General features: G+C 46.4%; 53 protein-coding genes, 3 tRNA genes and 1 other RNA gene (1 of these 57 running past the window's edge). 12 read left to right on the forward strand and 45 right to left on the reverse strand.

Annotation, left to right across the window (positions count from 1 at the left end; all coding sequences use genetic code 11):
- Positions 1–104: 104 nt before the first annotated feature.
- The 9 genes from KI655_RS19755 to pncC form a co-directional block, all read right to left on the reverse strand.
- Positions 105–197, reverse strand: a tRNA-Ser gene (locus KI655_RS19755).
- 40 nt (positions 198–237) lie between these two features.
- A tRNA-Arg gene (locus KI655_RS19760) sits at positions 238–314 on the reverse strand.
- 42 nt (positions 315–356) lie between these two features.
- A tRNA-Ser gene (locus tag KI655_RS19765) sits at positions 357–449 on the reverse strand.
- Between the two features lie 441 nt (positions 450–890).
- Entirely contained in the window at positions 891–1,088 is a 198-nt protein-coding gene (csrA, locus tag KI655_RS19770; protein WP_004415691.1) for a carbon storage regulator CsrA, read from the reverse strand.
- Between the two features lie 92 nt (positions 1,089–1,180).
- Positions 1,181–2,362 (reverse strand): aspartate kinase, encoded by a 1,182-nt coding sequence (locus KI655_RS19775; protein ID WP_285408190.1) that lies wholly within the window; start codon positions 2,360–2,362, stop codon positions 1,181–1,183.
- 242 nt (positions 2,363–2,604) lie between these two features.
- Complete coding sequence (alaS, locus tag KI655_RS19780; RefSeq protein WP_285408114.1) at positions 2,605–5,187, reverse strand: alanine--tRNA ligase; 2,583 nt, start codon at positions 5,185–5,187, stop codon at positions 2,605–2,607.
- Between the two features lie 163 nt (positions 5,188–5,350).
- The gene (locus tag KI655_RS19785) at positions 5,351–5,629 is read right to left on the reverse strand and encodes a hypothetical protein (RefSeq protein WP_285408115.1); all 279 of its coding nucleotides are present in this window, start codon (positions 5,627–5,629) and stop codon (positions 5,351–5,353) included.
- Positions 5,630–6,097: 468 nt separating this feature from the next.
- Complete coding sequence (gene recA, locus KI655_RS19790; RefSeq protein ID WP_032549782.1) at positions 6,098–7,135, reverse strand: recombinase RecA; 1,038 nt, start codon at positions 7,133–7,135, stop codon at positions 6,098–6,100.
- A gap of 140 nt (positions 7,136–7,275) precedes the next feature.
- Positions 7,276–7,767 carry a nicotinamide-nucleotide amidase gene (gene pncC / locus KI655_RS19795; RefSeq protein WP_285408116.1) on the reverse strand — a complete coding sequence of 164 codons (492 nt, stop codon included), beginning with the start codon at positions 7,765–7,767 and terminating at the stop codon, positions 7,276–7,278.
- A gap of 132 nt (positions 7,768–7,899) precedes the next feature.
- On the opposite strand from pncC, the gene mutS reads away from it, so the two are divergent.
- Positions 7,900–10,461, forward strand: a complete 2,562-nt coding sequence (gene mutS, locus KI655_RS19800; protein ID WP_285408117.1) for a DNA mismatch repair protein MutS — start codon at positions 7,900–7,902, stop codon at positions 10,459–10,461.
- 85 nt (positions 10,462–10,546) lie between these two features.
- Here the strand turns inward: mutS and rpoS are convergent, their stop codons facing one another.
- From rpoS to rlmD, 13 genes are all read right to left on the reverse strand, one after another.
- Positions 10,547–11,527, reverse strand: coding sequence for an RNA polymerase sigma factor RpoS (gene rpoS, locus KI655_RS19805; RefSeq protein WP_239841227.1), 981 nt, complete (start codon positions 11,525–11,527; stop codon positions 10,547–10,549).
- Positions 11,528–11,621: 94 nt separating this feature from the next.
- A complete protein-coding gene (locus KI655_RS19810) occupies positions 11,622–12,572 on the reverse strand; it encodes a peptidoglycan DD-metalloendopeptidase family protein (protein WP_285408118.1) in 951 nt (316 codons plus the stop codon).
- 31 nt (positions 12,573–12,603) lie between these two features.
- Positions 12,604–13,230, reverse strand: coding sequence for a protein-L-isoaspartate(D-aspartate) O-methyltransferase (locus tag KI655_RS19815; protein ID WP_285408119.1), 627 nt, complete (start codon positions 13,228–13,230; stop codon positions 12,604–12,606).
- The gene (gene surE / locus KI655_RS19820; RefSeq protein ID WP_285408120.1) at positions 13,227–13,973 is read right to left on the reverse strand and encodes a 5'/3'-nucleotidase SurE; all 747 of its coding nucleotides are present in this window, start codon (positions 13,971–13,973) and stop codon (positions 13,227–13,229) included. Before surE ends, KI655_RS19815 begins: the two co-directional genes overlap by 4 nt.
- 36 nt (positions 13,974–14,009) lie before the next feature.
- Positions 14,010–15,059 carry a tRNA pseudouridine(13) synthase TruD gene (gene truD / locus KI655_RS19825; RefSeq protein WP_285408121.1) on the reverse strand — a complete coding sequence of 350 codons (1,050 nt, stop codon included), beginning with the start codon at positions 15,057–15,059 and terminating at the stop codon, positions 14,010–14,012.
- Positions 15,060–15,081: 22 nt separating this feature from the next.
- A complete protein-coding gene (gene ispF, locus KI655_RS19830; RefSeq protein ID WP_285408123.1) occupies positions 15,082–15,561 on the reverse strand; it encodes a 2-C-methyl-D-erythritol 2,4-cyclodiphosphate synthase in 480 nt (159 codons plus the stop codon).
- A gap of 2 nt (positions 15,562–15,563) precedes the next feature.
- Positions 15,564–16,265, reverse strand: coding sequence for a 2-C-methyl-D-erythritol 4-phosphate cytidylyltransferase (ispD, locus tag KI655_RS19835; RefSeq protein WP_285408124.1), 702 nt, complete (start codon positions 16,263–16,265; stop codon positions 15,564–15,566).
- Entirely contained in the window at positions 16,265–16,546 is a 282-nt protein-coding gene (ftsB, locus tag KI655_RS19840) for a cell division protein FtsB (RefSeq protein WP_285408125.1), read from the reverse strand. The genes ispD and ftsB overlap by 1 nt, the downstream gene beginning before the upstream one ends.
- Positions 16,547–16,947: 401 nt before the next feature.
- Positions 16,948–18,246: a phosphopyruvate hydratase gene (gene eno, locus KI655_RS19845; RefSeq protein WP_032549795.1), complete on the reverse strand. Its 1,299-nt coding sequence runs from the start codon at positions 18,244–18,246 to the stop codon at positions 16,948–16,950.
- Positions 18,247–18,323: 77 nt separating this feature from the next.
- A complete protein-coding gene (locus tag KI655_RS19850; RefSeq protein WP_285408126.1) occupies positions 18,324–19,964 on the reverse strand; it encodes a CTP synthase in 1,641 nt (546 codons plus the stop codon).
- 151 nt (positions 19,965–20,115) lie between these two features.
- Positions 20,116–20,913, reverse strand: coding sequence for a nucleoside triphosphate pyrophosphohydrolase (mazG, locus tag KI655_RS19855; protein ID WP_285408128.1), 798 nt, complete (start codon positions 20,911–20,913; stop codon positions 20,116–20,118).
- Between the two features lie 328 nt (positions 20,914–21,241).
- Positions 21,242–23,464 carry a GTP diphosphokinase gene (gene relA / locus KI655_RS19860; protein ID WP_285408130.1) on the reverse strand — a complete coding sequence of 741 codons (2,223 nt, stop codon included), beginning with the start codon at positions 23,462–23,464 and terminating at the stop codon, positions 21,242–21,244.
- Between the two features lie 108 nt (positions 23,465–23,572).
- The gene (gene rlmD, locus KI655_RS19865) at positions 23,573–24,898 is read right to left on the reverse strand and encodes a 23S rRNA (uracil(1939)-C(5))-methyltransferase RlmD (RefSeq protein WP_285408131.1); all 1,326 of its coding nucleotides are present in this window, start codon (positions 24,896–24,898) and stop codon (positions 23,573–23,575) included.
- Positions 24,899–25,063: 165 nt separating this feature from the next.
- Between rlmD and barA the strand changes: the two genes are divergently transcribed.
- Positions 25,064–27,877, forward strand: a complete 2,814-nt coding sequence (gene barA, locus KI655_RS19870; RefSeq protein ID WP_285408132.1) for a two-component sensor histidine kinase BarA — start codon at positions 25,064–25,066, stop codon at positions 27,875–27,877.
- 122 nt (positions 27,878–27,999) lie between these two features.
- Here barA and acpS read toward each other — a convergent pair whose 3' ends face one another.
- From acpS to rpoE, 11 genes are all read right to left on the reverse strand, one after another.
- A complete protein-coding gene (acpS, locus tag KI655_RS19875; RefSeq protein WP_285408134.1) occupies positions 28,000–28,380 on the reverse strand; it encodes a holo-ACP synthase in 381 nt (126 codons plus the stop codon).
- Between the two features lie 28 nt (positions 28,381–28,408).
- Positions 28,409–29,146, reverse strand: coding sequence for a pyridoxine 5'-phosphate synthase (gene pdxJ, locus KI655_RS19880; protein ID WP_239841240.1), 738 nt, complete (start codon positions 29,144–29,146; stop codon positions 28,409–28,411).
- On the reverse strand, positions 29,143–29,874 hold the full coding sequence (gene recO / locus KI655_RS19885; RefSeq protein WP_285408136.1) for a DNA repair protein RecO: 732 nt from the start codon (positions 29,872–29,874) through the stop codon (positions 29,143–29,145). Before recO ends, pdxJ begins: the two co-directional genes overlap by 4 nt.
- Positions 29,875–29,961: 87 nt before the next feature.
- Complete coding sequence (era, locus tag KI655_RS19890; protein ID WP_285408138.1) at positions 29,962–30,933, reverse strand: GTPase Era; 972 nt, start codon at positions 30,931–30,933, stop codon at positions 29,962–29,964.
- Complete coding sequence (gene rnc / locus KI655_RS19895) at positions 30,926–31,603, reverse strand: ribonuclease III (RefSeq protein WP_285408140.1); 678 nt, start codon at positions 31,601–31,603, stop codon at positions 30,926–30,928. The genes era and rnc overlap by 8 nt, the downstream gene beginning before the upstream one ends.
- A gap of 26 nt (positions 31,604–31,629) precedes the next feature.
- Positions 31,630–32,526: a signal peptidase I gene (lepB, locus tag KI655_RS19900; protein ID WP_285408141.1), complete on the reverse strand. Its 897-nt coding sequence runs from the start codon at positions 32,524–32,526 to the stop codon at positions 31,630–31,632.
- A gap of 97 nt (positions 32,527–32,623) precedes the next feature.
- Complete coding sequence (lepA, locus tag KI655_RS19905; RefSeq protein WP_150869442.1) at positions 32,624–34,417, reverse strand: translation elongation factor 4; 1,794 nt, start codon at positions 34,415–34,417, stop codon at positions 32,624–32,626.
- A gap of 134 nt (positions 34,418–34,551) precedes the next feature.
- Entirely contained in the window at positions 34,552–35,022 is a 471-nt protein-coding gene (locus KI655_RS19910; RefSeq protein ID WP_285408142.1) for a SoxR reducing system RseC family protein, read from the reverse strand.
- Entirely contained in the window at positions 35,019–35,984 is a 966-nt protein-coding gene (gene rseB / locus KI655_RS19915) for a sigma-E factor regulatory protein RseB (RefSeq protein ID WP_285408143.1), read from the reverse strand. The genes KI655_RS19910 and rseB overlap by 4 nt, the downstream gene beginning before the upstream one ends.
- Complete coding sequence (locus KI655_RS19920) at positions 35,981–36,622, reverse strand: RseA family anti-sigma factor (RefSeq protein WP_285408144.1); 642 nt, start codon at positions 36,620–36,622, stop codon at positions 35,981–35,983. Before KI655_RS19920 ends, rseB begins: the two co-directional genes overlap by 4 nt.
- A 26-nt stretch (positions 36,623–36,648) precedes the next feature.
- Complete coding sequence (gene rpoE / locus KI655_RS19925; RefSeq protein WP_032549813.1) at positions 36,649–37,227, reverse strand: RNA polymerase sigma factor RpoE; 579 nt, start codon at positions 37,225–37,227, stop codon at positions 36,649–36,651.
- Positions 37,228–37,616: 389 nt separating this feature from the next.
- On the opposite strand from rpoE, the gene nadB reads away from it, so the two are divergent.
- A complete protein-coding gene (nadB, locus tag KI655_RS19930) occupies positions 37,617–39,227 on the forward strand; it encodes an L-aspartate oxidase (protein WP_285408146.1) in 1,611 nt (536 codons plus the stop codon).
- Between the two features lie 19 nt (positions 39,228–39,246).
- On the opposite strand, the gene KI655_RS19935 is transcribed toward nadB, so the two are convergent.
- Together KI655_RS19935 and KI655_RS19940 are read right to left on the reverse strand one after the other, a co-directional pair.
- Entirely contained in the window at positions 39,247–39,663 is a 417-nt protein-coding gene (locus tag KI655_RS19935; protein WP_373417590.1) for a protein YgfX, read from the reverse strand.
- Positions 39,632–39,892 carry a succinate dehydrogenase assembly factor 2 gene (locus tag KI655_RS19940; RefSeq protein ID WP_032549815.1) on the reverse strand — a complete coding sequence of 87 codons (261 nt, stop codon included), beginning with the start codon at positions 39,890–39,892 and terminating at the stop codon, positions 39,632–39,634. Before KI655_RS19940 ends, KI655_RS19935 begins: the two co-directional genes overlap by 32 nt.
- A 168-nt stretch (positions 39,893–40,060) precedes the next feature.
- On the opposite strand from KI655_RS19940, the gene ygfZ reads away from it, so the two are divergent.
- The 3 genes from ygfZ to KI655_RS19955 all read left to right on the forward strand — a co-directional run bounded on the left by ygfZ (position 40,061) and on the right by KI655_RS19955 (position 42,289).
- On the forward strand, positions 40,061–41,032 hold the full coding sequence (ygfZ, locus tag KI655_RS19945; RefSeq protein WP_285408149.1) for a tRNA-modifying protein YgfZ: 972 nt from the start codon (positions 40,061–40,063) through the stop codon (positions 41,030–41,032).
- 7 nt (positions 41,033–41,039) lie between these two features.
- On the forward strand, positions 41,040–41,501 hold the full coding sequence (locus KI655_RS19950; protein ID WP_285408150.1) for an aminoacyl-tRNA deacylase: 462 nt from the start codon (positions 41,040–41,042) through the stop codon (positions 41,499–41,501).
- 581 nt (positions 41,502–42,082) lie between these two features.
- Complete coding sequence (locus KI655_RS19955; protein WP_032549819.1) at positions 42,083–42,289, forward strand: DUF1107 domain-containing protein; 207 nt, start codon at positions 42,083–42,085, stop codon at positions 42,287–42,289.
- Between the two features lie 95 nt (positions 42,290–42,384).
- Here KI655_RS19955 and KI655_RS19960 read toward each other — a convergent pair whose 3' ends face one another.
- Genes KI655_RS19960 through KI655_RS19970 form a run of 3 tightly spaced genes read right to left on the reverse strand, consistent with a single transcriptional unit; the run spans position 42,385 to position 45,433 of the window.
- Positions 42,385–43,608 carry an FAD-dependent 2-octaprenylphenol hydroxylase gene (locus tag KI655_RS19960; RefSeq protein ID WP_285408151.1) on the reverse strand — a complete coding sequence of 408 codons (1,224 nt, stop codon included), beginning with the start codon at positions 43,606–43,608 and terminating at the stop codon, positions 42,385–42,387.
- Positions 43,609–43,619: 11 nt separating this feature from the next.
- The gene (gene ubiH, locus KI655_RS19965; protein WP_285408152.1) at positions 43,620–44,798 is read right to left on the reverse strand and encodes a 2-octaprenyl-6-methoxyphenyl hydroxylase; all 1,179 of its coding nucleotides are present in this window, start codon (positions 44,796–44,798) and stop codon (positions 43,620–43,622) included.
- A 59-nt stretch (positions 44,799–44,857) separates the two neighbouring features.
- Positions 44,858–45,433 (reverse strand): YecA family protein, encoded by a 576-nt coding sequence (locus KI655_RS19970; protein WP_285408153.1) that lies wholly within the window; start codon positions 45,431–45,433, stop codon positions 44,858–44,860.
- A gap of 306 nt (positions 45,434–45,739) precedes the next feature.
- Here KI655_RS19970 and zapA point away from each other — a divergent pair, with 306 nt between their 5' ends.
- From zapA to serA, 5 genes are all read left to right on the forward strand, one after another.
- Positions 45,740–46,048, forward strand: coding sequence for a cell division protein ZapA (gene zapA / locus KI655_RS19975; protein WP_285408154.1), 309 nt, complete (start codon positions 45,740–45,742; stop codon positions 46,046–46,048).
- Positions 46,049–46,059: 11 nt separating this feature from the next.
- Positions 46,060–46,244, forward strand: a non-coding RNA gene (ssrS, locus tag KI655_RS19980) — 6S RNA.
- A gap of 6 nt (positions 46,245–46,250) precedes the next feature.
- Complete coding sequence (locus tag KI655_RS19985; protein ID WP_285408155.1) at positions 46,251–46,850, forward strand: 5-formyltetrahydrofolate cyclo-ligase; 600 nt, start codon at positions 46,251–46,253, stop codon at positions 46,848–46,850.
- Positions 46,851–46,933: 83 nt separating this feature from the next.
- Positions 46,934–47,590, forward strand: a complete 657-nt coding sequence (gene rpiA / locus KI655_RS19990) for a ribose-5-phosphate isomerase RpiA (RefSeq protein ID WP_285408156.1) — start codon at positions 46,934–46,936, stop codon at positions 47,588–47,590.
- Between the two features lie 262 nt (positions 47,591–47,852).
- Positions 47,853–49,082 (forward strand): phosphoglycerate dehydrogenase, encoded by a 1,230-nt coding sequence (gene serA, locus KI655_RS19995; RefSeq protein WP_285408157.1) that lies wholly within the window; start codon positions 47,853–47,855, stop codon positions 49,080–49,082.
- A 92-nt stretch (positions 49,083–49,174) separates the two neighbouring features.
- Here serA and KI655_RS20000 read toward each other — a convergent pair whose 3' ends face one another.
- Both KI655_RS20000 and KI655_RS20005 read right to left on the reverse strand, forming a co-directional pair.
- Positions 49,175–49,888: an oxidative stress defense protein gene (locus tag KI655_RS20000; protein ID WP_285408158.1), complete on the reverse strand. Its 714-nt coding sequence runs from the start codon at positions 49,886–49,888 to the stop codon at positions 49,175–49,177.
- Positions 49,889–49,998: 110 nt separating this feature from the next.
- Positions 49,999–50,895, reverse strand: a complete 897-nt coding sequence (locus KI655_RS20005; protein ID WP_285408159.1) for a LysR family transcriptional regulator ArgP — start codon at positions 50,893–50,895, stop codon at positions 49,999–50,001.
- 142 nt (positions 50,896–51,037) lie between these two features.
- Here KI655_RS20005 and KI655_RS20010 point away from each other — a divergent pair, with 142 nt between their 5' ends.
- Positions 51,038–51,667 (forward strand): LysE/ArgO family amino acid transporter, encoded by a 630-nt coding sequence (locus tag KI655_RS20010; RefSeq protein ID WP_285408160.1) that lies wholly within the window; start codon positions 51,038–51,040, stop codon positions 51,665–51,667.
- A gap of 82 nt (positions 51,668–51,749) precedes the next feature.
- Here KI655_RS20010 and mscS read toward each other — a convergent pair whose 3' ends face one another.
- From mscS to tkt, 5 genes are all read right to left on the reverse strand, one after another.
- Positions 51,750–52,616, reverse strand: coding sequence for a small-conductance mechanosensitive channel MscS (gene mscS / locus KI655_RS20015; protein ID WP_285408162.1), 867 nt, complete (start codon positions 52,614–52,616; stop codon positions 51,750–51,752).
- 380 nt (positions 52,617–52,996) lie between these two features.
- Positions 52,997–54,073 (reverse strand): class II fructose-bisphosphate aldolase, encoded by a 1,077-nt coding sequence (gene fbaA, locus KI655_RS20020; protein ID WP_032549831.1) that lies wholly within the window; start codon positions 54,071–54,073, stop codon positions 52,997–52,999.
- 152 nt (positions 54,074–54,225) lie between these two features.
- Complete coding sequence (locus KI655_RS20025) at positions 54,226–55,389, reverse strand: phosphoglycerate kinase (RefSeq protein ID WP_032549832.1); 1,164 nt, start codon at positions 55,387–55,389, stop codon at positions 54,226–54,228.
- 151 nt (positions 55,390–55,540) lie between these two features.
- On the reverse strand, positions 55,541–56,575 hold the full coding sequence (gene epd / locus KI655_RS20030; protein ID WP_285408164.1) for an erythrose-4-phosphate dehydrogenase: 1,035 nt from the start codon (positions 56,573–56,575) through the stop codon (positions 55,541–55,543).
- A 163-nt stretch (positions 56,576–56,738) separates the two neighbouring features.
- Positions 56,739–57,671 carry the final stretch of a transketolase gene (tkt, locus tag KI655_RS20035; RefSeq protein ID WP_285408165.1) on the reverse strand. The gene runs 1,062 nt beyond the window's last position, so the window shows 933 of its 1,995 coding nt (coding positions 1,063–1,995); the start codon falls outside the window, past its right edge; its stop codon occupies positions 56,739–56,741.

The raw sequence follows: 57,671 nt of genomic DNA on the forward strand, positions 1-57,671 counted from the left end.
CTGAGCTAAGAGCGCACGGTGTTTCACTCTTTCGAATGAAGTTGTGAAATATATCACATTTTGCTTACAACGAAACAAAAAAAAGGCCATCGGCCTGTAATGAATGGCGGTGAGGGAGGGATTCGAACCCTCGATGCAGCTACAAACCACATACTCCCTTAGCAGGGGAGCGCCTTCGGCCACTCGGCCACCTCACCTAATTCATTATTATCGACTCATCAAATGATAAGAAGATAATGGCGCGCTCTGGAGGATTCGAACCTCCGACCGCCTGGTTCGTAGCCAGGTACTCTATCCAGCTGAGCTAAGAGCGCACATATTGTTGTCTAACTTGCTACGTTTAGACTCGCAAGAAATGGCGGTGAGGGAGGGATTCGAACCCTCGATGCAGCTACAAACCACATACTCCCTTAGCAGGGGAGCGCCTTCGGCCTCTCGGCCACCTCACCGTCTTGCGGAGGCACATATTACGTTTTACCGAAAATATGTCAAACACTTTATTGAAAAAAAATGGATAAAAACACTCAACCGTTTGCAATTTAATCAAAGCGCTTGCTATTTGAACTTATTAGTATCAAAAGGCTCTTTTTCCCTTAAAAATTAAGGTGAAAGATTAGCAAGATTACGAGCTGAATTAAGTTATCTAAATTTAAACAATGACATTGTCAGTGCATAAGCAACCATACTACGAGCCTAAAAATTTCGCTACATTTGAATGCAAGAAAAAAGGCGAACTCGTGACACAGATAAAGTGTTTGTCGACGAAAGTGAAATTGCCACGAATGCATTAAGCAATAGCTATCGACTTCCTCTATGAACAGAACTCGGTTTTAAACAGCAGGATCAAAAAAGGCTAGCAACAATGCTAGCCCTTTTTCTACGCGAAGATATTAGTAGTTGCCAGATGCAACGTTACCATTACCTTTTTCAGCTTGAATGCGCATGTAGATCTCTTCACGGTGAACAGATACTTCTTTAGGTGCGTTAACACCAATACGTACTTGGTTACCTTTAACACCTAGTACAGTCACTGTTACTTCATCACCAATCATCAGTGTTTCGCCAACACGGCGAGTCAAAATTAGCATTCTTTGCTCCTTGAGTAATCTCTAAATTTATCTAGCTACGAGAGCATTATCCAACAAAAGTTATATTTTCGTAAACTATCGAATGAGTTTATTTAACCAAAATGCACTTCTTTTTTAAGATAACCCTGTGTTTCACGCGCTACAATGTATGCTTTGTGTAGAATGTTAGCAGCTGTATCGACTTGATCGGGGGAAACCACCAAGGTTAAAGACTGCTGCTGCAATAAGTGATGCTGTACATCAACCTCGCCTTCAGACAACAATCCGTGTGCACTGACCACAATATCTTGTGTTCGACTTCCTACTACAGTTAACAAACTAACCTGTTCACTATTACGGATTTTCTCAGCAAAAACTAGTTTTAATTTCGCACTTGCGTCGCGTTTAATCACGACTGCTGCTCGTTCTGTTTCCTCGATCACACTACACACTTCGATACCCAGCAGTTGCGCCTGAGATATGAGAGACGACAACTCTTGTACTGCGCATTCTATCAGTACCATCTCTTTCTGAATGGCGATGCCGGAGATGTCATTCAAACACTCTTGGCCTTTGATTAAGGTGCCCTCTCCGCTCTCAAAGCTTGATAACACGCGTAGTGGTACCTGATGCTTCCACGCATATTGAACACAAGGAAGGTGCAATACCTTAGCACCACAGCGCGCCATCTCTTCCATTGATGGAAAATCCAACTGAGGTAAACGCTGAGAATCTTTAACAACACGAGGGTCACAAGAATAAACACCGTCCACATCGGTATAGATCTGACACTCTTGCGCTTTTAATGCGCCCGCTAATGCCACTGCACTGGTATCTGAACCACCACGACCTAGCGTGGTAATGTCACCTCGGTTGTTGACGCCCTGAAAGCCTGCAACAATGACGATCTGCCCTTGTTCAAGCAAGGCTTCAATCGGAGCCGTATCAATATGAGTAATGGCTGCATTATTGTGATTAGAATCGGTGTGAATTTTGGCTTGATTGCCTGTCATCGATGTCGCTTCATGACCCAATTTGTGTAACGTCATTGCTAATAAAGCCATGGAGACCTGTTCACCGGCAGTCAATAAGACATCCAGCTCCCTCGCGTTCGGTACGCAATCTATCTGATTGGCTAAATCAACTAATCGGTTTGTTTCTCCTGACATCGCAGAGACCACCACCACGACTTGATTGCCGTCGTTCTTAGCTTCAATGATTTTCTCTGCAACTGAGTGGATTCTCTCGATAGAGCCCACTGACGTTCCACCAAATTTTTGCACGATAAGAGGCATTTTCACCCGTCCTCACCTTCCCAAGACCAATGTCTATATATGACAAAACAACACACTTCACGTCATAGCGAAGTCATAAAAGTTAACCAAGAGGTCGAACGGTTTCTCGGCTTCTTGGTTAACTCTTATAGATTCTGTTTGGTTAACGGTTACAAATTCTAGAAGTTTGAACAATTAACGATGATACAAAATAAAAGATGCCCAATCGGGTGATTGGGCATCTTTGAATCAAGAGATAAGTCTTACAGGCGTTCTTCTAGCCAAGGCTGAACTGACTTCATCGCTTCTGGTAGCGCTGATACATCAGTACCACCCGCTTGAGCCATGTCAGGGCGACCGCCACCTTTACCGCCAACTTGCTCAGCAACCATCTTCACTAGGTCACCCGCTTTTACTTTGCCGATAAGGTCTTTAGTTACACCCGCGATAAGACCAATCTTGTCACCGTTGATGTTTGCTAGCATCACAACGCCGCTGCCCATCTGGTTCTTAGCGTTATCAACCATAGTACGTAGGTTCTTAGGATCTGCACCTTCCATACCAGCGATCAGAACTTTCACGCCGTTGATTTCTTGTGCTTTACCCATGATGTTTGCACTTTCCGATGCAGCCATCTTCTCTTTCAGCTTCTGAATCTCTTTCTCTAGCGCTTTCGCTTTAGAAGCAGATTCTGCAATTTTCTCTTCGTACTTAGCTTGTTGCTCTTCGATAGCATCTAGTGCAGCTTCGCCGGTTACCGCTTCGATACGACGGATACCTGCTGCGATACCACCTTCAGACGTGATCTTAAACAGACCAATATCGCCAGTGTTTGAAGCGTGGATACCACCACAAAGCTCAGTAGAGAACTCGCCCATAGACAGCACGCGAACTTCATCATCGTACTTCTCACCGAACAGTGCCATTGCACCTTTCGCTTTCGCTGATTCGATGTCCATGATGTTGGTTTCAATCACATGGTTCTTACGAATTTGTGCGTTAACTAGACGCTCAACTTCTTTAAGTTGTGCTGGTGTTACCGCTTCAAGGTTAGAGAAATCAAAACGTAGGTTGTCTGGCTTAACCAAAGAACCTTTTTGAGCTACGTGCTCACCAAGAACTTCGCGCAGGGCAGCGTGAAGTAAGTGAGTCGCAGAGTGGTTTAGCGAGATAGCCGCGCGACGCTCAGCGTCTACTTTAGCTTCTACGTTATCGCCTTTCGCGAATACACCTTCAACCAGCTCACCGTGGTGTGCAAATGCATTACCTAGCTTTTGCGTGTCTTCTACTTTGAAAAGACCTGAAGCTGTTTTCAGCGTACCAGCATCACCGCATTGGCCGCCTGACTCAGCGTAGAACGGTGTCTCTTCAAGGATGATGATCGCTTTGTCACCCGCAGATAGTGAAGAAACTTCTTCGCCATCAACAAACAGTGCAGCGATCTCACCAGCGCCTTCTGTACCTGTGTAACCACAGAACTCAGTGTTGGTTTCAACTTTGATTGTTGCGTTGTAATCAGTACCGAATTGGCCTGCTTCACGAGCACGTTGACGTTGAACTTCCATCGCCTTCTCGAAGCCTTCTTCATCAATAGTGAAGTCACGCTCACGAGCTACATCGTTAGTTAAGTCAGCTGGGAAGCCGTATGTGTCGTAAAGTTTGAATACCGTTTCACCGTCTAGCTCTTTGCCTTCTAGTGAATCTAGCGCTTCGTTCAGGATAACCATGCCGCGCTCTAGCGTGCGACCGAAGTTCTCTTCTTCAATGCGAAGTACTTTTTCAACCAGCTCTTGCTGCTTCTTCAGCTCGTCTGCCGCAGAACCCATTACTTCAGCCAGTACACCCACAAGTTTGTGGAAAAATACGCCTTGCGCACCCAGCTTGTTACCGTGACGAACAGCACGACGAATAATACGACGTAGAACGTAGCCACGACCTTCGTTTGAAGGCATAACGCCGTCAGCGATCAGGAATGAACAAGAACGGATGTGGTCAGCAATAACACGTAGTGACTGGTTAGATAGGTCTTCGTAACCGATCGTTTCCGCTGTTGCTTTGATTAGCTTTTGGAATACATCGATTTCGTAGTTTGAGTGTACGCCTTGCATGATTGCAGAGATACGCTCAATACCCATACCTGTATCAACAGCAGGCTTAGGTAGCGGTTCCATTGTGCCGTCTGCGTGACGGTTGAACTGCATGAATACGTTGTTCCAGATCTCGATGAATCGGTCACCATCTTCTTCAGGTGTACCAGGACGACCACCCCAGATGTGTTCGCCGTGATCGTAGAAAATTTCAGTACATGGACCACAAGGACCTGTGTCACCCATTGTCCAGAAGTTATCAGACTCGAACTGTTTACCGCCTTCTTTGTCGCCGATGCGAACGATACGGTCAGCAGGCACGCCTACTTTTTTGTTCCAGATATCGAATGCTTCGTCATCTGTCTCGTATACCGTTACCAGTAGACGATCTTTTGGCAGTTGAAGAGTTTCTGTTAGGAATTCCCAAGCAAACGCAATCGCGTCTTCTTTGAAGTAATCACCAAAGCTGAAGTTACCTAGCATTTCAAAGAATGTGTGGTGACGAGCCGTAAAACCAACGTTTTCTAAGTCGTTATGTTTACCGCCAGCACGTACACAACGCTGAGCCGTAGTCGCTCGAGTGTAGGCACGCTTTTCGGCGCCTAAGAAGCAATCTTTGAATTGGTTCATACCTGCGTTAGTAAATAGCAGGGTTGGATCGTTATGTGGAACTAACGATGAACTGTCTACGATTTGGTGTCCTTTGCTCTCAAAGAACTTAAGGAACGCGTTGCGAACCTCATCAGTGCTCATGTACATGCAGCTCTTCCTGAAAATAGTCGAGTTAGAATTTTGCCGTATTGTAGATCATGGTTAAGGCTTCGACTAGTTTTCTTGTACAAAAGAGCCGTTAGGATGGAATTTTGGTGGGAATTCTTCAAAATCGAGAGTCATTGCCATCTGTTTTATTTTCTCAAGCTGTTTAAGTGACGTTAATAACAGTTTTAAATTCACTCAGCTTTGATTGCGCATCGTCGAAGCCAACAGATTGTGAAAAGTCCAATTCTACATCGATGTGCTGCTTAGCAAGAACCACTAAGACGGCACGGTCATTATCGTCCAATGACTTGATGTTTGCAGACAGCACTTTGACTAGGCTTTGCAGCACGTCCAGCTGAAAGGATTCAATCGACGTCATCGTTCGATACTCCTCGAGTAAATGGGTCGCCAACTCAGCGTCTTTTTTCTTAATCTTTGACATTCTCTTACCTATTCACAAAAAATTAATAACTTAACTATCAGTAACCTCAAATCGTGGGAAAAATTTATCACTCGATATAACACCAAGACACAAACCTCTCTCGAACCAAAATGTCATGACGGATAAAACATCACACCTTACTAAGGTGTTTCATTGTGATTAATTCTGCACGAAGAAAAGTACGACATAGGATCTTGTTTTCCCGTTCTCAGAACAGCAATAAGGGAAACAAATCCCTAGCAAGATATGACAGTCAATAACAACACAACAGTAAGCAAAGCTAAGTAAGACAAAGCCAATAAATCTCAGGCAGCAGCAACTTTTTGGGTAGTGACGAAGAAAAAGCTTCTTAGGGTATAGGGGAAGAAATAGCAGCTAAAAGTAACAGGGAAGAAATAGCAGCTAAAAGTAACAGGCACAAAAAAGCCCCGCATAAACGAGGCTTTCAACATCATTGCTGCTGGTAAATTACAGCTCTTCTTGTGGCATTTCGCCTGTCTCTGGCTCTTCAGGCTGAGCTGGAGTCAGTAGCATTTCACGAAGTTTAGCATCGATAGTTTTCGCTGCTTCTGGGTTCTCACGAAGGAATTTACCCGCGTTTGCTTTACCTTGGCCAATCTTATCGCCATTGTAGCTGTACCAAGCACCTGCTTTTTCGATTAGCTTGTGCTTAACACCTAGGTCAATCAGCTCACCTTCACGGTTAAAGCCTTGGCCGTATAGAATTTGAGTTTCAGCTTGCTTAAATGGTGCTGCAATCTTGTTCTTAACTACCTTGATACGCGTTTCGTTACCTACGATCTCGTCACCTTCTTTGATAGAGCCAGTACGACGGATATCAAGACGAACAGATGCGTAGAACTTAAGTGCGTTACCGCCAGTCGTTGTTTCTGGGTTACCAAACATCACACCAATCTTCATACGGATTTGGTTGATGAAGATACACATACAGTTAGACTGCTTCAGGTTACCCGTTAGCTTACGCATTGCTTGAGAAAGCATACGTGCTTGAAGACCCATGTGGCTATCGCCCATTTCACCTTCAATTTCTGCTTTTGGTGTTAGTGCTGCTACTGAGTCAACAACAAGAACGTCAATGGCGCCAGAGCGTGCTAGAGCATCACAGATTTCTAGAGCTTGCTCACCAGTATCTGGTTGAGAAACAAGAAGCGCATCGATATCAACACCTAGCTTTTGTGCATAGATAGGGTCTAGTGCGTGCTCCGCATCGACGAATGCACACGTTTTACCTTCACGCTGAGCTGCTGCGATAAGCTCTAGTGTTAGTGTTGTTTTACCTGATGATTCTGGACCGTAGATCTCAACGATACGACCCATTGGTAGACCACCAGCACCTAGTGCGATATCTAGAGATAGCGAGCCAGTAGAAATCGTTTCTACATCCATTGTGCGGTTGTCACCAAGACGCATGATAGAGCCTTTACCAAACTGCTTTTCAATCTGACCAAGGGCTGCGGCTAACGCTTTTTGTTTATTCTCGTCCATTACTATCTCCACATAATCGGTTGTCTATAACAAGCGATTTAGAATCTGTTTCTAACCCACATAGGGGTGACTAATTGGTGTTTATTATACTGTTGATTCATACAGTGTCCATACCTGTATGAAAATTATTTGTACAATTGTTACTTCTCTTCCAACAGGTAATCATAAATAACCTCAAGCGCACAGGCGGTCGCTTGTTGTCGTACTTGTGATCGATCACCCGCAAATACATGCGTTTCTACTTTTTGCCAGCCACTCTTACCCACCCATGCAAAACATACAGTACCCACCGGCTTTTCTTCACTGCCGCCTCCAGGGCCTGCAATTCCACTGATCGAGACAGCAATGCTGCCATTAGAGTTTGCCAGTGCGCCCTGAGCCATCTCAATCACCACTGGCTCACTGACAGCACCATGCGCTTCTAAGGTCGATGCTTGAACACCAATCATCTCTTGCTTAGCCTCATTGCTGTAAGTGATAAAAGCGCGATCAAACCATGCAGAGCTGCCTGCAATATCGGTGATTGCACTCGCCACACCACCGCCAGTACACGACTCCGCCGTGACAAGTACGTGCTGGGTTTGCAATAACAGCTGACCGAGCTTTTCGCTAAGTTCTTGAATCGATGACATGGTGACAAACTCCTTTGTTTCTACATAGTTTCTGCATGAGTGAATTTGGATCTTTATCGCTTGGGCGACTTTTCGCAGGTATCGCTTTCACGTATCCTAAGCCGCAATAGAAATAAACGAAAGAAGTTAACAGTGAAAGCCGATCAAAAACATACTCCCATGATGCAGCAGTACCTAAAACTCAAAGCAGAGAATCCAGAGATCCTGCTTTTCTATCGCATGGGAGATTTCTACGAGCTTTTCTATGATGATGCCAAAAGAGCCTCTCAACTCCTTGATATTTCCCTAACCAAACGTGGCTCATCTGCTGGCGAACCTATCCCAATGGCAGGCGTGCCGTTTCATGCTGTAGAAGGCTACCTCGCTAAACTGGTTCAACTCGGTGAATCTGTGGCGATCTGCGAACAAATCGGTAACCCTGCGACATCGAAAGGTCCAGTAGAGCGTGCCGTTGTTCGTATCGTGACACCGGGTACCGTCACTGACGAAGCCCTTCTTTCTGAGCGCGTTGATAATCTGATTGCTGCGATTTATCACCACAACGGCAAGTTTGGTTACGCGACTCTCGATATCACTTCTGGCCGCTTCCAACTGTCGGAGCCTGAGACTGAAGAGTCAATGGCAGCTGAACTGCAACGCACTTCACCGCGTGAGCTTTTGTTTCCAGAAGACTTTGAACCTGTAGAACTGATGGCAAGCCGCAGTGGTAACCGTCGTCGCCCAGTGTGGGAGTTTGAACTCGATACCGCGAAGCAACAGTTGAACAAACAGTTCGGTACTCGCGACCTTGTCGGTTTTGGTGTAGAACATGCCAAGCTTGGTCTATGTGCTGCGGGTTGTTTGATCCAATATGTAAAAGATACCCAACGTACCGCTCTGCCGCATATTCGATCACTGACTTATGATCGCCAAGATCACTCTGTGATCTTAGATGCAGCAACTCGTCGCAACCTAGAGATCACTCATAACCTCGCAGGTGGCATCGACAACACATTGGCAGAGGTACTCGATCACACCGCAACGCCAATGGGCAGCCGTATGCTCAAGCGTTGGTTACATCAACCGATGCGTAATATCTCAGCTCTCGATCAACGCCTAGATGCGATTGGTGAGATGAAAGATCTCGCTCTGTTTACAGAGCTACAACCGACACTAAAACAGATTGGTGATATTGAGCGTATCCTAGCTCGATTAGCTCTTCGCTCTGCACGTCCGCGTGATATGGCACGCCTGCGCCAAGCGATGGACTACCTTCCAGAGCTAGCCGATACTCTAGAGCAAGTTTCTCACCCATATCTGAGCCAACTTGCGCAATACGCCGCACCTTTTGAAGAGGTGTCCGAGCTGCTGACTCGTGCAATCAAAGAGAATCCACCGGTTGTGATTCGCGATGGTGGCGTGATTGCGGCTGGCTACAGCGCAGAACTGGATGAGTGGCGTGATCTTGCAGATGGCGCGACGGAATACCTAGACAAACTCGAAGCGGAAGAGCGTGAACGCCACGGGATTGATACACTAAAAGTTGGCTACAACAACGTACACGGCTTCTTCATTCAAGTGAGTCGTGGTCAAAGCCATTTGGTTCCACCTCATTACGTTCGCCGTCAGACGTTAAAAAACGCGGAACGCTACATTATCCCTGAGCTAAAAGAGCATGAAGACAAGGTTCTCAACTCTAAATCGAAAGCGCTAGCGATCGAGAAGCAGCTTTGGGAGGAGCTATTTGACCTATTGTTGCCACACCTAGAGCAACTGCAGAACATCGCCTCTTCAGTATCGCAACTAGACGTTCTACAAAACCTTGCTGAGCGCGCTGACACCTTAGATTACTGTCGCCCTACTCTAAATAAAGAGCCAGGGGTACATATTCAGGCGGGTCGCCACCCGGTAGTTGAACAGGTGATGGATGAACCTTTCATTGCCAACCCGATTGACTTGAATGATCAACGTAAGATGCTGATCATCACGGGTCCAAACATGGGTGGTAAGTCGACCTATATGCGTCAAACCGCGCTAATCGCACTAATGGCTCATATTGGTTGTTACGTTCCTGCAGAGAGTGCAACCATTGGTTCTATCGACCGTATCTTCACTCGAATCGGTGCATCAGATGATCTGGCATCTGGCCGCTCAACCTTCATGGTAGAGATGACAGAAACAGCAAACATTCTGCACAACGCAACGCCGAGCAGCCTGGTTCTAATGGATGAGATCGGCCGTGGTACCAGTACCTACGATGGTCTATCGCTGGCTTGGGCAAGTGCAGAATGGCTAGCTAATCAGATAAATGCGATGACACTGTTTGCGACTCACTACTTCGAACTAACTGAGCTGCCAAACCAGATCCCAACCTTGGCGAATGTTCATTTGGATGCGGTAGAGCACGGTGACAGCATTGCCTTTATGCACGCAGTTCAAGAGGGTGCAGCGAGCAAATCTTACGGTCTTGCAGTAGCTGGACTAGCGGGTGTACCAAAGGCCGTGATTAAGAATGCACGAGCTAAGCTAACCCAGTTGGAAGCGCCAAGCGCAGAGACACCAACAGCTAAACCAAGTGGTGTCGATATTGCGAATCAACTTAGCCTTATCCCAGAGCCAAGTGAAGTAGAGCAAGCGTTAGCAAACGTAGATCCAGACGACCTAACACCACGTCAGGCGTTGGAAGAGTTGTACCGCTTAAAGAAACTTCTTTAGTCACAAATAAGTTTTTCTAACCTCGATAAAAACAAAAACGCTGACATTAAGTCAGCGTTTTTTATTGGTCATTTCTAGGCCTAGACTAGTCGTTCTCAACGTTAAACAGGTTTTCCATATTCAAGCCTTGCTTGATTAGGATCTCTCTTAAGCGACGTAGGCCTTCTACTTGAATCTGACGAACACGCTCACGAGTTAGGCTGATCTCACGACCGACTTCTTCTAGAGTCGATGGCTCGTAACCAAGAAGACCAAAGCGGCGTGCAAGCACTTCTTTCTGCTTAGGATTCAGTTCATCTAACCAGTAGATCAGTGATGTTTTGATATCGCTGTCTTGAGTAGAAACTTCTGGGTCTGAGTTGTTTACGTCTGGAATGATATCCAATAGTGCTTTCTCGCCATCACCACCGATTGGTGTATCGACTGAGCTTACACGCTCATTTAGGCGCAGCATTTTGCTCACATCACTTACCGGTTTATCTAGCTTGGTCGCGATCTCTTCTGCCGTTGGTTCATGGTCAAGCTTTTGCGACAGCTCACGAGCGGTACGCAGGTAGATATTAAGCTCTTTCACTACATGAATTGGTAGACGAATAGTACGTGTTTGGTTCATCAAAGCACGCTCGATCGTTTGACGGATCCACCATGTCGCGTAAGTAGAAAAACGGAAGCCACGCTCTGGATCGAATTTTTCAACCGCACGAATAAGACCCAAGTTGCCTTCTTCAATAAGGTCAAGCAGGGCTAGGCCGCGATTGCTGTAACGACGAGAAATTTTAACCACAAGACGTAGATTACTTTCGATCATGCGCTTACGAGCTGCTTCGTCACCACGTAGGGCACGACGAGCATAAAGCACTTCTTCTTCTGCGGTTAAGAGTGGTGAGAAGCCAATTTCACCCAGATACAACTGCGTTGCGTCTAGGCTTTTCGAAGTCACTTCGACTTCTTCTTTTACTTCTGCTTTTTTAGTGACGGTTTGTTCACCTTGCTCAACGTTTGCCAACTCCGTGGTCTCTTGATCAAGTTCGAACTCTTCTTTAATAACTGCATTGCTGATACTCATAACGCCTCCCCCTGGCGATATTAGCAAGACATTACAACTTCAAATGTCGCTAAATGACTATGTCACTGATACAAGGTCGTTGCGACGCTTGTATTTAAGGTAAATAGCGCTTTGGATTGACTGATTTACCTTGGTAACGAATCTCAAAGTGTAGCCGAACGCTTTTGGCTCCAGAACTTCCCATTGTCGCAATTTTCTGTCCTGGTTTAACACTTTGCCCTTCAGATACTAATAGTCGGTCGTTATGCGCGTATGCACTTAAGTAGTTATCATTATGCTTTACAATCACGAGATTGCCGTAGCCTCTGAGTGCATTCCCCGAATAAACAACCGTTCCCCCTGCAGTAGATACGATAGGCTGACCGCGCTGTCCTGCTATGTCGATGCCTTTATTTCCTTGTTCACCTACAGAGAAATTCTTGATAACTCTCCCTTTAGTTGGCCATAGCCATTTCGATACTTTACCGTTAGTTGGCTTGCTGGCGGTTGTAACATTCTGTTTACCTTTAGAACCAACATACTCCTTTGGCTTCGATTGTTCAACCTTCTTTGGTGGATCTTTTTTAACCGTTTTCGCCGTTGACTGCACAGGTGCCGGTTTAGAGTTTTTGCTCTTCGCTGGTTCCGCTTTGGTAGCCGCAGGTTTTGATGCTTTCGCCGTCGAGGTGCTTGATACACTCGCAACCGGTGCTACGGGTGTTGGCTTAGGTGCAGGGGTCACACTGGCAACCGCAGCTGCTTTTCCATAGGCTGGCGCTTTGTAGGATGGACGCCACAGCTTAAGCTTCTGTCCTGGGTGAATGGTATAAGGCGCAGCAAGATCGTTGTAATGAATCAAGTCATTCACATCTTTGTTGGTCAGATAGGCGATAAAGTAGAGGGTATCGCCCTTCTGAACCTCGTAGTAACTACCGCGATAACTGCCACGTTCAATGGTTGAATAGTCTTTGTTTAGGCTTGCAACTGGTGCAGGAGAGTGTGCCGCGCACCCTGCCAGCACACAACTCAACAATACAGCTATCCCTTTTGAAAACTTTGAACGCATTCAGTTGTTATCCATTACACCAATAATTTGATTACGCGAGTTCACCCGGGACCAAAGGAACAAAGCGTACCATCTCGATTGTCTCTGATAGGTACTGATTCCCTTGGCGGGTAATTTTTAGCAATTGTTGCTCATCATCCCCAACCGGGATCAGCAAACGTCCACCGTCAGCAAGCTGCTCTAAAAGCGCTTGAGGAATAGACTCTGCCGCAGCTGTTACGATAATGGCATCAAACGGCCCTTTCGCAGACCAGCCTTGCCATCCATCCCCATGTTTCGTGGAAATGTTATAGAAATCAAGCTGCTTAAGTCGTCTCTTTGCATCCCATTGTAGCGATTTAATACGTTCAACAGAATAAACGTGATCAACCAACTGAGCTAAGACTGCTGTTTGATAGCCCGAGCCTGTTCCAATCTCTAAGACGCGGCTAGTCTGTTGAAGTTCCAACAATTCCGTCATTTTCGCCACTATATATGGCTGAGATATCGTCTGCCCTTGGCCAATCGGCAGTGCATTGTTGTCATAGGCTTGGTGATACATTGCCTGCGACAAGAAACTTTCTCTTGGCAAACAAAAGATCGCATCCAGAACCCTTTGGTCACGAATACCACTCTCGATCAGAAAGCTGACTAAACGGTGTGCATGAGGGTTAGTCACTGGCGCTCTCCTAGCCACTCTGTCATGGCTCCCAAAGATTCATGGGCGGTAAGATCCACCTGCAATGGCGTCACAGAGACATAGCCATGTTCAATCGCATAGAAATCTGTTCCCTGACCGGCATCTTGCTCTTTACCTGGAGGGCCTAACCAATAGATATCATGTCCCCTTGGGTCTTTCTGCTTGATCATATCTTCAGAGTGATGACGAGCACCAAGGCGCGTCACCTGTGTTCCCTTAAGATCATCAAATGCAACGTCTGGAACATTAACGTTCAACAAACGATTGGTTGGGATTGGTCGAGCTAAATGCTGTTCAACGATTTGGCGTGCAATAAGAGCGGCTGTATTAAAATGTTGCTTGCCCACCAAAGAAAATGCCACGGACTGAACACCCAAAAAGTGCCCTTCCATCGCAGCCGCGACCGTACCCGAGTACAACACATCATCACCCAGATTTGCCCCGTGGTTAATACCAGTAAGCACCAGGTCCGGCATGTCATCTTTAAGCAGTTCATTCAGAGCAAAGTGGACACAATCGGTCGGTGTACCTTGCACTGAATAGGTATTAGCTGCGATTTCTTGAACACGCAAAGGCTGCTCAAGCGTTAATGAATTCGACGCACCCGAGCGATTTCGGTCGGGTGCAACGATAATAACTTCAGCAAGATCGCGCAGCTCATTCGCCAGAGCATGAATACCCTGAGCATGAACGCCATCATCGTTGCTGAGTAAGATCTTCATTCTGTATCCTTTCTTATCTTCGTCCAAGTTACGCCTTTACTGTGCGTACTGTCGCTCAACTGCAACTTCTTCAACCAACTCACGAACAATCGCAGTGGCAAAACACCCAGCATCCAATGAGAATTTCAGTGTGATGTTATCGCCATCCACTTCCCATGATAATTGTTCTGGTTTCAAAGATGCTTCACGACGGTCATGACGCATGCGGTTACCGCGAATAAGCGCCATTAAGTCAGGCTCTTCATCAAGGTGTTTTTGCTCAAGAGCCAATGCACTGTCTTGTGTTGGCAGAGCGTTATCTCCAGCCAGTGCTACTGACACCTGCGCATCACCTTTCTCAATGGCAAGGTTCAATGCTTCAATGTTCTCAGCTGTCACAAGTTGTTGCCCACCAGCAGTCAGCACAACATCACCTAACATCGCCGAGCCAAACACGTCCTGCTCGATACGCTCCGATAAGATACGGTTAAATATCCAAGAGCGAGCCGCTGATAGATACAAGCTACGTTTGTTTTGATTGCGTGTACGAACGTTATCACGCCCCCAGCGACGAGCTTCAGATAAGTTATTACCTTCATTACCAAAACGCTGAGCACCAAAATAGTTTGGCACACCAAGCTGAGCGACTTTCTCAAGACGAGTGACCACATCCGCGGTGTCCGTCACCTCAGACAGGGTCAGTTCAAACTGGTTACCAACGAGGTCGCCTGGGCGTAGCTTTTTGTTATGACGAGCCGTAGCCAAGATCTCAATGCTTGGGTACTGCGCTAAGAACTCGCTGAAATCTGGAGTTTCTCCCTTTGGAAGATGAACGCTCAGCCACTGCTCAGTCACTGCATGACGGTCTTTCAGACCTGCCCAGCTAACATCTTTCGATTTCACGCCACACGCCTTCGCTAGCTCATTGGCAACAAAGCTAGTGTTCTCTCCGGTCTTACGGATGCGCACCATCAAGTGCTCCCCTTCTCCAGAGAATTCGAAACCTAAGTCTTCGATAACCACAAAATGCTCGGCCTTCGCTTTCAGTTTAGCTTGTGCCGTCGGCTTGCCATTCAAATAGGCAAATGAAGATAGAATATCTGACATGCTGTTCTTTTCGTTTTGGTGCTTATGCACTTTTAGTAATTAGGACCACTGCTTCACTTGCAATGCCCTCTTTTCGTCCGGTAAAGCCAAGACGCTCGGTCGTTGTCGCTTTTACATTCACATTGCCAATATCGGTTTCAAGATCCTCAGCAATCGCTTGGCACATCGCATCAATATACGGTGCCATTTTAGGTGCTTGAGCCATGATGGTCACGTCAACATTACCGATTTGGTAACCCTGTTCTTTGACACGGCGGTAGACATCTTTCAGCAATTCTCTGCTGTCTGCACCTTTCCACTCATCGTCAGTATCTGGGAAGTGACGACCAATATCACCAGCGGCAATTGAACCAAGCAGTGCGTCACTCAATGCATGTAATGCTACGTCACCGTCAGAATGCGCAATGAGCCCCTGTTCGTAAGGGATGCTCACGCCACCAATAATTACCGGGCCTTCACCACCAAACTTATGAACATCAAAACCGTGGCCAATACGAATCATCATTATTCCTTATTCTGACTTAAATAGAACTCAGCCAAGGCTAAATCTTCTGGCTGAGTAACCTTAAAATTATCTGAGCGACCCGCAACTAACGCTGGAGATTCGCCTTTCCACTCAAACGCTGAGGCTTCGTCAGTAATCGACACCCCTTGCTCAAGTGCCTCTGTTAGAGCTTTTTGCAACGGCAAAGTTCGAAACATTTGCGGCGTCAATGCGTGCCAAAGGTTTGCTCGCTCTACCGTGTGATCAATTTGACCATCTACACCGCGCTTCATGGTATCGCGAACTGGAGCAGCTAAGATGCCTCCAACCGGATGAGACAAGGAAGTCTCAATCAATTTATCGATGTCGCTTGGTTGAATACACGGTCTCGCAGCATCATGAACTATGACCCACTCAGCCAAATCGTTCTCTTGGATGTAGTTTAGAGCAGAAAGTACAGAGTCAGCACGCTCGCTGCCACCATCAACACGAATCACATCAGGATGTAGGCTCAAGCTCAACTCTGGGAAATATGGGTCACTTTTGCTTACCGCAATCACCACTTTACTGACTTGTGGGTGGGAAAGTAGCTTATTCACCGTATGTTCAAGAATGGTAGTCGCGTTAATCGTCAGGTATTGCTTGGGGCGATCGGCCTTCATTCTGCTACCAACACCAGCCGCGGGTACAACGGCGACAATACCTTGCTTATCAGTCGACATTAATGCGATTCCTCACCAATTATGCGATAAAACGTTTCGCCTTCTTTTACCATACCTAGCTCATGTCGGGCACGCTCTTCAATGGCATCAAGCCCTTGGCGAAGATCGTCGATTTCCGCAAACATCTCTGCGTTTCGGGTATGGAGCTTTTCATTCACTTGTCGTTGAACCTGAATTTCGTTGTTCACTGAGTAGTAATCCGAAATACCATTTTTACCGAGCCACAATGTGTGTTGCAGCCAGCCAAGTAAGATCAGCAGGACAAGAGCAAAGATTCGCATAACACCTTTCGCCGGTTAGAAAAGAAGGAACTAGAATAAGGCACATATATACCATAATGCGCTTATTGGTGCGAGATATGTGGTGCAAGGGAATCAATAACTCACAGGATTATTGTTATTCCCACACTTGATGAGACACCCTCCTTCGTCAGTTTAGGTAATAGCGAGTTATCTAAGCATTTTATATTGATGAAAAGCCAGTATTCCTCTTCCAACCACCTCTCACTCTCGTCATTCCCAAGAAGGAGGGACGGCTGAGTTGGGAATCTATTGAAGTTAACATTGGGAGAGATTCTCTACTCCTTCCTTCGTCAGTCTAGGGAATGACGAACTTTAAGCAAAAAAAACGCCCTACCGAAGTAGAGCGTTTCAAAAGCTTTAAGCTAACAATTCGCTAGGAATTATTGACCTTTAACTTCTTTAAGACCGTTGTAAGGAGCTTTAGAACCTAGAGCTTCTTCGATACGGATAAGTTGGTTGTACTTAGCAACACGGTCAGAACGGCTCATAGAACCAGTCTTGATTTGACCTGCAGCAGTACCTACCGCTAGGTCAGCGATAGTTGCGTCTTCAGTTTCGCCAGAACGGTGAGAGATTACAGCTGTGTAACCTGCATCTTTAGCCATCTTGATTGCAGCTAGAGTCTCAGTTAGAGAACCGATTTGGTTGAACTTGATAAGGATAGAGTTAGCTACGCCTTTTTCGATACCTTCAGCAAGGATCTTAGTGTTAGTAACGAATAGGTCGTCACCTACTAGTTGAAGCTTGTCACCTAGTAGTTCAGTTTGGTGCTTGAAGCCATCCCAGTCAGACTCGTCTAGACCGTCTTCGATAGAAACGATTGGGAATTGGTTAGCTAGCTCAGCTAGGTAGTGGTTGAACTCTTCAGAAGAGAAAGTCTTACCTTCGCCTTTCATGTTGTAGATGCCAGCTTCTTTGTCGAAGAACTCAGATGCAGCACAGTCCATAGCTAGAGTAACGTCTTTACCTAGTTCGTAACCAGCAGCTGCAACAGCTTCTGCGATAACTTCTAGAGCTTCAGCGTTAGACTTAAGGTTAGGAGCGAAACCACCTTCGTCACCAACTGCAGTGCTGTAGCCTTTAGACTTAAGAACTTTAGCTAGGTTGTGGAATACTTCAGCACCGATACGTAGACCTTCTTTAAGAGTCTTAGCGCCAACTGGTTGAATCATGAACTCTTGGATGTCAACGTTGTTGTCTGCGTGCTCACCACCGTTGATGATGTTCATCATTGGTAGAGGCATAGAGAACTGACCAGCAGTACCGTTTAGCTCAGCGATGTGCTCGTATAGAGGCATGCCTTTAGCCGCTGCAGCAGCTTTAGCGTTCGCTAGAGAAACAGCTAGGATTGCGTTAGCACCGAACTTAGATTTGTTCTCAGTACCGTCTAGCTCGATCATTACTGCGTCGATTGCAGCTTGGTCTTTAGCGTCTTTACCAGTTAGAGCTGTAGCGATTTCGCCGTTTACAGCTTCAACAGCTTTAAGAACACCTTTACCTAGGAAACGAGCTTTGTCGCCGTCACGTAGCTCAAGAGCTTCGCGAGAACCAGTTGATGCGCCAGATGGAGCAGCAGCCATACCTACGAAACCGCCTTCTAGGTGTACTTCAGCTTCTACAGTTGGGTTACCACGTGAATCGATGATTTCACGACCTAGAACTTTAACGATCTTAGACATTGAATGTTTCCTTCTCGTTGAATATATAATGTCAAAATTAAAGGCAGCAGCACAGCTTGAGCTGCTACCGGTATTCCTTACTTCTCTAATTCGTCACGCTGGTTTTGGCCAGCCGCTTTAACGAAGCCTTCGAACAATGGGTGACCATCGCGAGGCGTAGAAGTGAACTCTGGGTGGAACTGAGCTGCAACAAACCATGGGTGGTTTGGAATCTCGATAACTTCAACCAGTTTCTTGTCCGCAGACAGACCCGATACTTTTAGGCCCGCTTTTTCGATTTGTGGACGAAGATTGTTGTTCACTTCGTAACGGTGACGGTGACGTTCATGGATCGTCGCGCTACCGTATAGTTCACGAGCTTTCGTTCCTTTCTCTAGGTGACATAGCTGTGAACCAAGACGCATAGTACCACCTAGGTCAGATTTTTCAGTACGTTCTTCAACTTTACCTTCGCCATCTACCCACTCAGTAATTAGACCAACTACTGGGTACTTCGTGTCTTTGCTAAATTCTGAAGAGTGTGCACCTTCCATGCCCGCAACGTTACGTGCGTACTCAATAAGTGCCACTTGCATACCAAGACAGATACCTAGGTAAGGAACTTTGTTCTCACGCGCGTATTTCGCTGCGAAGATCTTACCTTCAACACCACGGTCGCCGAAGCCACCTGGTACTAGGATTGCGTCAAGGCCTTGAAGTGCTTCTTCGCCTTTCGCTTCTACTTCTTGAGAGTCAACGTACTTGATCTTAACGCTTAGACGGTTCTTAAGGCCCGCGTGCTTAAGCGCTTCGTTCACTGACTTGTATGCATCTGGTAATTCAATGTATTTACCAACCATACCGATAACAACTTCATCAGTTGGGTTAGCTTCTTCGTAGATTACCTGCTCCCACTCAGATAGGTCAGCTTCAGGAGCTGTAATACCAAAGCGAGAACACACTAGGTCATCAAGACCTTGTGCTTTAATTAGTTGAGGGATCTTGTAGATTGAATCTACGTCCTTCATTGAGATTACTGCTTTCTCTTGAACATTACAGAAAAGAGCAATCTTCTTACGCTCGTTCGCAGGGATCATGCGATCAGAACGACAAACTAGGATATCTGGCTGGATACCGATAGACAGTAGCTCTTTTACAGAGTGCTGAGTCGGCTTAGTTTTCACTTCACCAGCTGCCGCTAGGTAAGGAACTAGTGTTAGGTGCATGAACATTGCACGCTCACGGCCTAGCTCAACTGCTAGCTGACGAATCGCTTCCATAAATGGTAGAGACTCGATATCACCAACCGTACCACCAACTTCAACGATCGCTACATCGTGGCCGTCAGCACCTGCGATTACGCGGTCTTTGATGGCATTAGTGATGTGAGGAATTACCTGAATAGTTGCACCTAGGTAATCACCACGACGCTCTTTCGCTAGAACGTCTGAGTAAACACGACCTGCAGTGAAATTGTTACGCTTAGTCATCTTGGTGCGAATGAATCGCTCATAGTGACCAAGGTCAAGGTCAGTTTCAGCGCCATCTTCCGTAACGAACACTTCACCGTGTTGAGTAGGGCTCATTGTGCCCGGGTCAACGTTGATGTAAGGGTCAAGCTTCATCATAGTCACTTTAAGACCACGAGCTTCTAAAATAGCTGCTAGCGATGCCGCTGCAATACCTTTACCTAGAGAGGATACAACCCCGCCAGTAACAAAAATGTAATTTGTCGTCATGTTTAACCTGAAATTGGTTGGATGAGGGAAAAAGGATTTCTTCTGGACGGGATGAAAATATACCAGAAGCCCCTTATCGCCACAACGTGAAATCTATCACACTGCTATTTTTTATTTTTTGCTTCAAATCAAATCAGCACAAAAGCTTTGTTTAACTTTTCTCCGCTAATTTGACTTCATCCCACATAGAATCGAGCTCAGAGAGGGAGAAATCGTGCAAAGTTTTATCTTTTTGACGAACTTTTCCTTCTACACCTTTAAAGCGACGCTCAAATTTCACATTGGCTTTGCTCAATGCCGATTCTGGATTTTTCCCTAGATGCCTCACTAGATTCACCGTCGCAAACAGCAAATCACCCAATTCTTCTTCCACCAAATTTTCATTTGGGGTGACTTGAAGCGCCTCTTCAAGCACCTCATCGACCTCTTCTCTCACCTTGTCAACGACAGGGCCAATCGAGTCCCAATCAAAGCCATACTTCGCAACCTGCTTTTGAATCTTTGTAGCACGCAAAAGTGCAGGCAGAGAGTTTGGTATTGAGTCTAGAATACTTTCCTGAGTTTTGCCTACTTGCGCTTTTTCTTTGGCTTTCTCAGCCTCCCAGTTGGCATTAATCGCCTCTTCATCGTCAAACTTAACATCAGAGAACACATGAGGGTGACGACGTGTCAGCTTCTCGTTCACACCATCTACCACATCAGAGAATTCGAACAGCCCCTGCTCTTTCGCCAGTTGGCTGTAAAAAATCACCTGAAACAACAAGTCACCCAACTCTTCTTGTAGGTTTGGCCAGTCTTTATTGTGAATCGCATCCACCACTTCGTATGTCTCTTCGATAGTATGCGGCACAATTGTTTCAAAATTTTGTTTCAGATCCCAAGGGCAGCCACCTTCTGGATCTCGCAGCTTCGCCATAATTTGTTCTAGTTGTTCAATCGGGTGGCTCATGGTGCTTTCCTATTATTTTATTTGATTGTTTTAATCTAATTCTTTTCTTAAAACTAAAAAAGGTGAGCAGTTAAAACCACTCACCTTTCTATTTTGCTGTCATCCCCAAGAGTGAAGAATGAGCGAGTTGGGGCTCTCAAACCGCATAGCGAGATTCCCTATCATGTTGGTCCCTCACTGTAGGGAATGACAACTATATTTTTTTACTAAGTAATTAGTTCTTCTAACAAGGCAGTAAACTTATGAGGCTCCTGAGCATAGCTTGCCTATGTAATGGAGCGAAATAAGTGAAACTAACGCCGTTAGAAAGCTAAGTACGACGTAAAAACTATCCTAATCTCTTGACGCTCATAACATCTTTGATCTGCTCGACTCGGCTTGTAACTCGACTCAAAATTTCAATATTGGTCACTTCCAAATCAAAGTCCATCACTGACAGCTGACGCTTGTAGTCGGTACGGCTTTTCATTGTCGTCACACTGATCTTCTCATTCGCGAACAGCGAGGTGATGTCCTTCAACAGGCCACTGCGCTCTAATGCTTCAACACGCAGCGTGAGGATGTATGAACCAACAAAGCCATTGCCCCAAACCGTATCAATGATGCGCTCTGGTGCGTGGATTCTTAGCTCACTTAGCTGTTCACAATCACTACGGTGAACTGAGATGCCACGACCTTGAGTGATGTAACCCTTGATGCTATCGCCCGGGATAGGCTGACAACAGCGTGCTAGGTGCGTCATCAGGTTATCAACGCCTTCCACTACAACCGCGTCTTTCTTAGGGCGGCTCTGTTGGGCAGGCTTGTTTTCTGATTCCAGTAACTTCTCTAGCGCTTTTTGATCTTCCTCTTCCGCGGTTGGCTTATTCACCAATGCATTGATGTGGTTGATCACTTGGTTGATACGCAGATCGCCGCTACCTATACCGGCATACAGCTCATCTGGCGTATTCACGTTAAAGCGCTTGAGTGCATACTGGTCTGCGTCTTTAAGCGTCGCACCGATTTTATGCAGCTCTGCTTCTAGAATATCGCGCCCAGCTTCTAGGTTCTTCTCACGGCTTTGCGCACGGAACCAAGCGTTAATCTTGGCGCGAGCGCGACCTGAATGAACAAAACCTGTGGTTGGGTTTAACCAGTCTCGCGACGGGTTCGGTTCTTTCTGAGTGATGATCTCGACCTGATCACCCATCGAGAGCTTGTGAGTAAATGGAACGATGCGTCCACCGACCTTGGCACCTATACAACGATGTCCAACCATAGAGTGGATATGGTAAGCAAAATCAAGTGGTGTCGCGCCCATCGGCAAATCGACCACATCACCGCGTGGCGTAAAGGCGTATACGCGGTCATCGAAGACCTGGCTACGAACTTCATCCAGCATCTCGCCAGAATCCGACATCTCTTCCTGCCAATCGATCAGTTTACGCAGCCAAGTGATCTTCTCGTCATAACCACTGCGTCCGCTTGAAGCGCCTTCTTTGTACTTCCAATGCGCCGCAACACCCAGTTCTGAGTCTTCGTGCATCTGTTTAGTACGGATCTGGATCTCGATGGTTTTACCTTCAGGCCCAAGTACCACGGTATGGATAGATTGGTAACCGTTCGGTTTCGGGTTCGCAACGTAGTCGTCAAACTCGCTTGGTAGGTGTTTGTATTTGGTGTGAACCACACCTAAAGCCGCATAACAATCTTGCAGTTGGTCAGCGATGATTCGCACAGCACGCACGTCAAACAGTTCATCGAAGGCCAAGCCTTTCTTCTGCATCTTGCGCCAAATACTGTAGATGTGTTTAGGACGGCCGCTGACTTCTGCATTGATGCTAGAGCGCCCCATTTCAGACGTCAGGTCATCAACGAAGTCGGTGATGTACTGCTCACGAACGATACGACGCTCAGAAAGTTGTTTTGCGATCTGCTTGTAGGTATCTGGCTGTTGGTAGCGGAAAGCGTAGTCTTCGATTTCCCATTTTAATTGACCAATGCCGAGACGGTTGGCGAGTGGTGCATAGATGTTGGCACACTCTTTCGCAGCTGCACGACGAACCTCATCTGGGGCTTTTTTCACCTCAATAAGATTACAGATTCGCTCAGCCAGTTTGATGACTACGCAACGGAAATCATCAACCATTGCCAATAACATGCGGCGCACGTTATCGACTTGGCCTGACGCCGCGCTACCCTCTAGGGTAACGTTGAGCTGGCCAAGTGCCGCCATCTCTTCAACGCCATCAATTAACTTTACGATCTCTTTGCCGTAGCTCTCTTCGAAGGCTTCTCGCTCAAAGACGCCACTGGAAACGACTGGGAAAAGCTGAGCCGCAACGAGTGTCGCGCGATCCATTGATAACGTCACCAAGATTTCAATCATCTCTCGGCCACGCCACAACAGCAGTGAGGCTTGCTCATGCTCTTTTAGCAGTTCTTCACAGTGACGATAAACCTTGATCAGTTTATTCGACGTTTTGGCATCCTGATTTAAAGATGCAATCCAGCTCTCTAGCTCAAACTGTTCGCTTGGGTTTAAATGCGCGCTTCGTACCGCAACCATCATGCCTTCCTAGTTATTATGTTTTATACCCAACTCAATATGACTAACCGGGTCCAAGTTAGTTCGACTCATACTGGTAACAAGACGTTTCTTCCACGCCTTTTAATTTTATGATTTCTCTTTGACGAATAGTGCCATAGATTCCAAATGACTGGTATGTGGAAACATGTCTAACATGCCCATTTTGACCATTTGATAACCTTGATTTTGCAGGCTTGCCGTATCTCTAGCTAGAGTAGCAGGATTACATGAAACATAAACCACGCTCTTCGCTCCCAGCGCTGAGATTTGATCGACGATCCCACTTGCGCCAGCTCGCGCAGGGTCAAGCAACACCTTGTCGAACTTCTCTTTTGCCCAAGGCTGGCAAGAGAGTTCTTCTTCTAGGTTCGCCTGATAAAAAGTCGCGTTATCTAACTGGTTAATCTTGGCGTTACTGGTCGCCTGCTTCACCATTTCATCAACGCCCTCAACCCCAACCACAACAGCTGATTGTTTTGCGATAGGCAAACTGAAGTTACCTAAGCCACAGAAGAGGTCGAGCACACGCTCATCCGCTTGTGGGTCAAGCCAGTCAATCGCTTGTGCCACCATCTTCTGGTTCACCTGTTGGTTAACTTGAATAAAGTGGTTTGGCTCAAATGGTAATGTCACCCCAGTTTCACTGTATGTTGGCGCTTCACCAACGAGACGAATCAGCTGATCCGTTTCTGGCATCGAATACAAGATTGCACCTTCTGCCGTTGCCAAATCAATCAGTGCTTGTTGCTCTTTCTCAGCCAAAGGCTTTAAGTGGCGCAGAACAATCACAGGGCCGTTATCAGACAGAACCAATTCAACGTGACCGAGATTCATCGGCTGGCTAAAGGTATCAAGCAGCGCTTTCAGTTTTGGTAACAGTGCATTCAGGCTTGGCTCCAGCACCGCACAATCCGTCACGTTCTCGATATGCTTGCTTTGCTTCTTACGAAAACCGAACTGCAGCTGTTGGTTCTTTCTATCCATAAATAGGCTGACACGAGCGCGGCGGCGATACCCTACCTGTGCGCCAGTGATTGGCTCGGCAATTTCAGTCTTCGGCGTTTGGTACTGGCTCATCAAATGGCTCAGTGATTGCCCTTTATGCTCGACTTGTGATGCGTAATCCATATGTTGTAGATGACAACCACCACACTGATTAAAGTGCTTACAGAAAGGCTTTAAACGCTGCTCACTCGGTTTTAAAAGCTTGATCAGTTTTGCACGGGCAAACTTACTTTTGCTCTCGGTCAGTTGAATCACAACTTGCTCACCCGGCAACGCGCCATCAATAAACACAGGTTTATTTTTCTGATAAGCGATACCTGCGCCATTGTGATCCATTCGTTCAACCAAAACCGATTGATGCTTGGTCTCGAATTGAGTTTTCTTTTTTGGTTGAAAAAAACGTGCCATTGCTTGTGCCTAAACTATCTTTAAATCATTTATTTGTATCCAGGACTCACTATTATGTCTTGGAATCATTGTCGAATGTGGCGGCTTTGATTAAGCTTACCGTTCACTTAGCCACCATTGTGTGCGTTATTTTCCCATATCCAGACCTCGATGTAATTAAAGAACATGACCAGATATGGCTTGAGAGCCCGCGTAATTACCCTAACTCTTGCCCCAACCCTGATTATAGGGTTGTTATTGAGTGCATTCTTCTCATTTAACCGCTATCAAGACCTCGAAGGACAAGTTGTCAATACAGGTACCAGCATTATAGAACCTCTTGCGATTGCAAGTGAGTCTGGCATGCAATTAGAGAGTCGAGAGTCGGTTCGTCAATTGATCAGCTACGCCCACCGTAAGAATTCAAAATTGGTGCGCAGTATTGCGGTCTTTGATGAACGCCATGAGCTGTTTGTAACCTCAAACTTCCACCCAGATTTCGAGAGCCTGACCTACCCGAAAGACAAACCGATTCCACATCTGAGTTCGTCTAAGTTACTCGACAACACGCTGATTCTGCGCACGCCAATTATTGCAGAGGGTCAGTTTATCAACTCGGCCAATGGGCAATCGCAATCGAATCAGGCTGTCGGCTATATCGCGATTGAGCTTGATCTATCTTCACTGCGCTTACAGCAGTACCAAGAGATCTTCTCGGCATTCCTTGTTCTTATTTTAGGTCTCGGCTTATCGGGGGTATTTGCGTTCCGTCTCATGCACGATGTGACTCAGCCAATCACGCACATGAAGAATATGGTTGACCGGATTCGCCGTGGTCACCTAGATGTGCGTATCGAAGGCAAGATGCACGGTGAGTTGGACTCGCTAAAGAATGGTATCAACGCGATGGCGGTATCTCTGTCGGAGTACCACGTTGAGATGCAGCACAGTATCGACCAAGCGACTTCCGATCTGCGTGAAACACTCGAGCAGTTAGAGATTCAGAACGTTGAGTTAGATATCGCGAAGAAGCGAGCACAAGAAGCGGCTCGTGTTAAATCTGAATTCCTAGCCAATATGTCCCACGAGCTAAGAACGCCGCTTAATGGTGTGATTGGCTTTACTCGTCAGATGTTGAAAACGCATCTATCCACCAGCCAGACCGATTACCTACAGACCATTGAGCGCTCGGCGAATAACCTATTGAGCATCATCAATGACATCCTCGACTTCTCGAAACTTGAAGCCGGTAAACTGGCTCTAGAGAACATTCCTTTTGAGTTCCAAGCCAGCCTTGAAGAAGTTGTGAACCTACAAGCGACCAACGCCCACGAAAAAGGTCTCGAGCTAACCCTTAAAGTTGATCCGAAAGTACCCGCTGGTCTAGTTGGCGACCCACTGCGTATTCAACAGATTCTTACTAACCTTGTAGGCAACTCAATCAAGTTTACCGAGCGCGGAAACATCGATATCAGCGTTGAGCTGCGTTCTCAATCTGAAGACAACATCGAGCTGCAGTTTATGGTACGCGATACTGGGATCGGTATCTCAGAGCGCCAGCAAGCGCAGCTTTTCCAAGCCTTTAGTCAAGCCGATGCAAGTATTTCACGTCGCTACGGCGGTACAGGTCTAGGTCTGGTTATCACCCAGAAACTGGTCAGCCAAATGGGCGGCGAGATCAGTCTAACCAGTCGCCTGCACCAAGGTTCAACCTTCTGGTTCACTCTAAGACTATCGACTACCGATATGCCGATGACAGACTTGATCGAGACACAGTGCCTGCAGGATAAGCAGCTGCTATTGATTGAGCCAAACATGCAAGCGGCCTCGATTACTCAGCAAGTATTGACTCAAGAAGGGCTGATTGTGACGTATCGTTCAGTTATGCCTGAAGAGGCAACCAACTACGATTACGTACTGCTTAACCTTGCGGCTAACCAAGACTATGAATTAGACGTCGTTCAGCAATGGGCCAATCGCGCGAGAGAGATCTCGCAAAACGTGATCATTGGTACCCCAAGTACCGAGCTCGCTCTGGGTGAGCAGCTGATGAAGAATGTCGATGTTCAGTGCATTACCAAACCACTGTCTCGCAAGAAGCTGCTGCAAACTCTGGTCTCTAACCAAGCACCACTGCTTAATGCACCTGCGATTGAGACACACAGTGATGAGAAGCTGCCACTAACCGTGATGGCAGTCGATGACAACCCAGCCAACTTGAAACTGATTACAGCGCTACTGCAAGAACGTGTAGAAACGGTGGTTAGCTGCACCAATGGTCAACAAGCGATTGACCGAGCGACCGAGCAGACATTCGATATCATCTTTATGGATATCCAGATGCCACAAATGGATGGTGTGACTGCGTGTAAGCACATTAAAGAACTAGAGAACAATGCCAAGACGCCAGTGATTGCGGTGACAGCACACGCGATGAGTGGCGAACGCGACCGTCTATTAGCTGCTGGTATGGATGATTACCTGACGAAACCGATTGAAGAGCATGTCTTACAGCAGGTTTTGATTCACTGGAGTCCTGAGTCTGAAGTAGAGAATGTAGAAAAGATTGCACCTGAGCACCCTGCGGTTGGCGTGGAAATCGAAAACCACGCTGTTGAAACTGAGAGCAGCCAGCACAAGAACATCATTATTGATTGGCAGGCTGCGTTGAAACAGGCAGCTAATAAAGAAGACCTTGCTCGCGATATGCTGCAGATGCTGGTCGACTTCATTCCAGAGGTTTATGAGGCTGCGGAACGTGCCATCGAAGAGAGCGACTACCCTATCGATGACTTGATACACATTATTCATAAGATGCACGGCAGCAGCTCATACAGCGGTGTGCCAAGATTGAAAGCGGTGTGTGCCACTATTGAGAAAGAGTTACGTTCAGGGACGCAGATAGAAGATATCGAGCCTGAGCTGTTCGAGCTACAAGATGAGCTAGACAAGGTGCAGGCAACCGCAATTCACTATCTGACACCAATCCAACCTAGCTAGGTTCCAATTCAACATTGTCCGTGCAGACGTAAAAAATCAGCACAGACGCAGCAGTCGTACAGACACAAAAAAGCAGAGCCATGGCTCTGCTTTTTATTTTTCAATGACTTAAAGCTAAGAAATCAAGACTCAAACAATACCGTCGCGACAGCATAGTGACGCTCATCCGAGATAGTAATATGGATAGAGCTAACGCCTAGGTTTGCCGCCAACTCCTGCGCTTTGTTGTGCAGAGTAAGCACCGGCTTGCCGTGCTCATCATTCGCAACCTGAAAGTCGTGAAAGGTCACGCCCATGGCAATGCCCGTACCAAGAGCCTTTGAAGCGGCCTCCTTAGCAGCAAAACGCTTCGCAAGGAAACGTCCTTTCTGCTTCAGAGAGTGAAACTGTTCAAGCTCCACTTCACATAAGATTCGCTCTGCAAAAGCCTCGCCACTGCGTGCTAGCGCCTTTTCAACTCGCTCAATCTCTGCGATGTCTGTACCAAGGCCAACAACTGCCATGACTCTTTAACCTTTCAACTGTAAGTAATTAAGCGTTGTTACGCGCGTTTTCCATGACTGCTTTCATATCTGATACCGCTTTCGCTAGGCCATCAAATACCGCACGACCAATCACTGAGTGACCGATGTTTAGCTCGTAGATCTCAGGCAGTGCTGCGATAGGCGCAACGTTGTGGTAAGTCAGACCGTGACCCGCATTCACCGTGATGCCTAGGTCATCCGCGTAGCTTGCGCCCGCTGCAATCTTCTTCAGCTCGTCTTGTTGGTCTTCTTCTGTCTTCGCTTCTGCGTAGTGACCTGTGTGAAGTTCAATGAATGGTGCACCACATGCTTTCGCTGCGTCAATTTGCTCGCGATCGGCATCGATGAATAGAGATACCTTGATGCCCGCTTCAGTCAGTTTTTGCGTTGCCGCTTTTACTTTCTCAAGCTGACCAACCACGTCCAAGCCACCTTCTGTAGTCAGCTCTTCACGTTTTTCAGGAACCAGACAAACAAACTCAGGCTTAGTATCTAGCGCAATCTGTACCATCTCGTCCGTTACCGCCATTTCAAGGTTCATACGAGTTTGAATGGTTTCAGCAAGAATACGAACATCGCGGTCAAGGATATGACGACGGTCTTCACGCAGGTGAATAGTGATACCGTCTGCACCCGCACGCTCAGCAATCTCTGCCGCGTGAACTGGATCTGGGTATTGAGTACCACGCGCATTACGTAGGGTTGCAACGTGGTCGATATTAATGCCTAAAAGGATTGAGCTCATTTTCCAATACTCCGTGCTCTAGAGAGACCTATTTGTGGCATAAACAGCTCTCTACTTTTTAATGGTTTGCCGCCAAGATACGGCTTTAAGGCTATGCGTGTAAAGCGTTTTGCCGCTTTTAACTGCTCTTTCGTTATAAATCTACGTTCACTGATCGCAATCAGTTCATCACCCATAAAGGTGAGGTTGTCGCGACGCACCGAGGCGATGAAGCCTTTCTGCTCACGATAGCGATAAGTCATTGTTGGATCGATAGGTTCTCCGGTACCTGCGCAATGCAGAAAATCAACGCCATACCCCATTGCTGATAGCAAAGCGAGTTCGAAGCGTCGTAGTGCAGGCTCAGGATTCTCATTATGCGCCAGTTCTGTTAAAGCATTAAGATAATCGTGAAAAAGTGCGGGCATCGCCACCTCTGCCATCAAGACTCGACCAATCAACTCATTAACGTACATCGCAGAGTAGAGATTTATCCCAGTCAGCGGCAAGCCTAAGCTGATCGGCTCGGCTTGACGCAGGGTTTTCATTGACCCATTACCCGACCATTTAAGCAATAGTGGCGTGAACGGCTGCAATGCACCCTTGAGGTTCGAACGCTTACTGCGCGCACCCTTAGACATCAACGTCATGCGACCAAACTCTTCGCTAAAGACGTCCAATATCAGGCTCGATTCACTGTACGGTCTGCGATGTAGCACAAAGCAGCGCTGTAACCCTTCTGAAGACATATCACCTTCTAAATACAAAAAAGGAGCCGATTTGGCTCCTTCTATTATGGTTTTGACCCGGAGCGAAGCGCGTGCGCCTCAAGCGGGTTATAGGTCGTCGATGTAGCCCAATGAACGCAGTGCACGTTCATCATCAGCCCAACCAGACTTCACTTTAACCCAAGTTTCTAGGAAGACTTTACGGCCAAACAGCTCTTCCATATCTAGACGTGCTTCACGACCAATCGTCTTGATCTTCTCGCCGCCTTTACCAATCACCATCTTCTTCTGGCCACTACGCTCAACTAGGATAAGAGCGTTGATGTGGAAGCCATCGTTATCTGGGTTGTAGTCAAAGCGTTCAATCTCAACCGTTACCGAATAAGGTAGCTCGTCACCGGTAAAGCGCATCAGCTTTTCACGAATGATTTCAGATGCCATGAAACGCTGAGAGCGGTCTGTTACGTACTCTTCTGGGAAGTGGTGCGTCGCTTTTGGTAAGTGCTCACGAACGTGCTTGCGCAGCACATCGGTGTTCTTACCGTGTTTCGCTGAAATTGGCACCACATCGATGAAGTCCATCTTCTTAGAGACTTCCATCATGTGCATCATCACATCGTTGCGGTCTTGCACGTTATCAACTTTGTTTACACACAGAACCACAGGGAAGTTGGCTTTCTTCAGTTTAGTGAGAACCATCTCGTCGTCTTCAGTCCAGTGCGTACCGTCAACAAGGAAAAGTACTAAGTTAACATCACTCAATGAGCTGTTTGCTGCACGGTTCATCAAACGGTTAATCGCGCGCTTCTCTTCAATGTGAAGACCTGGGGTATCCACATAAATTGCTTGGTAATCGCCTTCTGTCTCTACACCCATAATACGGTGACGAGTCGTTTGCGGTTTACGCGATGTGATAGAGATCTTTTGACCCAGAATGTGGTTCAAAAGAGTCGACTTACCTACATTCGGACGACCGACAATAGCGATAAAACCACAGTGCTGGTTTTCCGGTAGGCTAGGTTCTTTGTTATCAGATGCAAAGAATGCATCGATATCGAATTCTTGGTTGTTATCAGACATTGCTTAGTTGCTCTAATGCTGTTTCAGCAGCCGCTTGTTCTGCCTTGCGGCGGCTTGTGCCTTTACCGATAACAGGTTTATCCACACCTGCCACTTCACACTCAACCGTAAACTCTTGGTTGTGTGCTTCACCTTTAATATTAGTCACTGTGTAGACAGGTAGCGGATTTCTTCGACCTTGTAGGAACTCTTGCAGACGCGTTTTCGGGTCTTTTTGAGAAACACCAGGTTGAATCGCTTCTAGGCGAGTCTTGTACCAGCTTAAGATAATGCCGCGGATCGTTTCAGTGTCGCTATCTAAATAGATAGCACCGATGATCGCTTCAACGGCATCAGCCAGAATCGAGTCACGACGGAAGCCGCCACTCTTTAACTCACCTGGACCTAATTTTAAGTAATCTCCTAGGGCGAATTCACGACCTAGTTCAGCCAACGTATGTCCACGTACCAAAGTAGCACGCATACGGCTCATATCACCTTCGTTTACTTTCGGGAAACGATGGTAAAGATCATCAGCGATGACAAAACTTAAAATTGAATCGCCCAGAAACTCAAGACGTTCGTTGTGCTTACCTGCAGCGCTGCGGTGAGTCAGCGCCAGGTGAATGAGATCGGTATCTTTGAACTGATAGCCGATCTTTCTCTCTAGTTTATCAATTGGAGAATTCATGCTCTCTCGATGTATTTAGTGATCGATTAATTAATGCCACCGATGCGGTTAAAACGCACACCAGTTGGGATCCAAGAAGGTAGAACACTGTCTGAGCCACGTTCGAATTCAAAGCTGATCCAAATCGCAACGGCTTTACCTACTAGGTTTTCTTCAGGGACAAAGCCCCAGTAACGGCTATCGGCACTGTTGTCACGGTTATCACCCATCACAAAGTACTGGCCTTCTGGAACGACCCACTCGTTAACACCTGGACGAGGTTGGTACGATTGCACACGGTCACGACGCAGTGGGTTAACTAAAATCTGATGCTCCACTTCACCTAACTTTTCATGCAGTTGGATCAGAGGCACACCATCTTGAATAAATTGGCTCTCTTCAACGTTACTCAGCTTCACTGGCTTACAGCCTTGTGTGCCTTTGGTTTGAATACACAGCTCTTTGTTACTGTTGTAGCGAATCATATCGCCCGGCAGGCCAACTACACGCTTAATGTAGTCAATGTTTGGCTGTGGCGGGTATTTGAATACGATTGAGTCACCACGCTCAGGCTTGCCTGTCTCTACCAATTGAGTGCGCCATACTGGGTCTTTTAGACCGTAAGCGTATTTCTCAACCAAGATAAAGTCACCCACAAGTAGGGTTGGCATCATTGAGCCCGATGGGATTTGGAACGGTTCATAGATAAATGAACGCAGCACCAATACAAATGCAATTACAGGGAAAATGGATACGCTATTTTCAACCCACCAAGGCTGCGCCGTCACTTTTGCACTGGTTTCAGCATCTAAACCGTTAGTTTGAGCGGTAACGCTAGCCAGTTTCAATTGGCGCTTCTTAGCCCAAACAAACTTCTCTAACGCCCATACAACGCCAGTCACTAAGGTTACGATCACTAAAATAAGCGAAAATGTATTAGCCATTTATATCCCTTAAATTTCATTTCTTTAAAAATAACGAAAGTGAAAGAATAGCGAGCTACCCTTTCACTTTCAATTATTCGTTTAACGCTGGATAAGCTTAGTCTTTGCCAACGTGAAGAATTGCTAAGAACGCTTCTTGAGGCAGCTCTACGTTACCGATCTGCTTCATACGCTTCTTACCTTCTTTCTGTTTCTTCAGAAGCTTCTTCTTACGACTCACGTCACCACCGTAACATTTCGCGATAACGTTCTTACGCAGCTGCTTAACTGTTGAACGAGCGATGATGTGGTTCCCGATAGCCGCTTGAATTGCAATATCGAACATCTGACGAGGGATGAACTCTTTCATCTTCTCAACTAGCTGACGACCACGAGTCTGAGACTGATCTTTGTGGGTAATCATTGCTAGTGCATCAACAGTGTCGCCGTTTAGAAGAACGTCTACACGAACCATGTTAGACGCTTCAAAGCGTTGGAAGTTGTAATCCAGTGACGCGTAGCCACGAGATGTTGACTTCAGACGGTCGAAGAAGTCCAGTACCACTTCAGCCATTGGAATATCGTAAACAACCGCTACTTGGTTACCGTGATAAATCATATCAACCTGCACACCACGCTTCTCAACACACAGTGTGATTACGTTACCTAGGTAATCTGATGGCACTAGGATATTACAACGCGCGATTGGCTCACGAATCTCATCGATATCGTTAATAGCCGGAAGCTTAGCCGGGCTATCTACGTAAAGCAGTGTGCCGTCAGTTTTTTCAACTTCGTAAACTACGGTTGGCGCAGTTGTAATCAGGTCTAGGTCGTATTCACGCTCTAGACGCTCTTGGATGATCTCCATGTGAAGCATACCAAGGAAGCCACAACGGAAACCGAAACCTAGAGCTGCAGAGTTTTCTGGCTCGTAGAATAGTGATGCATCGTTTAGGCTCAATTTGCCTAGTGCATCACGGAAGTTTTCGTAATCGTCAGATGATACTGGGAACAGACCTGCGTATACCTGTGGTTTTACTTTCTTAAAGCCCGGTAGTGCCGTTTCACAGCCGTTTTTAGCCAGTGTCAGCGTATCACCCACTGGTGCACCAAGGATGTCTTTAATACCACATACAACCCAGCCTACTTCGCCAGTTTGCAGAACTTCGGTATCAACCTGTTTTGGTGTGAAGATACCTAGACGGTCTACACCCCAAACTTGACCAGTACTCATTACTTTGATCTTGTCGTTCTTTCTTAGAGAACCATTCTTGATACGTACTAGCGATACAACGCCAAGGTAGTTATCGAACCAAGAGTCAATGATCAGTGCTTGTAGCGGCGCATCTGGATCGCCTTCTGGCGCAGGGATTGCTGAAACAATGTTTTCTAGTACATCGTCAACACCGATACCCGTTTTCGCAGAACAGCGAGTCGCTTCCATCGCGTCGATACCAACGATCTCTTCGATCTCTTCAGATACGCGCTCTGGATCCGCAGCAGGAAGGTCAATCTTGTTTAGGATTGGCACAACTTCCAGATCCATTTCGATCGCTGTGTAACAGTTTGCTAGTGTCTGAGCTTCTACACCCTGACCTGCATCGACAACCAGTAGCGCACCTTCACAAGCGGCTAGAGAACGTGATACTTCGTATGCGAAGTCAACGTGTCCTGGAGTATCGATGAAGTTTAATTGATAAGTTTCACCATCTTTAGCAGTGTAGTTAAGAGTCACACTCTGAGATTTGATAGTGATGCCACGTTCACGCTCCAGATCCATCGAATCAAGGACTTGTGCAGCCATTTCACGATCGCTTAATCCTCCACAAACTTGGATTAGACGGTCAGATAGGGTCGACTTACCATGGTCGATGTGGGCGATAATCGAAAAGTTACGAATGTGCTTCATAATTTGGTGTGACAAACTCTTTAAATTAGGACGGTAAGAAAGCCGCGAATTGCCCGCATTTCATTGGCTGCGGTGGCGGCATTTCAATCAAGTTGGCAGATTCTACCCAATTTAACCGCAATACGCATCATAAATTAGACGAGCGGCTCACCTAGGATTCGAATCAACACCACTTGTTGCTTCGATTTATCTTCCATCGGTTTCGCCAAACGTTTTGCAAGGGCAATACCACCAGCTGTAAATATAGCAGCAGATAGAATAACTGCGCCTTCCCCTAGGCCAAGCAAGGGCGCTAAGAGTAGCTGACCAAAGGCGGCACCCAGCATCAGCATAAACAGCGGGACAAGATAGACTAACGCTGCCGATTGCAGCAGGTTCTTCTCGGGAAAGCCGATCTCAACAACTTGACCCGCTTTGACTAGGGTCTTAGTGGTAAGTTGCCAAAAAAGGGATTTGTTGCCTACGGCTTTAGTGACAATGCCAGTGCCGCAGCTTTTTTGCGACGAACAGCTGCTGCAACTAGTCTGTTGCTCACAGCTCAACTGGACACGATAGTGAGCACCGTGTTTTTCGACGGCGCTCACAGTAGCCAATGCAGTCATCATTGGTTTGTACCTCGGCTCGCAGCAAACTGAACCGATTTCGCAATACGCTGCGCAGTTGCAGGTGGAATATCACCAACCACTGAGATCTCGTTAGTGCCACTGACTAAGCTATGCAGGGTACGGCGACCTTGACGCACAAGCTGACCTTTAAGAGAGTGCTCATCTTTGTCTGCGATATAAACCGAGAAGCTGAACAAGCCATCACTAAACAGCTGGCTTTCAACCATCTTGTCCGTCGCAGCCATTTGGTAACGGTTCATCTCTTTCGCTTCAAAGCCATCAGGAATCCAAGAGACGCGCCAATCACTATCACTTTCCAAACCATCAGGGAGAGAAAGAACTTTCGGCAGCTGAGCATTATTCAGCCCCGCCATCGCTTCTGCAATCTTGTCATTAACGACATAAGAGATGGTGCGGTACTGCTCAAGGATCTCACCGTCGCGGTCAAGAAGATCGGCTCTTAATGGGAGATTGGTGTTTTCATCAACCCAGAGAACATACGAATAACGTAGGCCATCTTTAGGTACAACACGCAGCACTTGAGTCGTCGTCCCCGCTTCACGAGCGCGACCAACCTTAACAAAGTCGTAGTACTGGTTAAGTGCATCAATGTCGTTATTCAACATTGGAATGACTGGCGCCACCATGTTGCCAGACTCAATCGTAAAGGGTTCTGTACCCGGTTCGATGTAGCTGACTTCATTGCCGCGTCGAATCACTTCTCGTACAGGGCCGCTTAGATAGACAAGGTGGGCAAGTTGTTGTTGCTCGTTCACAGCATGACGATAAAGGAGCGGCTCAATGCTGCTCTTTTTGATCAGTATGTAGGAAAGTTCGTAATTTAAATGCTGACTGGCCTCGTTCATTTGATGCAATAAGGCCTTTGCAGACGGTTCTTCTGCAAAGGCGCTTGGAGAGATCAAGCTGAACAGTGTCAGTGCACTGACCAGGAATTTCTTCATTCAATATCCGATTCTAGATGCGACTCACTCACAGTTGACGCATCGTTGTTTAATCTCAATTGCAACTCGTAGTCTTGCAACATAGCGTGCACGCGTTTGCGCTGCTCTTGCAAGTTTGCGTCTGCTACTGGTTTCTCAACAGACTCACGAGTCAAACTTACAGGCTCAACAGAACCCGCAAATGGGATCGTTTGGAGCACAGGCAGTTGTTCTGCTTCTGGGGCTGCAGGATCGCTGCCACCATACTGTTGTACACCTAAAATAACCGCTAGTGACACACATGCCGCGACGGCAACTTGACCAAACTGCTGCAGCCAAGCTGGCATTTGGCGTTTTGCCTGTTGAGGTTTAGGTTGTTCTTCATGCACTTCTTGAACAGTAGGTTGGTTCTGCTCTGGGCGCAGTGAATGCACATTAGTCAGTTTGTTGTGTGCAGGCTCGTTCTCAAGCGCTGCGGCCACACTGTCTGCAATGTTCCATTCCAGCGTTTCTGGCGCATCGCCTCGCATGACATCACCGATTAAATGGTAACTCTGCCAGGTATCCTTGCTTTCTTGATCGGACTCCAACTCTGCAATCAGAGCTTTATCGATCGTTTCACCATCCATGAGTGCCGAAAGCTTTTCTTTATCAGCCATTATTTTCACCATAATTATTACAAGTTTTAGCGTTGTAAAAGAGGTTTAATCTTCTTTTCCACCGCTTCACGAGCACGGAAAATACGCGAACGTACGGTTCCTACAGGGCAATCCATTACTTCTGCAATCTCTTCGTAACTCAAGCCTTCAAGCTCGCGTAAGGTCATTGCAGTTTTCAGGTCTTCGGGTAGCGCTTCAATCGCTCCAAAAACCACTTCTTTCAATTCTTTCGACAGCGTTAAGTTCTCAGGGTTCGAAATTTCTTTCAATGCGCTGCCGGTTTCAAAATACTCTGCATCATCTGCATCTACATCGGTTGCGGGAGGCCTACGGCTCTGTGCAACTATATGATTTTTTGCTGTGTTCACGGCAATTCGGTACAACCATGTGTAGAAGGCACTCTCGCCTCTAAAGTTTGGTATCGCGCGGTAAGCTTTAATAAATGCTTCCTGTGCCACATCAGCCACATCACCGGAATTATTCACGTAGCGAGAGATAAGATTGCAAACTTTGTTTTGATACTTAACCACCAACAGGTTAAATGCTTGCTTATCTCCACTCTGAACTCGCTCAATCAACACTTGATCGGTTAGCTGCTCGTTCATTCGAGCGGGTACTCCTATTGTTATCACCCTTACCTTCTCAGATATGGGTACTAATTATGCGAAATGTAGTATTGACACCACTGTCTACATGAGCACTATTGTGACTAGGCCAAATACCGAAAGTTCCAACTTTCTTAAAATTATTTGCCATTATTGTTTCACAATGTGATGTAATAAAAATAGCTACCCCTATCAATGTGGGGAAACTTAAGCAAAAGCAATGGTATTGAGCAATTAAATATTTCTAGATAGCTGTCTATATCTTGATTCTGCATTGTCTTTAAGGACTCATTGAGACTGAGTATAACAGTCGTTAAAGCCCTCCTGAAACAAGACAAAGTCAATTTAGAGTGGACAACTCGACTATAGCCCGGGATTTAAAAAGTTTTATGAACGCAAACCGTGAACATCAGTGTGATGTATTAGTGGTGGGAAGTGGTGCTGCTGGCTTGTCTTTAGCCTTACGTGTCGCTGAGCATGCAAAAGTAATCGTATTAAGCAAAGGACCACGTAGCGAAGGATCGACCTACTACGCACAAGGTGGTATCGCGGCCGTATTTGACGAATCGGACAGTATTGAGTCACACGTTGAAGATACGCAAATTGCCGGCGCTGGGTTATGTGAAGAAGATACGGTTCAATTCATTGCTGAAAATGCTAAAGAGTGTGTGCAGTGGCTAATTGATGGCGGTGTGCCTTTCGACAAAGATGAAAACAGCACCGAAGGTCAGCCTAAATACCACCTGACTCGTGAGGGTGGACACAGCCACCGACGTATCCTGCACGCGGCAGATGCAACCGGCATGGCAATGCAGACCTCACTGCAAGACAACGTCAATAACCACCCGAACATTGAAATTTTCGAGCGCCATAATGCCCTCGACCTGATCACTGAAGACAAAGTCGGTGGTTCGAAAGACAAGGTGATCGGTGCCTACATTTGGAACCGAAACCAAGAGCAAGTAGAAACGGTTCGTGCGAAATTCGTGGTACTTGCAACAGGTGGTGCTTCGAAAGTGTATCAGTACACATCCAACCCAGATGTCTCTTCTGGTGATGGTATTGCGATCGCTTGGCGTGCTGGTTGTCGTGTTGCGAACCTTGAGTTCAACCAATTCCACCCAACGTGCCTATTCCATCCTGAAGCGCGTAACTTCTTGTTAACTGAAGCACTTCGTGGTGAAGGTGCGTACCTGCGCCGCCCTGACGGCACTCGCTTCATGAAAGACTTCGACGAGCGTGGTGAACTCGCGCCTCGTGATGTGGTAGCTCGTGCCATCGACTTCGAAATGAAACGCCTTGGTGCTGATTGCATGTACGTGGATATCAGCCACAAGCCAGAAGAATTCATTACTGCGCACTTCCCAATGATCCACACGCGCTTGATGGATTTGGGCATCGACATGACCAAAGAGCCGATCCCGATTGTTCCCGCTGCGCACTACACCTGTGGTGGCGTGATGGTGAATAAGGATGGTCAAACTGATCTTAAGAATCTCTACGCAATTGGTGAAGTGAGCTACACCGGTCTTCATGGTGCGAACCGCATGGCGTCAAACTCACTGCTCGAGTGTGTGGTTTACGCTTGGTCTGCGGCGAAACACATCGTCGAGAACATCGACCAATCTCAGCTGTGTGCAGCTCTGCCTGCATGGGATGAAAGCCAAGTAACCAACAGTGACGAAGAGGTTATTATCCAGCACAACTGGCACGAACTTCGCCTGTTTATGTGGGATTACATGGGGATTGTGCGTACTGATAAGCGTCTTGAGCGTGCAATGCGTCGAATTCAAATGCTGCAGCAAGAAACGCACGAGTACTACAGCCACTTTAAGGTTTCAAACAACCTTCTAGAGCTGCGTAATCTACTGCAAGTTGCTGAGCTGATGGTGCGTTGTGCGATGCAGCGTAAAGAGAGCCGCGGCTTGCACTACACTCTTGACTACCCAGAGCTCGCTGAAGACAGCGGCCCGACTATTCTGACGCCAAATAAAAACTAAGGCGCTAAAACATAACGACTTAAAGGGAGCACTGTGCTCCCTTTTTGTTTTTCAGCCACACCAATAACTGGCGATAGTCCTCATCTCGACAGCTGTCACGCCAAATCATTAAAGGCTCTCCCTGCTTAAACTTCAGCACAACAAACAGCGAGTGCCACACCGTATCGCTGGATTGTACTAACCGGCGCTCTCCATTAATCAATAGTTCATGGTTGTCATTGAGCTCTAGAATACCAACAGCCACTGACCAACCGACATTGTTATCGCGCAGCAACCAAAAGAGCAGAGCAAATATATAAAGGGTTGCGATGAGAGGGATATTTGAGATGGTGACAAAAAACAAAAGGCACCACAGAGTGGCGCCTTTTGCGAATAATGCGTAATACGAAGGGCTAAGCTTGAACTTAACGAACCTTGCTGAGGTTATGTGCAACAATTTTATCGACCATTGATGCGTGACCTAGGTTTTCACTACGACCGTGGCCCATCACCCATGTAAACAAGTCGGGATCGTCACACTCTAGTAGCGATACAAAATCACGTTGCTCCTGCTCTTGCAATGAATCAAAACATTCCTCAAAAAAGGGCATGATGACTACATCAAGCTCTAACATACCGCGGCGGCAGCCCCATTTAATTCGTGCTTTCTGCTCTGCAGTGTACATTGGTTATCCTCACCTATTATTTTTCTTTCTTGGAGTGTAACAAGTCATAAGCATTGCAACTACCCTATGAGTCACAGTCCCTATCTCAGCTCACAAAAAAACCTAGGCTGACAAAAAAAACGAACCGGATTAACATAGACACAAATTAAATTTCTCAGGAAAGGCAAAATGGATTGGAAAAACACGTTTCAACCAATGACTCACACACAAAATGACACGCTTCCAGAGCTCATGATGACGCATATCTCTGACTGGGGTGCGATTACCATGGTAGGTGACGATAAGAAATCTTATCTACAAGGCCAAGTGACGTGCGATGTGGTACAGCTAGCGAGTGACGAATCGACGCTCGGTGCTCACTGTGATGCGAAAGGTAAAGTGTGGAGTATTTTCCGCCTATTCCACCACAATGATGGTTATGCCCTACTTCAACCTCAGTCTGCTATTGACGTTGAACTGCATGAAATCAAAAAGTACGCAGTGTTCTCTAAAGTTACCATTGAGCAAACAGAAGATGTGGTTCTAGGTATCATGGGCGCTCAGGCAGATAGCTTTATTGATACTCTCTCTGAAGAACGTGGCAACGTACGCGCCATCGAAGGCGGCAGCGCAGTTAAGATTGCAGACTCACGCTGGGCACTGCTCATCACAGCTGAAGCAGCACAAACCTTAGTAGAGAGCAGCTCAGCAGAGAAAGTTTCAGAAGCTATCTGGCAATACTATGAGATCATGGATGCTCAACCAAAGCTGTCGGCGAGTGAGCAAAACGAGCACATCCCACAGGCATTAAACCTGCAAGCCATTGGTGGCATTAGTTTCACCAAAGGTTGTTACACGGGACAAGAAACGGTTGCACGCGCTAAATACCGTGGTATGAACAAGCGTGAAATGCGTATTGTCTCTGGCACAACTGAGCAACCATTGAGCCTTGATAGCGCGATTGAACTAGAGCGTAGTGTCGGTGAAAACTGGCGTGGCGCTGGTCGTCTTTTGAATGTTTACCAATTCTCAGATAACACGGCTATCGGTCTGATTGTTCTGCCAAACAACCTAGATGATGACGTGAAACTGCGCTTAGCTAGCCAACCAGACCAGCAATGGTCGATTCAGTCTCTGCCATATAGCTTGGAAGAAGAGTAAATTTCCCTTGCAAACGGTTATTACAGATTGGTTGGATCAACAGCAAGTGGAGTACCGCTTGCTGTTACAAGATAAAGAAACCACCTCCATCGAAGAGACAGCACAGGCTCGCGGTATAGAACCCTCACAGATGGTCAAATGCATTCTGCTACGAGATATGGGCAATCAATACGCCCTTGCGTGTGCGCCCGGCGACAAAGCGATTGATCCTAAAAAGGTACGTGCTGTCCTCAACTGCCGTCGCATGACTTGTGTCTCTCAGCAAGATGTCGAATCGGTAACTGGTTTTAAGGTCGGCTGTGTCGGGCCGTTAGCACTCAAACGCCATATGCCGATCATTTTTGATCCTTCCCTTCAACAGAATAAAATTGTCACCATCAGCTCAGGTGAGCGTATGGCGGGGATCGCGCTTGATCTTAACGATCTTATGAATTTGTGTGCACCAATTAGTGCGGATATCTGTCGATAACGCCGAGACGACATTGATATAGCTCGCAGAAACCCTGCCTTATATGCGAACCGTCTCATTACAAATGAGATCGACATCATATTTACTAGACTGACCAGATAAGATATTTAGTCACATTTAAAGCATAACTAGTCATGAAGGCTATTCTAAGGTAGTCTACATTGACTGGTTGGCTTTTAATCAAAAGTTAAAACTGGCCAGTCAAAGTGAATCCACTGAGTAACGTCAGTATCCACTTTTGTGTAATGCATCTGTGACTATTCGCCCGTTTTTGAACGGGCTTTTTTTATGCGAAAAATTTACACTTTTATTGCACTTTTAAGAAATTACCGCCTATTCTTAACATGTCATATACGTTCTGCCTACAACCCAGACAGGAAAGTCAGCTGGCAGTTCAACTAACACTTTCGTTTTGAGGAGAAGCTCACGATAAAAACGATATTTGCTATGGAAACTGCTTACTGCAGCACAAATATCTACAAAGCGACAACTCCACTGCATATTACTCCACTCTTATCACAATTATTCCCTCGGAGATTTTCTATAATATGCTGGCTAGGTAAAGATAAGGATAAGAAAAAATGAGACTGTTTAAGCGCTATACACCCGGTATGATTGCTAAACATGTAAGTCGACTTTTCAAAGGACGAATCTACATTTACGGCGTTGGGAAATTTGAGTTTGATAACGGTAAACTGGTGCTGCCAGAGAGAGCAGAGAAGCGCCACTTTGATACCGTCAAAGAGATAAATAATGAAATTATGAAGCTGAGATGCGCTTACGCTTGATTTACATAATTACCAAATGAATACAGAAAAGGGTTGGCACTGCCAACCCTTTCGCTTTCTTGGAGCTGAGTCTTTACGACTGAAAAACTAAACGACTAACTTATACTAGTGGGGCGCTTAGCCAGCTCTGGTAAATTACCCGTTAAACCTAGTGCACGTTTCATGATCTCATCTTTCGCACCCGGCAGCTGACCCGCGAGTTTCATACCCAGACCACGAATCAGTTTCTTCGCAGGGTTATCCCCTTCGAACAGATCTTTAAAGCCCTGCATCGAGGCAATCATTTTCGCCGCTTCTGCTTTGCGCCAGCGCTCGTAACCGCGCAGATTGCGCTTAGTCCCGATGTCTTCACCCGCTTGCCATAGTTTAAGCAGCTCTTGCGCTAGGCTAGCGGCATCCAGTAGCCCAAGGTTAACGCCTTGGCCCGCCAATGGATGGATGGTATGAGCCGCATCTCCAACTAACGCGACACGCTCTACAGCAAAATCACGGGCGTAACGCATACGAAGTGGGAACGCAAAACGCTCACCCACTACACTGCACAAGCCCAGCTTGGCATCAAACTCTGTGGTTAGATGTTTGTTGAATGCCTCTTCAGACATAGACACTAGCTTCTCGGCACGGTTCGGCTCTGTCGACCATACGATAGAGCTCATATTTGGCGACTGCATTGGCAAGAAAGCCAGAGGCCCTTGAGGAGTAAAGATTTGACGAGCTACACTCTCATGCGCAGATTCAGTACGAATGTTTGCCACGATTGCACTATGGCCGTAATCCCAATGCGTCAGTGGAATGTCTTGCTGTCTGCGCACCCAAGAGTTTGCACCATCAGCGCCGACCACCAGTTTCGCTGTCAACGCTTGTCCATTATCTAGGGTTAGCCACGCCTCGCTCTCACCAATAGCTAAAGAGCTGCATGTTGCTGGCATATACAGGCTAACATTGTCTTGCTTCTTCACTTGCTCTAATAGCGCGAGCTGAATAACTCGGTTCTCAACAATATGACCGAGGTTAGGCTGAGCCAGACGAGTAGAATCGAACTCTATACGCGCGAAGCTGTCCTGCTCCCACACTTCCATCGCCTGATATGGCGCTGCACGTCGCTGTTCAATGCCCTGCCAAGCGCCAAGGTTACGTAAGATCACTTCGCTTGAACGGCTCAACGCCGACACTCGGACATCTGGCAATTCATTAAGGCCTTCACTCGGCGCTTTGCCTTCAATAACAGCAACTCGCAGCTCACTGTCTTTTAACGCTGCGGCTAATGCCAAACCAACCATGCCACCGCCAACAATAGCGATATCAACACTTTGCATCATTATTATCTACCTTATCTCTCAACCAAGCCGAGCGTATGACGCAGTAAAGGGGCTTTTAATGGTGAGATGTTATCCATTGCTGCTAATCCGAGATTACGGCCCAAACGAGTCGCAGGCCAATCATTTGAAAATAGGTGAACCAGACCCGAAGTGAGTGAGATCGTGGTGTCACGATCCGCCTCACGACGCTTTCTAAAGCGAGTTAACCCTGCATAATTCCCCGCATCATCAAGCTGCTTGCACACCTCTTCCGCCAACGAAGCAACATCACGAATGCCTAAGTTGAACCCCTGCCCAGCAATTGGGTGTAAGGTTTGTGCAGCGTTGCCGACAATCGCAAAGCGGTGCGAAACATTTTGTTGTCTATGACGCAGAATCAGAGGGTAGCTCGCACGCTGGCCCACTCTTTCAAGCTTACCAAGTCGCCAACCGAATGCATCTTGAAGCTGCTCAAGAAAGGCAGACTCATCCAACGCCATCACCTCAGAGGCCTCTTCAGGAGGCAAGCACCACACCAAAGACAAGCGGTTATTGGTCATAGGTAGCAGGGCCACAGGGCCGTGCTCGGTAAAACGTTCAAATGCGCGCCCACGATGAGGCTCACTCGCCACAATGTTTGCTATGACGGCCACTTGGCCAAAATCGTGTTCACTAAGGCTAATACCCAAACGCTCACAACATGTCGAGATAGCGCCATCAGCGGCAACTAAAAGTTTCGTTGAAATAGTGTCGCCACTGCTTAGTTCAATGTCAGTGTGGTCAGGGTGACGAGTTATCTCACTCACCGATGACGGACAAAACAAACTGATGTTGCTCTCCGCTTCGAGCTTCTCTTGATAAATACGCCCAACATCCGCAAGCTCGACAACATAACCAACCGCATCCACCGCCAGTTGTTCACTGAAGATGTCCGTCATGCCAGCATGACCACGGTCTGAGACATGAATGTCTTTGATCGCCGTCGCTACAGGTGCAATCGACGACCACAATTGTAGGGACTCTAGTATCTGCACAGTCCCGTAGGAGAGGGCAATTGAGCGAGAGTCAAAGCCTGGGTGAGCACTGTGGTCAACCTGATACGGTTCCACCACAGCTATCGATAAAGAACGTTGACTTAACTGGTTGAGCGCTAAAGCAAGCGTTGCGCCCGCCATTGCTCCACCAGCAATTACCACATCAAATTGAGCCATCGTGACCTCTAAACTCGAAACGATTAATGAACTAGAAACGCTTATTTAACTTCAAGTGCTTAATGAATAGTTGGAGCGCTATCTTCTGAAGGGCGAGCACCGAATTCTGCATGAATGGTTAACGCACACGCTTTCACGTGTTCAATCACCTGCTCAAGTAGCTGCGCTTGTTCGTCTAGATCATCGTCTTCGTCGATGCCCAGCTTTGCCATCTCTTCGAGATCAGCCAACGCTTCTTTAGTCTCATCCGACGCTTTATTCAGTGGCGCTCCCACTAAACCTAAACCTGAGATGAAGTGATTGATCCAATCTGACACGCCATCAGCAAGATCAAACAGGCTCGCGCTTGCGTCTTCGTCAGGTAATAGCATTGATAGCTCCATGCCCGACCCTGTGATCTCAGTCGTCGTGACTTTGAGTGTTGCTTCAGCCAGTGTCAGTGCGCGATCAGGCCAACCCATACCTTCATTGGTGTAATCAAAGATCAGTGGCTGCCAGCTTTTATCTGCAAGGTTTAACCCTCCGCTCAGCATTCCTGTCAGTAGGCCGTGCATCTCTGCAGGCGTGACAGCTAGGCTTGCTGATTGCAATTCAGTTGCAACCGTAAGGTAGTCAGGTAAAGTAGTTTCGCTCATCAGATAACTCGCTCAGTTGTTCTTTATATCAATCTATTAATCGTACCACTTCACCCCAATTCTAGTAAGCGCAGATCCTTAGCAATTGCAGCAAGAGTGACTATCAAATGTTCAATTTGCTGAATTACTGTGTGCTCAAGCTCTCATTTACAAACAGTCACCCTGAAAAGCTTGAATCTTAATAGCGGTTTACCTATAGTTTCTCCCTCAGAGGAGTTAGCTTCCTCATCGGTGCTGGCACTTTTTCTTTCTCATAATGACAAAGGGCAACGGCCTTAGAATAGCGCGTTAAAGAGTTCATCCATCATGAGTAATCAAGCGGTAGACGTTGAAATATTAGGTAAATTGACTCGAGTGAATTGTCCAGCAGGGCAAGAAGAGTCATTAATCGCAGCGGCGGCCGATCTTGATAATCGATTGAAAGAGATGGCCGAACGTACTAAGGTAACCAATGAAGTTAAGCTACTGACTATCGCTGCTCTTAATATCTGTTATGAGCTACAGACGAAGAAGTACGAAGCTAACGACGAACAAGACGCACTGACCGAGCGCATGGAAAAGCTCACTGCATCGCTTTCAGATGTACTCAGTAAGGTTAAGCACGGACAGCAATAGCGTACACAAAATTTACCCTGGAGTGTTTGTCAGAGGATTCACGTCCCCGAGCCGATAAGCAATCCCTAAGGGTTAGTACTTGAGTACTATTGAGCATGCTCGGCCCGTACCGAGAAGCCTACGGTAATCATTGCTGATCCGCCTTGAACTCGCTGGTTCAAGGGCCATCTATTCTCAACGGCACTTTGGGGTATCCCTTCTTATGAAGACGCTCACTCGTAACGAGTTTCGCACTCTCATCCGACAGAAACGCAAAGCACTCTCTCATCTTGAACAGCAGCAAGCTGGCTCAGATCTCGTTGAACGCTGTTCGACTTTGAACGATCTCCAAAATGCACAGCATATCGCCCTCTATATCTCTACCGATGGCGAGCTTGATACTCAACCTCTTATTGAATGGTTATGGTCGCAAGGTAAAGAGACTTACCTCCCTGTTCTGCATCCTTTCTCAGCAGGCCACCTACTCTTTTTACGTTATGCTCCCGACACCCCGATTGTGCACAACAAATATGGCATCGTTGAACCAAAACTCGACCAGACCCAAGTCAAGCCTGCGCGCGAGCTCGATGTTATCTTTACACCACTTGTTGGGTTTGACTCATCCGGGCATCGCCTTGGTATGGGTGGTGGCTATTATGATCGTACCTTAGCTCCTTGGTTTGCGTCTGGCATTGGCGCTACACCGATTGGGCTGGCCCATGATTGTCAACATGTCGAACAACTGCCAACCGAGAGTTGGGATATTCCGCTGCCTCAAATCGTGACCCCAAGTAAAACTTGGCAATGGGAAAATAGTGATTAAAGCGCTATAATCCGCCCCGCAAACGTTAACTTGAACGTAAGCCCTATTTATTCAAAAAAGCACGACCTATTCAGGAGATTGGCATGACTCAAGATGAAATGAAAAAAGCAGCTGGTTGGGCAGCACTTCAGTATGTTGAAGAAGGCAGCATTGTAGGTGTTGGTACTGGCTCTACAGTAAATCACTTCATCGACGCACTAGGCACAATGAAAGACAAGATCAAGGGTGCCGTTTCAAGCTCGGTAGCTTCTACACAGCGACTAGAAGAGCTAGAGATCAAAGTGTTTGAGTGTAACGACGTAGCAAAACTTGATATCTACGTTGATGGCGCAGACGAGATCAACGCAACTCGCGATATGATCAAAGGCGGCGGTGCAGCCCTTACTCGTGAAAAGATCGTTGCTGCGATCTCTGAAAAGTTTGTTTGTATCGTTGATGGCACTAAGGCTGTTGACGTACTAGGTAAATTCCCACTACCAGTAGAAGTTATCCCTATGGCTCGCTCTTACGTAGCACGTGAGCTAGTTAAACTGGGCGGCGACCCAGTTTACCGCGAAGGCTGTCTAACAGATAACGGCAATGTGATCCTAGATGTACACGGTATGGCGATTGAAAACCCGAAACAACTAGAAGACATCATCAACGGCATCGCTGGTGTAGTAACAGTAGGCCTATTTGCTCACCGTGGTGCGGATATTGTTATTACTGGTACCCCTGAAGGTGCAAAAATCGAAGAATAATAAACAGAGTAATAATGCTACTTTCTGTTACTTCATTACATACGGTGCCCAAGGGCACCGTTTTTTTGCTTAGCTTCTGTAAAATTATGGCTTATTCCGTAATTTTCTTACCCAAATCATTTTTTTTTTGTTACTTTATTGTTCAGAAGACGCACAGGGAAAACGTTTGTCTCCTAACAAAATGGTTAATTTCATCCCCTTAAGCCGTTTTGTAGCACGTGCGCCGCATTTGCCCACCTTTCCATTTTAAAGGACGAGAACAATGGCCAAAGTTTCACTGGAAAAAGATAAGATTAAAATTCTGCTGTTAGAGGGCCTGCATCCTTCTTCAGTAGAGGTACTACAAGCTGCTGGTTACACCAATATTGAATATCATAAAGGCTCGCTGCCAGAGGATGAACTTCTCGAGGCGGTTAAAGATGCTCACTTTATTGGTATCCGTTCTCGTACAAACTTATCCCAAGAAGTAATCGATGCTGCTGAAAAGCTGGTTGCAATCGGCTGTTTCTGTATTGGTACCAACCAAGTAAACCTTGAAGCTGCGGCAAAACGTGGTGTTCCAGTGTTTAATGCACCATTCTCAAATACACGTAGCGTAGCGGAATTGGTTCTTGGACAAGTACTGCTGCTGCTTCGTGGTATTCCAGAGAAAAATGCACTTGCTCACCGTGGTATCTGGAAAAAGAGTGCCGACAACTCTTACGAAGCACGTGGTAAACGCCTAGGTATTATCGGTTACGGCCACATCGGTACTCAGTTGGGTATTATTGCTGAGAACTTGGGTATGCGCGTTTACTTCTACGACATCGAAAACAAGCTGTCACTGGGTAATGCAACGCAAGTCCATACCATGACTGAGCTGCTTAATAAGTGTGACGTGATCTCACTGCATGTTCCAGAGACAAACGAAACCAAGAACATGATGGGTAAAGAAGAGTTCGATCGCATGAAGCCGGGCGCAATCTTTATCAACGCTGCCCGTGGTACTGTGGTGGATATCCCTGCACTGTGCGGTGCGCTTGATTCAGGTCACTTAGGTGGTGCGGCGATTGACGTATTCCCAACCGAACCAAAAACCAATGCTGACCCATTTGAGTCTCCATTGATGCAGTTCGACAATGTAATCCTAACACCACACGTTGGTGGTTCTACTCAAGAAGCGCAAGAGAACATCGGTGTCGAAGTCGCGGGTAAATTAGCCAAGTACTCAGATAACGGTTCAACGCTATCAAGTGTGAACTTCCCAGAGGTATCGCTACCACTGCACACGGGTACATCACGTCTACTGCACATCCACGAAAACCGCCCAGGTATCCTGACTCAAATCAACACCATCTTCGCTGAAGAAGGAATCAACATTGCGGGTCAGTACCTACAAACGGCAGCCGACATGGGTTACGTAGTAATTGATGTGGAAGCCGATCGCTCTGAAGAAGCACTGCTAAAACTGAAAGAGATCGAAGGCACGATCCGCGCTCGACTGCTTCACTAATATTTCCGTTTAGCGGATGCAAAAAAGGCTCTCATTATGAGAGCCTTTTTAGTATTTGGCCTATGGTAGGCTTTTAGATCATGATGATCTAATTACTCTTCAAGCTGGTAAATCACATCGACACGATCGCGAATGGTGATTGTCGAATCTTGATAAGAGTTAGACTCTGTTCTTGAATCCATTGCCATCGAGCGCATCAACACCGGTTGTGCGTACTGTGCGTTGTAATCAATACGCCACACATCACCGAGTTCTTTGTCGAAACCGTTCGCCAGTGACTTCGCTTTGGTTTGCGCATCTTTGATCGCTTCCAAACGAGCCATCTCTTGATACTTAGCCTGATCTCGAACTTGCAGTTGGATATTATCCACCTGATTAATCCCTTCGCTTAAAGCAATATCTAAGTAACGATTCAGGTTCGTCAGATCTTTCACCTCTACCGTGACATTACGAGATGCTCGATAGCCGACTAGCTCAGGCTTACCCTCTTTTGGATAATGATATTGAGGCGCAAGATACAGGTTAGAGCTTTGAATGCTCGATTGTTCAATGCCAGCATCTTCTAGCTTATTCAGAAAACCCGTCACGACTTTGTCTACCGTGCCCTTCGCTTGTTCTGCGGTCATTGTGGTTTCAATAACCTTAACAGAGAACGTCGCCATATCAGGCGTTGCTACGACTTCACCATAGCCTGTCGTCGCAAGGTGAGGAAAACTGGTCACCTCTGCAAACGATGGAAAGCTTAAAACGCTCAAAGCAGCAGTAAGAGTGAGAGATGTCGCTAACATATTTGGAACTAACTTCATTAGGAAAACCCATGCTAAGCAAATGTTCTTTCATCATAGAGTAATTTATCGCGATACCAATCAGGATATTGAACTTCTTACATAACTTTTACGCGGGAAAAACCGTCAGCTTACTGAGGCAGGTGCTGGTGCGCATAGTTCAAGATCGCCTGTGAAATCTCTTTGAGCACCCCACTCTCTAACTGCCAGTGATGCCAATAGATTCGGTAAGAGAGCAAAAAACCCGGAGTAATATCAATCAGAGCGCCTGATTCTAGTTCTTCAACAATCTGCAAGCGAGGAATCAAGCAATAAGCAACGCCGGAAAGCGCTAAACGAACAAATGCTTCCGAGCTACCCACCGTATGATTAATGACGGCATCTCTTGGCACGTTAAAGTGGTCGTGAAGAAACTTCTTATGCAGGTCATCATATTGATCATAAGAGACCGCTGGCGCACGCTTGAGTGTCGCGTAGTTAACGCCCTCAGAGAAGTATCTATCATAAAATTCAGGACTTGCGACACAGACGTAATCCATTCGCCCTAAGTAGTCGGCTCGACATCCTGGAATGGGCTGAGATTCCAAACTGATGGCACCCGCCACCTCTCCATTTTTAAGCTTAGCAATGGTGCGAGCCTCACCATGAATCGCCATATTGAGTTCCACTTGGCGACTCTTCATTACGTCCGACAACGCAGGTAACAACCAAGTTGCAAGGCTATCCGCGTTGGTTGCAATCGAGACCGACAACGCCTGGCTGCTCTCTTCATTCATTAACTCTGGGATCAACTCATGCTCCAACAGGCGCACTCGTCGATATAGACCAAGTAACTTCTTACCCGCAGGCGTTGGACGTGGTGGCGTCTCACGAATCAATACCGGTTGAGCCAGCCACTTTTCAAGCTGTTTAATACGCTGCGATACTGCAGATTGTGAGATATAAAGGTGCTCGGCCGCACGCTCAAAGCTTCTTTGATTCACGACCGAATCGAGGGCTTCTAGCCATTTATAATCCATTCCTCGCACGGTTTTTCCTCCTCAATGTGGATGCATCCAACCCAAATAAGTTTGTCTAATATTAGATTAAAATCATTAATTATACTTATTCAATATCTAAGCGTATCTTCTCTCTAAAACTAAGGGTTCAACAGATTACGTGGAGGTTAAAATGAGTTTTTGGGTTTTATTACAAGGGTTTGGATTGGGTGCAAGCATGATTATTCCTATCGGTGCGCAGAATGCCTACGTCTTAAATCAGGGTATTAAGCGCAATCACCACCTCACGACTGCAACCATCTGTAGCCTATTAGATACGTTGTTTATCTCGCTTGGTATTTTTGGCGGCGGTGCGATCCTATCGCAAAATGACGTTCTACTGACATCGGTAACACTAGGCGGTATTGCCTTCCTGAGTGTTTATGGTTTGCTGTCACTAAAGAGTGCCTTTAAAAAAGAAACAGAGAGTGAATCGAAGAAAGAAGTGCTGGCACGTGGTAAACGCACGGTGATTTTAGGCGCTCTAGCGGTGACGGTTCTAAACCCTCACTTGTACCTAGATACTGTGGTGATCTTAGGTTCGATTGGCGGACAGTTCGAAGGGAATGATCGCTTGGCATTTGCCTTGGGTACGATTTTGGCTTCGTTTGTGTGGTTCTACTCCCTATCTCTAGGCGCAGCTAAGTTAGGTCCAACCTTATCTAAGCCTAAGGTTAAGAAAGGTATCGATATCGCTGTCGCAGCCATGATGTTCACTATCGCAGCTGTGTTGGCTAACGGTCTCATTGCCCAATACTGGTAATCCAGATTCATTAGATTCTAAGCAAATAAAAAGGCGGATAACCTGAGTTATCCGCTTTTTTTTGATTGCGCTGAAGCCTGAATTAGCCTTCAACTTTGTTCATGTGAACATCCATTTGTGGGAATGGAATTTCGATGCCTTCTTTATCCAAGCCTTCTTTGATTGCTTGCATAAGGTCGAAGTAAACATTCCAGTAGTCGGCAGTGCTTACCCATGGGCGAACCACGAAGTTAACCGATGAGTCAGCCAGTGTGTGAACACCCACTTGAACGCCTGGATCTTTCAGCACGCGCTCATCTGATTCACAGATTTTTGTCAGTAGTTCTTTAGTCTTCTGAAGATCAGCACCGTAAGAAACACCAATCATCAGATCAATACGACGCGTTGCGTGACGAGAGTAGTTAGTGATTGGGCTACCAATTACGCTGCCGTTTGGCACAACAACCATTTTGTTATCAGGTGTTGTTAGAACCGTTTGGAAAATCTGAATAGAATCTACAGAACCCGCTACACCGCCAATTTCTACGTAGTCACCAGACTTGAACGGACGGAATGCAACAATCAGTACACCCGCTGCAAAGTTCGATAGTGAGCCTTGTAGAGCAAGACCAACCGCTAGACCAGCCGCACCAATTACAGCAACAACAGATGCAGTTTGAACACCTAAGCGGCCTAGAGCTGCAATAAGAACAATAACAAACAACAAGTAGCGAACTAAGCCATGGATGAACTCCACAACCGCTCGGTCCATTTTCTTCTTCTGAAGCACTTTAGAAACGCTATTCGCTACCGCTTTCACGATCAGGTTACCTATAAATAGGATAACCAATGCTGAGATGATGTTTACACCATACTGAATGAAGAGATCTGAATTGTTTGTTAACCACTGTTCTGCATTTGAAAGACCATCAACAATTGGTGTTTCAAATTCGGTAGAGCTTTCAGCCATAATGAGCATCCTCTATATAATATGCTATGAGCTAAACTGCCTTAAGCCAAGTTGTGTGATTAAACGAAATTCATTGTTTTTTATAACTAAATCATCACGTTAAAAAACAAAAATTGACCAAGTCCTTTTTACAAAACAGGGACAGGCCCTGTTTTTCGGCACGATATCCTATCTTTGACAGATTGCAAAGTCATATTTATGTAAGCCTTTGAATAAAGGAAACTTACGCATAAACACAAATACCGATAGTTAAAAGACTACGAAATTTATTCACCACGCGCTAGGGTTTTTACATATTTCACACAAGTTTTTATCAGGTATAAAAAAACCCGCTCAATGAGCGGGTTTTCAAAACTTTAGCTGTACTTAATTCGAAAGAATTATAGTACGTCTACAGCGTTAAGGTCAGCGAATGCTTTCTCAAGACGAGTAACCATAGAAGCTTGACCAGCACGTAGCCATACGCGTGGATCGTAGTACTTCTTGTTTGGCGCATCTTCACCAGTTGGGTTACCGATTTGACCTTGTAGGTAGTCACGGTTTTCCGCTTCGTATGCACGGATACCATCCCATGTAGCCCACTGAGTATCAGTATCGATGTTCATTTTGATAACACCGTAGCCGATAGACTCTTGGATTTCTGCTTCAGTAGAACCAGAACCACCGTGGAATACGAAGTTTAGAGCGTTAGGTGCGATACCGAACTTCTCTGCACAGTATGCTTGAGAGTCACGTAGGATAGTTGGAGTTAGAACAACGTTACCTGGCTTGTATACACCGTGTACGTTACCGAAAGATGCAGCGATAGTGAAACGTGGGCTAACAGCACTTAGTTTCTCGTATGCGTAAGCAACGTCTTCTGGAGAAGTGTAAAGCTCAGATGCGTCCATATCAGAGTTATCAACGCCGTCTTCTTCACCACCAGTACAACCAAGTTCGATCTCGATTGTCATGTTCATTTTAGCCATGCGCTCTAGGTACTTAGCACATGTTTCGATGTTCTCTTCTAGAGACTCTTCAGAAAGGTCTAGCATGTGAGAAGAGAATAGAGGCTTACCAGTTTGAGCGAAGAACTCTTCACCAGCGTCTAGTAGACCGTCGATCCATGGAAGAAGTTTCTTAGCAGCGTGGTCAGTGTGAAGGATAACTGGAACACCGTAAGCTTCAGCTACAGCGTGTACATATTTAGCACCAGCTACAGCACCAAGGATTTGAGCGCCTTGACCTTCAAGTTTAACGCCTTTACCTGCGAAGAAAGCAGCACCGCCGTTAGAGAACTGAACAACAACTGGAGACTTAACTTTTGCAGCTGCTTCTAGTACTGCGTTTACAGAGTCAGTACCTACAACGTTTACTGCTGGAAGAGCAAATTTGTTTTCTTTTGCTACTTCAAATACTTTCTGTACGTCATCGCCAGAAATTACACCAGGTTTTACAAAATCGAAGATCTTAGACATGGAAATAGTCCTATTTATTCTATCGTTTTAAGATTAAAAAACTTAAGTTTAAAAACTTGCAAACGTTTGCTCACAACTTATGCCATTCTAGCAAAAAAGTGTGACATGCAGCAAACGTTAAAGGCGGGTATAGTCACCCGCCTTCATATTCATTACGCCTTAGCGCGCTCTTCTAGCATAGCAACTGCTGGAAGTACTTTACCTTCAACGAACTCAAGGAAAGCACCGCCGCCAGTAGAGATGTAAGAAACGTCAGCTTTGATACCGAACTTGTCGATAGCTGCTAGCGTGTCACCACCACCTGCTACAGAGAAACCTGCAGACTCAGCGATTGCTTTAGAGATACCAGCTGTACCCGCTTCGAAGTTCTTGAATTCGAATACGCCTACAGGGCCGTTCCAAAGGATAGTTTTAGCGTTGCCGATGATTTCAGCTAGAGCCGCTGTTGATTCAGGACCTAGGTCGAAGATCATGTCGTCGTCTGCAACTTCAGAAACGTGCTTAATTTCAGCTTCTGCGTTCTCATCGAATGCTTTTGCACATGCTACGTCAGTTGCAACTGGGATAGCACACTCTTTCATTAGCTTTTGAGCTGTTTCAACTAGGTCTGCTTCGTATAGAGACTTACCTACGTTGTGGCCTTCAGCAGCGATGAACGTGTTCGCGATACCACCACCAACAACAAGTTGGTCAGCAACTTTAGATAGAGACTCAAGAACAGTCAGTTTAGTAGAAACTTTAGAACCACCAACGATAGCAACTAGTGGACGCTCTGGGTTATCCATTGCTTTACCTAGCGCTTCTAGCTCAGCAGCAAGAAGAGGACCAGCACATGCTACAGGAGCGTGAGTACCAACACCGTGAGTAGATGCTTGTGCACGGTGAGCCGTACCAAATGCATCCATTACGAAGATGTCACATAGAGATGCGTATGCTTTAGATAGCTCTTCTTCGTTCTTCTTCTCGCCTTTGTTGAAGCGAACGTTTTCTAGAACTACAAGCTCACCAGCGTTCAGCTCTAGGCCGTTTAGGTAATCTTTTGCTAGTTTAACGTCACACTCTAGAGCGTCGTTTAGGTAGTTAACTACAGGTTGTAGAGAGAACTCTTCGTTGTACTCGCCTTCCGTTGGGCGACCAAGGTGTGAAGTAACCATTACTTTTGCACCAGCTTCTAGACAAAGCTTGATAGTTGGTAGAGATGCAAGGATACGAGCATCTGAAGTTACTTTACCGTCTTTTACTGGTACGTTTAGGTCAGCACGGATAAATACGCGTTTACCTGCTAGTTCCAGGTCAGTCATCTTGATCACAGACATGATTTGTCCTCTCAAATTTAAATAAATATAAAGTTTTGGAAACTCAGCAACCCTGCTAAGCCTATAAATTCTTCAACTGGTCATAATATGTGGATACTTAGCATTTATTTCAAGCTTAAAAATAAATAATCCGCATATTTGCTTCCGGGCCTTACTTCTCGCCTTCAGAAGCTTGCATTGCAAGTACCGTATCCAGCATTCGGTTTGCAAAGCCCCATTCGTTATCACACCACACTAGCATTTTCACTAAGTGGCCGTTGCTCACTCTGGTTTGAGTACCATCAACAATCGCGCTATGGGGATCGTGATTGAAGTCGATGGATACGAGCGGCGCTTCAGTATAGTCAACGATGTTGTGTAATGTACACTGAGATGCGTTAACAATGGTTTGATTTACGTCATTAACTTTCACATTCGTATTAATTGTGACACTTAAATCCATTGCTGTAACGTTAACCGTTGGTACTCGCACAGAAATCGCTTCAAACTTGTTAGAAAGTTTCGGAAAGATTCGCTCAATACCTTTATGTAGCTTGGTATCTACAGGGATGATCGATTGACTCGCCGCGCGAGTACGACGGAGGTCACCGTGGTAGGCATCGATAACCTGTTGGTCATTCATTGAAGAGTGAATCGTGGTGATAGTGCCAGAATCGATACCAAAGGCTTCATCAAGAACCTTGATGATAGGTACGATACAGTTGGTGGTACAAGAACCATTGGAAACAATGCGGTCACTGGCTTTGATGGTGTCATGGTTAACACCATAGATAATGGTGTTATCGAGGTCATTGGCACCAGGGTGTGAAAACAGCACCTTTTTAGCGCCGGCTTCGATATGAGCAAGACCATCAGCGCGGCAACCATACACGCCGGTACAATCAAGTACGATATCCACTTCAAGATCGCGCCAAGGGAGTAGGTCAATTTCAGCTAAGTGGAGAATACGAACAGTATCGATTTCACCACTTCCATGATGAATATAAATATGCTCTTGATCGTTCGAGATTTTCTTGCCGAAACGGCCGTGACTGGTGTCGTATTGAAGCAGATGAGCCATAGCGTCAGGTTGTGCTAACTCATTAACTGCGACGACTTTGATTTGTTGGCTCTTGCCACTTTCATAAAGCGCTCTTAGAACATTGCGCCCTATTCTTCCAAATCCGTTGATTGCGACTTTTAGCATAGTTCCATACATCTAACCAAAATTTCGTGCAACAGATGATAACTGAATCCTACCCAAAAGGCATTAGTTGAGTGATCTAACTCGCTAAAAATAATTTGTTGCAGCCAATAAAAAAACCGAGCTATTAAAGCTCGGTTTTCTATTTTTAGTTCGGGGCAATAACTTAAGCTAGAAGCTCTTTTGCAGTGTTTACTACGTTTTCTGTAGTGAAACCGAACATCTTGAATAGCTCACCTGCAGGTGCAGATTCACCGAACGTAGTCATACCGATGATCTTTCCACCGAAGCCAACGTACTTGTACCAGAAGTCAGCGATACCCGCTTCTACAGCAATACGTGCAGTTACGTCAGACGGAAGTACAGACTCACGGTACTCAGTGTCTTGCTTGTCGAATGCATCTGTAGATGGCATTGAAACAACGCGTACCTTCTTACCTTCAGCCGTTAGCTGTGCTGCTGCTTCTACTGCTAGCTCAACTTCAGAACCTGTTGCGATAAGGATAAGCTCTGGCTTGCCTTCACAATCTTTCAGGATGTAAGCACCTTTCGCGATGTTCGCTACTTGCTCTGCATCACGATCTTGCTGTGCAAGGTTTTGACGAGAGAAGATTAGAGACGTCGGTGCGTCTTTACGCTCGATAGCCAGTTTCCAAGCAACTGCAGATTCAACTTGGTCACATGGGCGCCATGTGCTCATATTTGGAGTCAGACGTAGAGAAGCCATTTGCTCAACTGGTTGGTGAGTTGGGCCATCTTCGCCAAGACCGATAGAGTCGTGCGTGTAAACTTGGATGTTCTGAACTTTCATCAGAGCAGCCATACGCATTGCGTTACGAGCGTATTCCATGAACATTAGGAATGTTGCGCCGTATGGTACGAAACCACCGTGAAGCGCGATACCGTTCATGATAGCCGTCATACCAAATTCACGTACACCGTAGTGGATGTAGTTACCAGAGAAGTCATTTGCTTCAAGTGATTTAGAACCAGACCACATGGTTAGGTTAGAAGGCGCTAGGTCAGCAGAGCCGCCCATGAATTCTGGAAGCATTTGACCAAACGCTTCTAGTGCGTTTTGAGATGCTTTACGTGATGC

The sequence above is a fragment of the Vibrio sp. D404a genome (assembly GCF_030248535.1).
Lineage (GTDB): Bacteria > Pseudomonadota > Gammaproteobacteria > Enterobacterales > Vibrionaceae > Vibrio.

Coding starts and splice junctions, on each gene's coding strand:
- rlmD (WP_285408131.1), bottom strand. CDS start 24,898: ATGGCACGTTTTTTTCAACCAAAAAAGAAAACTCAATTCGAGACCAAG.
- KI655_RS20010 (WP_285408160.1), top strand. CDS start 51,038: ATGAGTTTTTGGGTTTTATTACAAGGGTTTGGATTGGGTGCAAGCATG.
- ftsB (WP_285408125.1), bottom strand. CDS start 16,546: ATGCGAATCTTTGCTCTTGTCCTGCTGATCTTACTTGGCTGGCTGCAA.
- csrA (WP_004415691.1), bottom strand. CDS start 1,088: ATGCTAATTTTGACTCGCCGTGTTGGCGAAACACTGATGATTGGTGAT.
- rpoE (WP_032549813.1), bottom strand. CDS start 37,227: ATGAACGAGCAGCTAACCGATCAAGTGTTGATTGAGCGAGTTCAGAGT.
- recO (WP_285408136.1), bottom strand. CDS start 29,874: ATGTCTTCAGAAGGGTTACAGCGCTGCTTTGTGCTACATCGCAGACCG.
- KI655_RS19850 (WP_285408126.1), bottom strand. CDS start 19,964: ATGACGACAAATTACATTTTTGTTACTGGCGGGGTTGTATCCTCTCTA.
- lepA (WP_150869442.1), bottom strand. CDS start 34,417: ATGAAGCACATTCGTAACTTTTCGATTATCGCCCACATCGACCATGGT.
- recA (WP_032549782.1), bottom strand. CDS start 7,135: ATGGACGAGAATAAACAAAAAGCGTTAGCCGCAGCCCTTGGTCAGATT.
- pdxJ (WP_239841240.1), bottom strand. CDS start 29,146: ATGAGCTCAATCCTTTTAGGCATTAATATCGACCACGTTGCAACCCTA.
- KI655_RS19940 (WP_032549815.1), bottom strand. CDS start 39,892: ATGTACACTGCAGAGCAGAAAGCACGAATTAAATGGGGCTGCCGCCGC.
- KI655_RS19955 (WP_032549819.1), top strand. CDS start 42,083: ATGAGACTGTTTAAGCGCTATACACCCGGTATGATTGCTAAACATGTA.
- KI655_RS19920 (WP_285408144.1), bottom strand. CDS start 36,622: ATGGCTGATAAAGAAAAGCTTTCGGCACTCATGGATGGTGAAACGATC.
- ygfZ (WP_285408149.1), top strand. CDS start 40,061: ATGGATTGGAAAAACACGTTTCAACCAATGACTCACACACAAAATGAC.
- ispD (WP_285408124.1), bottom strand. CDS start 16,265: ATGTCGACTGATAAGCAAGGTATTGTCGCCGTTGTACCCGCGGCTGGT.
- alaS (WP_285408114.1), bottom strand. CDS start 5,187: ATGTACATGAGCACTGATGAGGTTCGCAACGCGTTCCTTAAGTTCTTT.
- barA (WP_285408132.1), top strand. CDS start 25,064: ATGACCAGATATGGCTTGAGAGCCCGCGTAATTACCCTAACTCTTGCC.
- serA (WP_285408157.1), top strand. CDS start 47,853: ATGGCCAAAGTTTCACTGGAAAAAGATAAGATTAAAATTCTGCTGTTA.
- era (WP_285408138.1), bottom strand. CDS start 30,933: ATGTCTGATAACAACCAAGAATTCGATATCGATGCATTCTTTGCATCT.
- ispF (WP_285408123.1), bottom strand. CDS start 15,561: ATGATTCGTATTGGCCACGGTTTTGATGTTCATAAGTTTGGTGGTGAA.
- fbaA (WP_032549831.1), bottom strand. CDS start 54,073: ATGTCTAAGATCTTCGATTTTGTAAAACCTGGTGTAATTTCTGGCGAT.
- pncC (WP_285408116.1), bottom strand. CDS start 7,767: ATGTCATCGATTCAAGAACTTAGCGAAAAGCTCGGTCAGCTGTTATTG.
- relA (WP_285408130.1), bottom strand. CDS start 23,464: ATGGTTGCGGTACGAAGCGCGCATTTAAACCCAAGCGAACAGTTTGAG.
- KI655_RS19985 (WP_285408155.1), top strand. CDS start 46,251: ATGAAGACGCTCACTCGTAACGAGTTTCGCACTCTCATCCGACAGAAA.
- epd (WP_285408164.1), bottom strand. CDS start 56,575: ATGCTAAAAGTCGCAATCAACGGATTTGGAAGAATAGGGCGCAATGTT.
- nadB (WP_285408146.1), top strand. CDS start 37,617: ATGAACGCAAACCGTGAACATCAGTGTGATGTATTAGTGGTGGGAAGT.
- surE (WP_285408120.1), bottom strand. CDS start 13,973: ATGAAGATCTTACTCAGCAACGATGATGGCGTTCATGCTCAGGGTATT.
- KI655_RS19785 (WP_285408115.1), bottom strand. CDS start 5,629: ATGTCAAAGATTAAGAAAAAAGACGCTGAGTTGGCGACCCATTTACTC.
- KI655_RS19910 (WP_285408142.1), bottom strand. CDS start 35,022: ATGATGACTGCATTGGCTACTGTGAGCGCCGTCGAAAAACACGGTGCT.
- KI655_RS19775 (WP_285408190.1), bottom strand. CDS start 2,362: ATGCCTCTTATCGTGCAAAAATTTGGTGGAACGTCAGTGGGCTCTATC.
- lepB (WP_285408141.1), bottom strand. CDS start 32,526: ATGGCTAATACATTTTCGCTTATTTTAGTGATCGTAACCTTAGTGACT.
- mazG (WP_285408128.1), bottom strand. CDS start 20,913: ATGAGCCACCCGATTGAACAACTAGAACAAATTATGGCGAAGCTGCGA.
- ubiH (WP_285408152.1), bottom strand. CDS start 44,798: ATGGCTCAATTTGATGTGGTAATTGCTGGTGGAGCAATGGCGGGCGCA.
- rpoS (WP_239841227.1), bottom strand. CDS start 11,527: ATGAGTATCAGCAATGCAGTTATTAAAGAAGAGTTCGAACTTGATCAA.
- KI655_RS20000 (WP_285408158.1), bottom strand. CDS start 49,888: ATGAAGTTAGTTCCAAATATGTTAGCGACATCTCTCACTCTTACTGCT.
- mscS (WP_285408162.1), bottom strand. CDS start 52,616: ATGGCTGAAAGCTCTACCGAATTTGAAACACCAATTGTTGATGGTCTT.
- rseB (WP_285408143.1), bottom strand. CDS start 35,984: ATGAAGAAATTCCTGGTCAGTGCACTGACACTGTTCAGCTTGATCTCT.
- acpS (WP_285408134.1), bottom strand. CDS start 28,380: ATGGCAGTTGTTGGCCTTGGTACAGACATCGCAGAGATTGAGCGAGTT.
- rnc (WP_285408140.1), bottom strand. CDS start 31,603: ATGAATTCTCCAATTGATAAACTAGAGAGAAAGATCGGCTATCAGTTC.
- eno (WP_032549795.1), bottom strand. CDS start 18,246: ATGTCTAAGATCGTTAAAGTTCTAGGTCGTGAAATCATCGATTCACGT.
- KI655_RS19970 (WP_285408153.1), bottom strand. CDS start 45,433: ATGAGCGAAACTACTTTACCTGACTACCTTACGGTTGCAACTGAATTG.
- KI655_RS19960 (WP_285408151.1), bottom strand. CDS start 43,608: ATGATGCAAAGTGTTGATATCGCTATTGTTGGCGGTGGCATGGTTGGT.
- truD (WP_285408121.1), bottom strand. CDS start 15,059: ATGTCAGATATTCTATCTTCATTTGCCTATTTGAATGGCAAGCCGACG.
- zapA (WP_285408154.1), top strand. CDS start 45,740: ATGAGTAATCAAGCGGTAGACGTTGAAATATTAGGTAAATTGACTCGA.
- KI655_RS20025 (WP_032549832.1), bottom strand. CDS start 55,389: ATGTCTGTGATCAAGATGACTGACCTGGAACTAGCAGGTAAACGCGTA.
- KI655_RS19810 (WP_285408118.1), bottom strand. CDS start 12,572: ATGCGTTCAAAGTTTTCAAAAGGGATAGCTGTATTGTTGAGTTGTGTG.
- rpiA (WP_285408156.1), top strand. CDS start 46,934: ATGACTCAAGATGAAATGAAAAAAGCAGCTGGTTGGGCAGCACTTCAG.